Consider the following 56,053-nt stretch of genomic DNA (forward strand, 5'->3'; position numbering starts at 1 on the left):
GGGGTTGTATGGGCGGGTGTTTGCGGTGGTGCGGGGGTTGGTGTTTTTGGCTGCGGGTGGGACTTTTGAATAAGCCTCTATGAACACGAAGGCTGGGTAATCGGGGGTGGCAGAACCACCCACCATAACGAAAATCTGCTTGTATCTCATGGAAACGGTCAATACTCACTAGCCGCAAATTTCGAAGTCAAAGATTCAATATTTTGGTTGGGCGGAGAGGCTACCTATAACGATAATTCCGAGGCAATTAACGATGGCGTAGAAATCAAGCTTCAATACGCCAACGGCAAGTGGACCATCATTAGCGCCGATGTGGTGAATTAAATGAAGCGAACCACGAAAATTCTTGCATTAGCTTTACTCACTACAAATCTTGCGTTACCACCGGCATATGCCGAAACCTCAGGAAAATCAGACGGAGATAAGTTTCTAGTAGATACCATCCGAGAACACCTCATTGAGGGTGAAGTTGGAAGTAATGATAGCCACCAGACAAAGCACCAAGAAATTCCGCAGTCTGAAGTAGCTGCGGCCGTCCAGCTTATCTACTTCGATAAGCCCCGAGGCCCCAACCGTGCCGCCCTGAAGATGGGGAGCTCGCCCTCCCCGGGGACCTACTGCCTGGCAAGCGACGGGGGCCTCGGCGTCCTCTCCCTCGTCCCAGCCGACTGGGCCGACGGTGCAGACACCCCCTACAACACTCCCCAAGGCCCCATCGGCTGCGTCCCCCTCACCCCAGCAGAACTCGAAGCTGCAGGCCTAGAACTCGCCGAAGAAAACGGGCAAACCGTACTACGCACCGTCCGCATCACCCTCACAACCCACGACTTCGACACCTTCCCCATCGCAGCCGCCACACCCCAGCAAGAACGCGCACCCCACACCCTCAAAAACTACAACACCAACTTCTGGGCTGACCCCAACCCCCAAGAATTCACGCGCACCATCAACGGCCAAAATGTCGTACTTCGCGCAACCCCCATCTCCTACACCTTCGACTACGGGGACGGCGCCACTCTCGGGCCAATTACCTACCCCGGCTACCAGCTCGGCGCGGACGTCTGGGACCAGCCCACCGACACCTCCCACCGCTACACAGACCCCGGCGACTACTACTTCGCCCTGACCACCACCTACCGCGGCGAATACTCCGTCGACGGCGGGCCCTGGCAGGTCATCGACGGGACCGTCAGCCGCACCAGCGACCCGCAGCTCGTGCGGGTCTGGCGCACCAAGGTTGGGCTAGTTGCCGACGACTGCACCGCGGGCGCGGACGCCTGGGGCTGCGCCACCGGCTAGTTCCGCCACCAGCCAGCGCAGAAACTTCACTGGAAAAGTATTTTCTTAGGTTTCGCACAGGTTCCCCGAATTGAGCTCAAAGGTTGGGGTGCCATAGTTAAATACATGAGGACGAGGAGAGAAAACCTCACCACCTCAAGAGACTGAGAATCTCACCGTGGCGATGAGTCACCCCTTTCAGAGAAATGTGTGTAACCTCTGATGCTCCTCCCGTGAGGGATGGGTGCGAAAGAAATGTGTGTGTATGAGAAAAGGTCGCAACCAGAAGGTTGCGACCTTTTCTCTGCCCTCCAAAATAGTAAGCAATGATATAATTGGGTGGAGTAGGCAAACAACAAGGAGGTTACCGTCATGACAACACCCTTACAGACCGCCGAAAAAGTTGGCTACCAGGCCAATGGAGCACCCTGGAAGCCTTCCCTTCTGCTCGCAGCCATATACACAGGCATGCTCGCCGTCATACTTGCAAGACACGGCTACTTAGCTGGGCTCTTCCCGCTCATATTCATCCCCATCTGGTACACGCAAGACCAGTCCAAACTCAAATATGACCGTATCGAAACATACACCCGCACCAGCTACACCGTTCTCTTCCTCGTAACTCTTGTCATCTGGTTCTTTACCCTGATATGGCTTATTCTCACCGAGCCAGAAACAGACACCTGGTCAAACATTGCAACCCTCATCAGCAGCTTTGGCGCCCTCACCCTGGCTGCCCGGTTCGCGATGCCCTGGATTCATAAGAGTAAACCCGTCATGCCCAACAACAAATAACAGGCAACTCTCGCCTGACTAGAACCTACAGTTCTACAATAGTAGAAATCTCAAGGAGGAGATTCCCATGACCGAACAGACCATCCACTCCCACCCGGCTGTGCAGCAGACGTCCGCGTCCTACACCCACGAGGAGCGCATCGGCAGCAGCTGGCCACAAGCCCTCACCATCACCGCCCTCACGACGGCTCTCGCAGCCAGCCTCATCTTCCAGGCCCACCTGCTCACCATGGTTCTCGTCTTCTGCTGCGTAGCTTTCGGTATCTACGCCAACCGCCCCGTATCCTCAGCGAAACGAACCCTCCCCGCAAGCTACGCTTACGCCTCCCAGACGGTCTTTGTCGTGGCCGTCTTCGCCCTGCTCTTCCCCGGCCTGGACGACCCCGCCAGCGCCACCTGGCGCCTCCCCCTCCTGGCAGTCACCACCTTCATCTTCCACCGCTTTGTCACCCCCGGCTACCATCCCCTCAGCCAGGAGCAGGAATGACAAACACCCCGGCACACGAACCAAGCCAAGACCCCATCATGATCGGGGCTTCTCCCGCAGCCGCTCTGGTCATTGGCCTAGGCTATGGGTCTATAGCCTGGGGCATATACGCCGACAGCAACTGGCTGGGCTTAGTCTCTATCTTCCTCGGCGGAGTCGGCCTTGAAATGGCTCGTTTTCCCTGGCAGGGCAAGCACGCCTGGCATGCGGCTGGGATTCTCCTTCTCGGCCTGGCAGGCACCATGCTAGGAACCTTCCTCTTCTACAACCTACTACCGGAATCACTCGCGCTCACAGTGTGGGGCACAGCGGCCCTCCACGCGGTGCTAGCGTACATGCTCTATCTCTTGGCGCGCAGACTCCTGCCGGTGCGCCCACCCTACACGGGCAAGCACAGCAAGTAGCCCGAAAATAAACAAGGACGCCCGCCCACCCCCCCTGCCGTAGGGCAGGAAGGTGGGGCGGGCGTCCGCACCCTTAAGCTACCTCTAAGACCTAGGCGGCAGGCAGCTCAGGGAAGGCCTCAGCAACGCCGGCAAAAGTAATCTTGCCAGCATCGGTGTTCAGGCCCAGAGCCAGGTCCGGGTTGTTGGCCAGGGCCTCGTCCACGCCAGCAGCCAGCTTCAGCACGTAGGGCAGGGTGGCATCGGTCAGGGCGATAGTCGAGGTGCGGGGCACAGCACCTGGCATGTTAGCAACGCAGTAGTGACGGATGCCGTCCACCTCAAAAATCGGGTCAGCATAGGTGGTGGGGCGGGAAGTCTCGAAGCAGCCGCCCTGGTCAATCGCGACGTCAATCAGCAGGGTGCCGGGCTTCATAGTCTTCAGGTGCTCACGGCGCACAACCTTAGGAGCCTTAGCGCCAGGAACCAGAATCGAACCAATAATCACATCGGCCTCAGCGATTTCACGCTCAATATTCGCGGGAGTGGAGTTCAGCACGCGCGCAGTAGACCCGAACAGATCAGACAGTTCACGCACACGCGGGCCGTAGCCCTCAAGAATGGTCACCTCAGCGCCAGCACCAACAGCCAGCTTAGCGGCGTGGGTACCCACGTTACCGCCACCCAGAACCACCACGCGGCCGGGGGCAACACCGGGCACGCCACCCAGCAGAATACCCTGACCACCCTCGGTAGCCATGGTGTACTGGGTCGCAGCCTGAGCAGCCAGACGACCCGCAACCTCACTCATGGGAAGCAGCAGGGGCAGGGCACGGCCGTTACGCACAGTCTCGTACGCGATACCGCGGGTCTTCGCAGCCAGCAGGGCCTCGGTCAGGGGCTTGTCAGCAGCCAGGTGCAGGTAGGTGAAAAGGGTCAGATCCTCACGCAGGTACTTGTACTCGGGCTCAATCGGCTCTTTGACCTTGACGAGTAGTTCGGCCTTAGTCCAGGCCTCTTCCTGGCTGACCAGGGTAGCCCCAGCCTTCTCGTATTCCTCGTTGGAAAAGCCTGCGCCGAGCCCGGCGTCCTTCTCAATCAGCACGTCGTGGCCAGCCTGAACAAGAGCCAGCACGCCGTCAGGGGTAAGGCCAACGCGCTGTTCCTGGGGCTTGATTTCGCGGGGTACGCCAATGCGCATGAGGGGGTCTCCCATTCATTTTCGTCGTTGAAAAATGTTGCGTTAATCAGCCTACGCCCTTTTGTTGAACAAAGACAAACCGCCCCAAATTTTCTTCATATGTCCAAGAAAATCCGGGGCGGTCAGGGGCTAGGCCAGCTCGGCGGCGGCAGCCGGGTCGGAGTCGTTCAGGAACTTCTCAATACGCTCAGCCTCGTCCGTCTCGCCAATTGCTGCGGCAGTCTGACCCAGAATCAGCAGGGCCTTCAGGAAGCCCCGGTTCGGTTCATGGCTCACCGGAATCGGGCCGTGCCCGCGCCAGCCATTACCGCGCAAGGCGTCCAGACCGCGGTGGTAACCCACGCGCGCATAGGCGTAGGCTTCAAGAGTCCTACCGGCGCTCAAGGTTTCTTCGGCCAGCAGGGCCCAGGCCAGCGACGACTTGGGGAAGGCCTGCGCAAGGTCGACAGGAGCTTCACCGGCGCGGACGCGGGCCGTCAGCTCAGGCTCTTCAGGCAGCAGGGTGGGGGCGGGGCCATCTAGCAGGTTCTTACCGGCAAGTGACATGGGTACTCCATTCAACTCAAATTCTTGTAACTACAAAAAGTCTACGCGTGCCCGGGAAAAGTAGCGCCCTATCTCCCAAAAACACCCCATTTTGGGAGATAGCACCAAGCCCACGCGCCTCTAACTCCCAAAAACACCCTTTTTTGTATTTAAGCCTAGTCCCGCCCGCCAGCTACTCCCACGCCTGCTTGCGGCAGGCGTCCGCGCACCCCGCTGTGACGAAAACCCAGCCGCACCGCACTAAGACGTCCCGTATAGTGTGAAAGGTCAACTTCACCGACGAAGTGGAAAACACACACCATCACAGATACAGAGAGACCTCTATGACGCTTGAACTCACCATGGTTCAGTCCGCCGGTTGGGCAGTAATGCTGCTCCTACTCGGTATGTGGATTAAGAACCGCTTCTACTTCTTCCAGCGCTTTGCTATCCCCTCACCCGTTATTGGCGGCTTCCTTTTCTCCCTGGTCAACCTGGTACTCAACCAGACCGGGGTACTGACCATCAAGTTCGACACCACCCTGCAGAGCTTCTTCATGGTCATCTTCTTCACCTCGGTCGGCTACGGCGCCTCACTCAAGGTGCTCAAGTCAGCCGGCTCAAAGGTAGGCCTCTTCCTGCTGGTCGCAACGGGTCTCTGTATCGCGCAGAACATCGTGGCCGTCCTGGTCGCCCCCGTGGTCAACGTCGACCCGGCCCTGGCGCTCATGACCGGCTCCACCCCCATGACCGGCGGCCACGGTGTTTCCGGCGGTATCGCCCCGCTCGTTGAAGCCTCCGGCGTCACCGGTGCAGAAACCGTCGCCTACACCGCCGCAACCTTCGGCCTCATCGCCGGCTCACTCATGGGTGGCCCCGTCGCCAACCGCCTAATCATCAAGCACAACCTGCTCGAGAAGGAACCCTCCCACCAGGTCAACATCAACACCGCCCTGCTGACCGTGCGCCCGCGCAAACTCAACGCCGACAGCATCCTGCACGGCTTCATCATGATCCTGGTCGCCATGTTTATCGGTAGCTACCTCACCGAGGCCCTCAACTACCTGGTTGGCCAGCTCACCGACCGCGCCGCCTTCCCCAGCTACATGGGCCCCATGATCATCGCCGTCGCCCTGCGCTACATCAGCGACCGCCGCAACTCCAAGGAATACCACGAGCTCGTCCCCGAGCAGGAGGTTGAAGTGCTGGGCAACATCGGCCTCAACGTCTTTTTGGCGATGGCCCTCATGAACATTCAGCTCTGGCAGCTGGCCGAGCTGGCTATCCCGCTCATCGTGCTCCTACTGGCCCAGGTCGTCCTCATGTGGGTATGGGCTAACTTCGTTACCTTCCGTGCCATGGGCGCAGACTACGACGCAGCTATCCTCACCGCCGGCCACTGCGGCTTCGGCATGGGCGCAACCCCCAACGGCATCGCCAACATGGCATCCCTGGTCACCAAGTACAAGGCCTCCAAGCTGGCCTTCTTCATCCTGCCCATCGTGGGCGGCATGTTCATCGACTTCACCAACCTGGTGAACATCATGACCTTCCTGTCCATCGTCTAGCCGGGGCGGACGTCCGCACTTCGCGGCACATTCACCACCGCAACACAAAGGCGCCGGACGCACCCCGCACAAGCGGGAGCGTCCGGCGCCTTTGGTCTAGGCTAGGGAGCCTAGCTACAGGGCTTACTTGCCGGAGGTACCAGCGGAGCCGAGCTGCTGGGCAGCTTCAACCACGCGAGCGGCCATGCCAGCTTCAGCAGCTGCACCCCATACGCGGGGGTCGTAGGTCTTCTTGTTGCCGACCTCGCCGTCAACCTTGAGCACACCGTCGTAGTTGCGGAACATGTGGTCCACAACGGGGCGGGTGTAGGCGTACTGGGTGTCGGTGTCGATGTTCATCTTGATAACACCGTAGGAAACTGCGTCTGCGATTTCCTGCTCGGTGGAGCCTGAACCGCCGTGGAAGACCAGGAAGAAGGGCTTTTCGCCCTTGCCGTACTTGGCACCAACCTCGGTCTGGATTTCCTTGAGCAGTTCGGGGCGCAGGTGAACGTTACCGGGCTTGTAAACGCCGTGAACGTTACCGAAGGTCAGGGCTGCCATGTAGGTGCCCTTTTCGCCCAGGCCGATGGCCTCAACGGTCTTGATGGCATCCTCAACAGTGGTGTAGAGGGAGTCATCGATAGCGCCTTCAACGCCGTCTTCTTCGCCGCCAACAGCGCCGATTTCGACCTCGAGAACCTGGTGGTTCTTGGAGGTGCGCTCGATCAGTTCCTGAGCGATCTTGAGGTTCTCTTCGAGGGAGATAGCGGAGCCATCCCACATGTGGGAGTTGAAGATGGGGTCTTCGCCGCGGGCTACAGCCTTCTCTGATTCTGCGAGCAGGGGCAGCACGAAGTCATCAAGCTTGTCCTGGGGGCAGTGGTCAGTGTGCAGGGCGATGTTGACGTCGTACTGCTTAGCAACTTCGCGTGCGTAGGCAGCGAAGGCGAGGGAGCCGACAACCATGTTCTTCTTGTTGGGGCCTGACCAGTAGGCGGCGCCACCGGTGGAGGCCTGGATGATGCCGTCTGAGCCTGCTTCTGCGAAGCCGCGGATAGCAGCGTTCAGGGTCTGTGAAGAGGTGACGTTTACTGCGGGGTACGCAAAGCCCTTGGCGCGGGCGTTTTCGAGCATTTCTGCGTAGACTTCAGGGGTTGCAATAGGCATGCTGACTCCTTGGTTGTCGGTGGGGCCACCCGGTTGGTGGCCTGGTGTGAGTTGGTGCTGCACCCGGTGCGTGTAAGGACGCGGTGGGGCGAGCGCCTGCCTGCTTTTCAGTTTACCAAGGGCGCGGCGGGAAAGGGTAGGTTTCCCACACTAATTTCGGACATAAACCCACAGAAAACCATGTGTTTCTGGGGGTCTTAAGCACCCTAACACCGGCTTTTGGTGCTTGCCGGTGTTAGGGTGTTGGGTTTTTATGGGTTTAGTGAGGGGTGTTCAAAAGGTGAGTGAAGCAGAATCGCAGCAAGCGTGAATCTGCCACACCTTGTGAATACGGTTTAGAGGGCGAAGATCCACATGGCCAGGGTCATGGTCACCGCGGTGATCGCCACGATGGAGAAGAGGTTGAGCCAGAGGCCGCCCTTGACCATCTGCCCGATGGTGACGTAGCCCGAGCCGTAGGCGATGGCGTTGGGCGGAGTCGCTACGGGGAGCATGAAGGCACAGGTGGCAGCAAGTGCTACGGGGATGGCGAGCAGCATAGGGTCGTAGCCCATGCCCATGGCGATGCCGCCCGCGACGGGTAGGAAGGTGGCTGCGGTGGCGGTGTTACTGGTGAGCTCGGTCAGGAAGATGACGCCGGTGGTCACCAGCAGCACGATGACAAGGATGGGCAGGGTACCCAGGGCACCGACGGAGTCACCGATCCACTGGGTCAGGCCGGAGCTAGTGAACTGACCAGAGAGCGCTAGACCACCACCGAAGAGTAGCAGCACGCCCCAGGGCAGCTTGGTTGCGGTTTCCCAGTCAATGAGGCGCACGCCCTTGTTGGCGGTGCCACCGGCGGGCAGGGCAAAGAGCAGCAGGCCAACAGCTACGGCAATACCGGCATCGGTAATGGGCGGGGATTCGGACCAGATGATGGGGACGAAAATCCAGGCCAGAGCTGCTGCGATAAAGATAATCAGTACGCGCAGTTCACCCGAGCTCATGGCGCCGAGCTTGGCGTATTCATTGGCGATAAGCTTCTTACCGCCGGGAATCTCCTTAATTTCTGGCTTGAAGAGTACCTTGGTCAGCAGGAACCAGCAGACGAAAAGAACCACTACAGACAGGGGCACGCCCACCAGCATCCACTGGCCAAAGCCGATGTGAACATCGTGGGTATCTGCCATATACCCGGCCAACAGGGTGTTGGGCGGAGTACCTATCAGGGTGCCCAGGGAACCGATGGAGGCGGCGTAAGCGATACCCAGCATCAGGGCGGTGCCAAAGTCGGACTTAATCACAGCGTCCTTGACGGCCTGATCGTCGGGGGAAGCGCCGTCCTCAATTTTAATGTCGGTGGTGCCGCTGGCCTGGGCAATCAGCATGAGCACGGAGACACCGATGGGGATCATCATGACGGCGGTAGCGGTGTTTGAAACCCACATAGAGAGAAAGCCGGTGGCTACCATGAAGCCCGCGACCATCATGGAGGGCTTGGTGCCCATGACCTTGAGGGTCAGCAGGGCTATGCGGCGGTGTAGGTTCCAGCGCTGCATGGCCAGGGCGAGCAGGAAGCCGCCCATGAAGAGGAAGATGATGTTGTTGCCGTAGCTAGCGCCAATATCGTTGATTTTCACGTCGCTGTTGAAGACCGGGAAAATCACCAGCGGCAGCAGGGCGGTAGCGGGAATGGGTAGGGCCTCGGTCATCCACCAGGCACCCATCAGGACGGCGGTGGCTGCGGTCAGGCGCGCGGCGTCGGGTACGTCGCCGGGCATGATGACGTAAACCAGGGCGGCTGCAAGCAGGCCGCCGAAGAGGCCGATGAGGCGCTTTTTGCGTTCGCCGGCTTCAACCTCTGGCGCCTGGGAGCCGCGCGAGCGGTGAATCTGGTCTATGGCCTGGGTGGGAGCTGCACTGTATTTTTGCAGGTGGTCACCCGTGATGTGGGGCTTGTCCATATCAACCTCACTCCATTGTGTGTGCTGATGCCGTAGGTAGCTGCTCTGGTTAAGAAACGGCTAACCTAGGCGGAATGTGTGTACAGGGAATGTTTTTACTGTACCTGATAAGCACTTTTATGAAGCGGGCGCGGGCTAGTGTTACCCCTCGCGCAGTTCGCGGCGGCGGTCGGCGATGGTGAAGGCGAGGCCCAGGGAGAGGGTCAGCACGATAGCGCCGAAGGAGGCTATGAGCCCGACGTTCCAGTGGGCACCCGACTCTACCAGGCCGTAGAGGATTGAGGGGATGATGGCGGTACCGATAGCGGTGCCCATACGCTGGCCGAGGGAGAGCACGCCGCCCGCTACGCCGCTGATGGCGGGAGGCACGGACGCCAGGGTCAGGGTCTGGTTGGGAGAAATCACCAGACCACCGCCTGCACCAATCAGAATCAGGGGCACAGCCAGGACCCACACCGGTAGCAGCCCCTGTTCCACCGGGGTCACGGTGAGCATGGTGGCCACAATCGAGGTGAGCGACAACCCGAACCCCAGCATCACCATACGGCGCCCCATAGCCAGCACGCGGCGTCCTGCCCAGGGAGCTGCAAACGCAGACAGCAGGGACGAGGGAATGGTAATCAGAGCGGCGGTCAGCGCGCTCTGGCCCAGGTGGTTCTGCACGTAGATGGGGATAACCAGCCACACGCTGGTGTTGCCCAAGAAGTAGAGGGTCACAATCATGATGCCGTTGCGGAAGGCAGGCTTGGTTACCAGGTCGATATCGAGCATGGGCGGGCGTCCGGCCTTCTTATAGCGCTTTTCCCAGGCAATAAAGAAGGCGATGAGGGCAAGACCGACGGGCAGAACCGCCCAGACCAGTGGGTTGCCGCTGCGCTCGACGAAGGGGAAGAGAACCGCGAAAATAGCTAGGGCAAGGGTTGCCATACCCACGGGGTCAAGGTCGAGGCGGGTTCCGTGCGAGGGTGCGGACGCCCGGTCGTTGGGTACCCAGAGACGGGCCAGTAGCAAACCGGCAAGACCGATGGGCACGTTGACCAGGAACATCATGCGCCAGCCCAGGGAGTCCCCGAAAATCTGGATAAGGAAGCCACCGAGCACCGGGCCCACAATGACGGCGAGCGCCACCACGGTGCCGAACATGCCGTAGGCGCGGGCGCGGGCTTGGCCGGTGAAGTTGGCCTGGATGATCCCGGTAGTTTGGGGGTTAAAGAAGCCCGCGCCAAGGCCCTGGAGCACGCGGGCGGCGATGAGGATTTCAATGGTGGGTGCAATAGCGCTGAGCAGGGAGCCTAGTGTGAAGAAGGAAACGCCGATCATGAACATGCGGCGGCGGCCGGTGGCGTCACCGATGCGCCCTGCGGCAACCAGGGGCACGCCGAAAGCCAGGGCGTAACCCGAGACCACCCACTGGGTCTGGCTGGAGCCTGCGTTCAAGGAGTTCCCGATGGGGGTGAGGGCAACGTTGACCACCGAGATAGCCATGAGAGCCATGAAAAGCGGGGTGAGCAGGGCCGTCATGAGCTTGCGCGGGCTGCTGGTGGTGGACAACTGGGTAGCGGGTGCACCCTGGGGGTTCTTGTTGGGTTCTGGTTTCGTAGCCATGCTGCACCTCTTTGCTCTCGTCTTTCGCCTACAGAGCTATTCTAGACCTGCTAGTACATTAATAAAATACTTCAGGGGGAAAGTTTTTGCAGAAATGCAAGAGCTTATGAAAATCGCGGAGCGCCCACGAAACGTGTGGGCACTCCGCGATTTTCATGGACACTCACCACCAGCGGACGCCGGTGGGCGCCGCAGCTGGCGAGTTCGGCGGACGCCGGCGGGGCGGGCGTCCGCTCTCAGGTCTAGCTGACGCGCTGGCCGAACTCGTGACGGCGGATCCAGGCATGCATGGCAATGCCGGCAGCGGTTGCTGCGTTCATGGAGCGGGTGGAGCCGTACTGCTCGATAGACAGGGTTGCCTCGGCGGCCGCGTGAATCTCCTCTGACAGGCCGGGCCCCTCCTGACCAAAGACCAGGACGCAGTCCTTGGGTAGGTCATAGGTTTCCAGCTGCTTGGAGTCGGGGAAGATATCAATGCCGATGATGGCAAGCCCCTCACCTTTCGCCCAGGTCACAAAGTCCTCGACGGTAGGGTGGTGGCGCACGTGCTGGTAGCGGTCAGTCACCATAGCCCCGCGTCGGTTCCAGCGCTTCTTGCCGATAATGTGCACTTCTTTCGCCAGAAAGGCGTTAGCGGTGCGCACCACGGTGCCGATGTTGAGGTCGTGCTGCCAGTTTTCGATGGCTACGTGGAAGGAGTGGCGGCGGGTATCAAGGTCGGCGATGATGGCGTCCATGGTCCAGTAGCGGTAGTGGTCAAGGACGTTGCGGCGGTCGCCCTCGCGCAGCAGCTCGGGATCCCAGTGGTCGCCTTCTGGCCATTCGCCTTCCCAGGGGCCGACGCCGATTTCCCGCTCCGGGCTCTCGCTTTCGGGCTCGGTTGCTTCTAGGTCTGCCACTTAGTCCAGGCCCAGGTCGGTCTTGGAGTAGGCGTAGAGGCATGGAACGCCCGCAACCTCTTCGATGTGCTCCTTGGCGCCGGTTGCACGGTCAACAATGACGGCGACAGCTACAACCTCGGCACCTGCCTTGCGCAGGGCTTCAACGGCGGTCAGTGCGGAACCACCGGTGGTGGAGGTGTCCTCGACAGCTACCACGCGGCGTCCTTCCACTGAGGGGCCCTCAACCTGACGGCCCATGCCGTAGGACTTCTGAGCCTTACGCACCACGAAGGTGTCGATGGCGCGGCCCTGGTCGCCAGCGGTGCGCATAATGGCGTGACCGACGGGGTCAGCACCCATGGTCAGACCGCCGGCGGCGTCAAATTCGATTCCGGCTGAGTCGAGCAGGTCGAGCATGACTTGGCCAACCAGGCGGGAGGCCTCGTGGTGCAGGGTGATGCGGCGCAGGTCAACGTAGTAGTCGGCTTCTTTACCGGAGGCCAAGGTGACCTTGCCGCGCACGACGGCCAGTTCGCTGATGAGCTCGCGCAGACGTTCGCGGGCTTCTTCGATGGGGAGGGTGGTGGAGAGGTTAGTCATGCTTTTTAGTCTAGTAGACCGGCAGATATTTACCCCGCGAAAAGTGCAAGTGCCCCGCGAAAAGTGACAGGCACTTGCACTTTTTAGGGGGTAGCAGGCAGGGCAGGTTAGCGTAGGGACGCTCGGGCCCAGCTCACAGCGGAGAGCAGGTAGGCGGCGCAGAGGGGGAAGACGAGCAAACCGTACTTCCACACGATCAACTCAAGGGGAGGATGATCAAATACAGAGATATCCCGGTCAGCGACTCCGCCCTGAGCTGCAGCTAGCTCCCAGACGTTGTAGGTATCGTAATCGGAATGGAACTGGCCCCAGAGGGTGCCAATACCCATATCCCAGGCAGTTGCACCGAAGAGCTGACGGGAAATATTGAAGATGAGCAGGACCACTACACACAGCATCAGGCACATCGCCAGAGACCCCCAGCGTAGGGAGACTATGGCAATAAAGAGGGCTGCCACCTGCACAGCCAGCAGGACGATAAACCAGGTAGCTAGGTAATCTGTTACCGCGTATGTACGCCCCAGGGTGCTGTAGGTCTTATCAAAGGCAAACGACCAGGTATCGAAGTCCTGGTTGAACACCTGCCACCCGCGCCCATAGCCCTTGTTCAGCAATTCGAGGGCAAGGGTTACAGCGTAGACCAGTGTGGCAAGGGCTGCCCGGTAGAGGGCTAAGGAGAGGTAGCCACGGAAGTAGTCCCAGCGCCCTAGCCCCATCCCCAGTATGAGCCGGGCATGTGACCGGTAGCTGAGGAGCATAGTCACACCCAGAACCAGGGGCAGGATAATGACCTGCATAGAGTTGTGGTTAATGAAGCCGCTGTAGTCCGCCAGCGGGTGGCCGGTCAGAACCGCATGAACCCAAGCGAGTCCCAGCATAAGTACTGCAACACCGAGCGGCAGGAACAGGGGAAGCAGAGTGCTGGTAGCCCGCTCGCTCAGGAGCATACGGAAGACGGTACGAGTACCTCCCCCGGTACGGGTGGGCTGTGCTTCCGGTAGAGCTGGGTAGAGGGGCTCAGCGTGAAGTGTGCTAGTCATGGCGACCTCCTTGGGGCTCAAGTAGGGGTGAGTAGGTGGCGTCGCTGTGTACGGCCAGGGAGTCCTGCAGGCTGACGGGTTGAATGTGAACTCCGAGCGAGACCGCAAGCTGTTCGTTCGTTTCGGTGAGCGGGGCGGCGAGTAGGGCTGTGACCAGCGAACCGATTGCGCGCTGCCGGGCGACGGCGTCCACTAGTCCAGTACGGGCTAGGTAGACGTTGATAGCGTCTTGACTACCGGCAATTTCGTGGGCGCTGGTGGCAGCCTCGTCGTGGGACCCGTCGAGTACGAGGGCGCCGTCACGGAGCATCAGCACGCGGTCTAGCAGGGGCGCAATTTCATTGAGCAGGTGGGTGGAGAGGACGATGGTGCGTGGGTTGAGGGCAAAGTCAGTTAGGAGCCGGTCATAGAAAATGGTGCGGGCGACAGGGTCCAGGCCGGAGTAGGGTTCGTCCATGAGGGTGAGTTCTGCCCGGCTGGCGAGGGCAACGATGATTCCTAGGGCGGATGCCTGCCCATCGGATAGCTTGCGAGCCTTGGCCGCAGGGTTGAGGGCAAAGTCCTTGATGAGGGTATCAGCCAGGGTTTCGTTCCAGGCTGGATACGCTAGGCTTGCCAGTCTCAGGACGTCCCGCACTTTCAGTCCGTCGGGGTAGGCCAGGTAGGTGCGTTGAAAGTGGGTTCGGGCAAGGATGCGCCCACTCGGCTTGGCACCAAAGAGTTCAACAGAACCGCTGGTGGGGGTAACCTGCCCGACGAGGGCAGCGAGCAAAGTGGTCTTACCGGAGCCGTTTCGCCCGGCCAGACCGTAGATAAGCCCCTCCTCCAGGGTGATGTTAATGTCTGAGAGGGCTGCGGTGGAGCCGTAGATTTTGGTGAGGCCCTGGGTGCGTACTACTGCCGTCATGACTGCTCCCCGCTTTCGCCGAGGGTCTGCAGGGAGCTCGCGCCTCCACCGCCCTCAACATTGAAACCGGCGCGGAGGGCCGTGAGAACCTCGTCCTGGCTCAGGCCCAGGGTACGGGCCTCATCAATGAGCGGGGTGATGTAGCCGGCAATGAAGTCGCGCCGCCGGTTAGTGCGCAGAATGTCTTGTGCCCCCGTTGCCACAAACATGCCTATACCTCGTTTCTTGTAGAGAACGCCCTGGTCGACCAGGAGGTTGACGCCTTTACCGGCGGTTGCAGGGTTGATCCGGTAGAAGAGAGCGAATTCGTTGGTGGAGGGAACCTGGCTTTCTTCGGCATAGGTTCCTGCCAGAATTTCGCTGCTGATATGGTCTGCAATTTGTTGGAAGATCGGCTTGTCACCGGTCAGCATGAGCACCTCCTTCTGTGTGGTTACCTAACCTGCCCAGCGGGCAGGCTAGTTGGTTAGTTACTCATGTAATTAACCTAAGTTGCAGAGCGGGGAAGCGCAAGAGTTTTTTAAAAAAAGAGGGGCAGGCTTCCGCCTACCCCACAGCTCACAGGGTTATTTACCTTATCGCAACCCCTACCAGGTGCTACCTGGGCACAGCCGCCCGGAGCTTGGTGACCATCTCGTCATATTCAGCGGCCGGGTCGGAGTCAGCGACAATCGCCCCACCCGCTGCCAGGGTGACCAGGCCGTCCGAGTGGGCTACCAGCGTCCTGATGACGATGGAGAGGGCGGCTGAGCCGTCCGCCCCCAAGTAGCCCAGGGCACCGGAGTAGACCCCGCGGGCCCGGCCCTCAAGCCGGTCGATAATGGCCATGGTGGCGGCCTTGGGCGCCCCGGTCATGGAGCCGCCGGGGAAGCAGGCGGCGACCGCGTCCAGGGCGGTGATGCCCGGACGCAGCTGGGAGACGATGGTCGAGACCAGCTGGTGTACGGTCGAGTAGGATTCCACCCCCATCAGCACCGGCACCCGCACGCTCTCAGGGTGGGAGACCAGGGAAAGATCGTTACGGAGCAGGTCCACAATCATGAGGTTTTCGGCCCGGGTTTTGGGGTCACTCGCGAGCCAGGCGGCCGCCTGGGCATCTTCATGAGCGGACGCACCCCGCGGCACGGTGCCTTTGATGGGCTTGGCTTCGGCGCGGCCCTCAGCGGTGACAGTCAAGAACTTCTCAGGCGAGGACGAGAGCACCGTGAAGTCATCGCACCGTAAGAAAGCGGCGTAGGGGGCGGCGTTGGCCTGCCTCTGGGCCAGATAGAGGCTCAGAAGTTCATCGGCACCCAGTGGGGTGGGCAGCTGCTGGGAGGTCTCAGCCGTCAGGCACACCTCGTAGCTGTTGCCCTCAGCAATCTCAGCCTGGGCGGTGGCAATAGCAGCTAGATAGTCCGTTCGATCGGGCAGGGGGAAGTCGGGTAAAACTACCCGCGAAGCATATTCTTGACCGGCTATAGATTCAGGTAAAGTGCTGGTTTTAAGCAGTTTTTGTGCGGTCTCTTCAACCCAGTCAGCGGGGCCAACCAGCCAGGCTTTCCCGCTATCGTGCTCGTACATCAGGTAGTGGGTGGCGGGCATCCAGAGGGCGTCGGGGGTGCGGGCCACCCGCTGGGGGTGTTCGCTGTGGAAGGCGGTGACTTCTAGGTCTGCGTGAGCCTCATAGCCCATAAACCCCACATAGCCGCCCAGTAGGACGTCGGCGGGCGGGACGTCCTGACCCTCATCGAGTTCGGGGCGGGGCGCGGATTCCAGGAAGTCGGGGAGCACCTGCCAAATACTGTCGCGATAAACCTGGTACGGGCGTCCGCTCGTATCGAGCACATCAACCTGCCCCGGCTGCGCATAGCGCAGCACTCCCCCGTCCAGGGGCGCCCCCAGGTAGGAGTAGCGGGACATAGGCGACTCGTCGCGGGCTGAATCCAGCCAAAAAGCATACGCAGAACTACCAGCCAGCACGGGGAAGGCGGCGGCGGGTTCTACCGGGAAGTTCAGGACACGACAGGTTAGAGAGGTCACCGACTTATTGTAACGAGACAGGCGAAGGTTTTACCTGCGCAAGCCTGGCTCGGGGCTGGCGTTAAGGGTGGCTTGCGCAGGTAAAACCGTAGCTACCGGCCATCGAGTTAGCGAACCTGAGGGGTTTCGCCGTTTTCTGAGACCATGGGCTTTTCGGCGTCCTGCCAGGCACCCATACCGCCGATGACGTTGACGGCGTCGAAGCCGTACTGGGTGAGGTAGGCAGCAGCGCGCAGGGAGCGGCCACCGGCGCGGCAGATAACGTAGACGTCCTCGTCGAGGGGAACTTCACCGTAGCGTTCGGGCACCTCGCCCAGGGGGATGTGCTGGGCGCCCTCGATGTGGCCTTCTACCCACTCGTAGTCCTCACGCACGTCAAGGATTTTGGCGTCTGCGGGAATTTCATCAACGGTTACCTGGCGTAAATCGTCGTTCATAAGGGTCTCCTTCACGATAAAAATATCTAAGTGCTGTCGCCACTAACTCTAATAGCCCGCAGCCTAAACCTAAAGAAACGTGACTGACGGGTTTAACTAAGCCAGCTGAGAAGAGTATCGTTACCTACCGAACAGATACCGTGCACACACGGTTTTCCTATCTATATAAGCGAGTCGATATGTCTACTCTGCCCGCGGCAACACCGCCGAACCCAGCAGACGCATCAAGCAAAAACCGGGGGTTCTTTGGCCACCCCCGCATGCTAGCTAACCTTTTCTCGGTAGAGCTCTGGGAGCGTTTCTCCTTCTACGGCATGCAGGTCATCATGCTCTACTACCTCTACTGGGAGGCTGACCGTGGCGGTCTAGGTCTACTCAGTGAGGCCTCAGCAGCAGGCGTTATGGGTGCCTATGGTGGCATGGTCTACCTTATGGCTGTGGTGGGCGGCTTCCTCGGTGACCGTGTGCTCGGCCCCGAGCGTACCCTCTACTACTCAGCCTGGGCTATCATGGCAGGTCATATCGCTCTGGCGATTCTGCCCGGTGCTGCCGGTGTTATTGCGGGTCTGGTTCTAGTTGCTATTGGCTCTGGCGGCCTTAAGACCAACGCTTCTGTGCTCGTCGGATCGCTCTACAGCAAGACCGACCCCCGCCGAGACGGTGGCTTCACCATCTTCTACATCGGCGTGAATATTGGTGCCCTTCTCGGCCCCATGCTCACCGGCATTCTGCGTGAAAACTACGGCTTCCACGTTGGCTTCGGCCTGGCTGCTCTGGGTATGGCTGCTGGCCTCATCCAGTACTCGCTCACCCGTAAGAACCTACCGGCGTCCGTCCACCAGCTCTCCCAGCCCCTAACCGCCAGCGAGAAGCGTACCTACTCCCTTGCAGCGGTAGCTATCGTTGCTGTTATCCTCGTTCTGGTTTTCACCGGTCTCATCAACCCCGCTAACCTGGCTACCTGGGTTATGTGCACCGTGGCTGTGTGCGCAGCTTTGCTTTTCTATACCCTGCTGACCTCCAAGCTCACTACTTCTGAAGAGCACTCCCGCGTGGTCTCCTTCATTCCTATGTTCATCGGTAACGTAGCTTTCTGGGCCCTCTTCCAGCAGCAGTTCACCGTGCTGGCAGTCTACTCAGAGTCACGTATCAACTGGAATATCTTGGGTCTGCAGCTTACTCCCGAGTTCATGAACTCCATCAACCCGGTGTTCATCATTATCTTCGGTGCTGTTTTCACGGCCATGTGGACTAAGCTCGGTGATCGTCAGCCCACGACCCCGGTCAAATTTGCTATCGCTCTTATTCTCATTGGTATCGCCTTCCTCATCTTCCTGACCCAGGCGGGCAACACTAACGTGAATTTCATGTGGATTGTGCTGATTCTCTTTATCTGCACCATGGGCGAGCTCTCTATCTCACCGGTAGGGTCTTCTCTAGCAACTAAGCTGGCTCCCGAGAAGCATCGTGTAGCAATGGTAGCGCTCTATTTCACCTCCATCTCCCTGGGTACTGTACTGGCCGGCTGGCTGGGTCAGTTCTACTCACTCGAGACCGAGGTCGCCTACTTCACCACGCTGGGTGTTGTAACCATCGGTATCGGTGTGGCTCTCTGGGCTCTAAACGGCTGGATTGTCAAAAAGATGGCAGGCATCCGCTAAGCCCTATCCCCCTGCCCTTTACGTTTTCACAAAGGAGCCACCACCGTGCGCAGGCTCAGCAGATTCTTGCATATATGCACGCTGAAGTTTAAATATGCCAAGCCACAGGAGTATTGTTGAGGCTGGCTTCAGAAGCAGCATCACCTGAACCGCACCATCATTGGCACTTTTTCGGAAACGAGTTGATCTTGTCCTCACATAAAGCAGAGGCGCCAGCCCCCACTGGGTCTTCCAGCCCCGTCCGCGAATTTACCCTTCGCGCCGTCATCCTCGGTGGTCTCATCACCCTGGTCTTCACCGCCGCGAACGTCTACCTGGGCCTCAAAGTTGGCCTCACCTTCGCGACCTCTATCCCCGCAGCCGTGATTTCCATGGCGATTCTGCGCAACTTCAAGAACCACTCCATCATGGAGAACAACATTGTGCAGACCATCGCTTCAGCAGCGGGTACCCTCTCTGCAATTATCTTTGTGCTGCCCGGCCTGGTCATGATTGGTTGGTGGGCAGGTTTCCCCTACTGGACCACCGCTTTTGTCTGCGCTATCGGCGGCGTCCTGGGTGTTACCTACTCCATCCCCCTGCGCCGTGCGCTGGTCACCGGCTCAGACCTGCCCTTCCCCGAAGGTGTTGCAGCGGCTGAGGTGCTCAAGGTCGGTAACGACCAGGGTTTTGCAGAAGAAAACCAGAAGGGCCTGCGCATGATTGTGTGGGGTTCACTGGCATCTGCTGGCTTCGCCATCCTGACCTCGCTGAAGGCGGTAGCAGGCGGCTTCACCCAGTTCTTCCGCCTCGGCGCGGGTGGCACCATGGTCAGCACCTCCTTCTCCCTGGCTCTGATCGGCGTTGGCCACCTGGTTGGCCTGGCCGTCGGTATCTCAATGATCGTTGGCCTGCTCATCTCCTACGGCGTGCTGCTACCCATGCGCACCTCAGGCCTGCTGCCGGCGTCCGGCGATATCTCAGACGTCGTCTCCTCAACCTTCTCCCAGGACGTCCGCTTCATCGGCGCGGGCACCATGGCAGTTGCAGCGGTGTGGACCCTCGTCAAAATCATCGGCCCCATCATCAAGGGCATCAAGGACTCCCTGGTAGCTTCCCGCGCCCGCCAGGCTGGCCAGACCGTTGACATCACCGAGCGCGATATCCCCTTCTCCACCGTCGCCGGCGTAACCATCGGCGCCATGATCCCGGTCGGCCTGCTGCTCTGGCTCTTCGTCAAAGACACCGCCATTGCCCACCACACCGGAACCCTCATCGTCCTCTCCATCGTCTACGTCCTGCTTGTGGGCCTGATTGTAGCTTCTATCTGCGGCTACATGGCAGGTCTGATCGGCGCATCGAACTCCCCCATTTCAGGTGTGGGCATCATCGTCGTCCTGTCTGCGGCCCTGCTCATCAAGACCGTCATCGGCAACGACGCAGACACCGCCTCCTTGGTCGCCTACACCCTCTTCACCGCTGCCGTGGTTTTCGGTATTGCCACGATTTCTAACGACAACCTGCAAGACCTCAAGACCGGCCAGCTCGTTGGCGCTACTCCCTGGAAGCAGCAGGTTGCCCTGATTGTCGGTGTTCTCTTCGGCTCTGCCATCATCCCGCCCGTTCTGCAGCTGCTCCTGACCGGTTTCGGTTTCGCAGGCTCCCCCGGCGCTGGTGAGGAGGCCCTTTCGGCCCCTCAGGCTGCCCTGCTCTCCAGTGTGGCTCAGGGCATCTTCGGCAACTCCCTCAACTGGGAACTGCTGGGCCTCGGCGCCATTATCGGCGTGGTTATTATTGCCATCAACGAGGTTCTGACCGCTACCACCAAGGGTAAGTACTCCTTGCCTGCCCTCGCTGTCGGTATGGGCATGTACCTGCCTATCGCCCTGACCCTCATCATTCCCGTCGGCGCCCTGCTGGGCTTCCTCTACAACCGCTGGGCCGCCAAGCAGCGCAACGCTGAGGGTGCCGAGCGCATGGGCGTGCTGGTAGCAACCGGCATGATTGTGGGCGAGTCGCTGTGGGGCGTGGTCAACGCCGGTATTATCGCGGCGGCGGGCAACCCCGATATCCTGGGTGTCTTCAGTGACCAGTGGGTCGAGGGCGGCGGCTACTACCTGGCCCCGGTCGTCTTCATCCTGGTTATTTGGGCCCTCTACCGCAAGGCAAAGAAGGACGCCGTAACCTCCTAACCTTCTGCCCTTCCCCACTTCTTCTGAAAGGGGACCGCAGAACCAAAAAAGGACCGCATATTTCGCGGTCCTTTTTTGGTTCTGCGGTCCCCTTGCGGGTAGGGGCGGACGGACGCCCGCAGGTTAGGTTCGCTAGTTCCCCTCCACCTCATCGACCAGGGCGCGCAGGTCGTCGTGGCGCAGGTCGTCCTTGCGGAAGTGCTTGTTACGGTAGCCGGAGCGGCCCATCATGTGCCCTGAGATGGGGATGGTGAGCATCTGCAGAAGCAGGATAACCAGCAGTACGGGCAGAAGCGCCAGGGAACGGAAGTGGAAAGCCACGGCCAGCAGCATGAGAATCATGCCGAAAACCTGGGGTTTAGTGCCCGAGTGCAGGCGGGTGAGCAGGTCGGGGAAGCGCACCAGGCCAATAGCAGCACCCAGCGACATGAAGGCACCCAGAATCATGCAGATGATGGTCAGGGCATCGAAAACGGTATCAAGATTCACGGTTTACTCCCCCAGGTCCTTGCTCGCCCGCACGGGGTGGGCACCCCCGTGCCCCTGCTTATCGGTGTCTTCTGCCAGTTCTCCGGGGGCGTACTTGCTGCCCTTCTTGCGGGAGCTGCGGCGGGGGCGTCCTTCATGTAAACGGGAAACCGGGGTGCTCTCGTCCGCCTTGGAGTTATCGGCGAAGCGGGCCACGGTCACCGACCCCACGAAGCCGATCATGGCGAGGGCCACCAGCAGAATCAGGAAGAACTGGCTGTCGGTATAAATCATGAGCACGCAGAGCGCGGCCGTGAGAATTGAGAGCAGCACGTCGCTGGCGAGCACGCGGTCCAGCAGGGCGGGGCCCTTCCAGATGCGGTAGACGGTGCCCCAGGTGGCTAGGGTGAGAATCAGGCCGGTGGCCCAGATAGCCCAGGTCATGCGTGCTCCTTTCGGCTGGCTGTGCGGTCGGCTTCTTCGTCCTGTTTGAGAGCTTCGTACTCTTCGCGGCTACCGGCGGCCTTGATGATGAGGTCTTCGAAGTAGGCCACCTGGCGGGTGAAACGCTCGATTTCTTCGGGAGTGGAGGTGTTGAGCACGTGGAAGTAGAGCACCGACAGGGAACGGTCCACTTCAACCACCACGGAGCCGGGAATCAGCGACATGGTGTGCGAAACGGCGGTCAGCAGCAGGTCGGAGTGGGTGCGCAGCTGCACGGCGACCACCGAGTTGCGCAGGGGCGGGCGGAAGGTCATGGCCAGCCACATCACCTCAATTGAAGCCTTGGCGATATTCCAGAAGAGTTCCACCACAAAACGCGCCGCGTAGAAGATGTTGAAGCGGTTCGACAGGTAGAGGGTTGGCAGCCGGAAGACCGACATGGTCAGGGCCGCCAGCACCGCGCCGAAGGCGATGAAACGCAGGGAGAAGTCCTGCCAGAGGGCGCACCAGACAAAGACCAGCCAGAGGAAGGGCGGGATAGCGTGAATCAGGCTCTCGTGTGAGAGGTTGGGCTTTTTCACTGGTTCACCTCCTGGGAGTTGTTATCGACGATTTGCTGTTCGAGGTACTCGGCCCGGCTGGGGGCGTCGGGGCCAAAGACCGAGCTGATGTAGACGTCGGGGTTGAAGAGGTTGTCGGAGGCGTTATCTGCCAGCTGGAAGAGGGGGCCTGAGAAGAGGGTGATCAGCACACCCACCACGACCAGGGAGACGGTGGAGGCCATCATGGACGCCGGAATCGGCTTGGTCTCGTAATGGGCGGGGTCGTCGGAGTGCTCGGCCATGACCAGTTCGGGGGTGGGCTCTTCGGCTTCCTTGGCGGGGCGCCAGAAGGCCTTGTTCCAGACACGGGCCAGGGCCAGCAGGGTCAGCAGGGAGACCAGGACGCCCACGCCCGCGTTGATGTAGGCCAGGGCGCTACCGTTCTCTACGGACGCCTCGATAAAGCCGACCTTACCGATAAAGCCGGAGAAGGGCGGGATACCGCCGAGGTTGATGGCGGGAATGAAGTAGAGCAGGGCCAGGACGGGGGCAGTCTTCATCAGGCCGCCCAAACGGCGCACGTTGGTCGAACCGGCCCGGCGTTCTACGAGGCCAACCACCATGAAGAGGCCGGTCTGAATCACGATGTGGTGGGCGATGTAGAAGACCACGGTAGTAAGACCCAGCTCGTTACCCAGCGAGATACCCCAGATCATGTAGCCGATGTGGCTAATCAGAATAAAGGAGAGCAGACGCTTGATATCGCCCTGGGCCAGGGCACCTAAGATACCCACGAACAGGGTCAAACCTGCCACGACTCCCAGAAGTGTATCCAGGCGTCCTTCGGGGAAAAGCAGGGTTTCGGTACGGATAATCGCATACACGCCCACCTTGGTCAGCAGACCCGCGAACACGGCAGTCACGGGCGCCGGGGCTGTGGGGTAGGAGTCAGGTAGCCAGAGGGAGAGAGGGAAGACCGCAGCCTTGATGCCGAAAGCAATCAGCAGCATAAGGTGCAGCTGCATCTGGGTACCCTCGGGCAGGGTGCCCAGCTTCAGCGACAGGTCGGCCATGTTGATAGTGCCCACCGAGGCGTAAACAAAGCCGATGGCGGTGAGGAAGAGCATGGACGAGACAACCGAAACCACCACGTAGGTCACGCCCGCACGAATACGCGGGGTGTTGGCGTTCATGGTAATCAGCACGTAGGAGGCCATGAGCAGAATCTCGAAGCCCACGTAGAGGTTGAAGAGGTCGCCCGCCAAGAAGGCGTTCGACACACCCGCCAGCAGCAGCAGGTAGGTGGGGTAGAAAACCGAGATGGGTACCTCGTCGTCCTCGTCCTGCAGGTTCTGACCGGTGGCAAAGACCAGCACCGCCAGCGAGATGGTAGACGAGACCACTAGCATAAGCGCCGAGAGCTGGTCTACCACCATAGTGATACCGAAGGGGGCCTCCCAGCCTGCCAGGTACACGGTCTGGGGCGCAGCGTCCCAGACCGAAGCCAGGAGCAGGGCCTCAAAAACCAGGGTAATAGCTACCGCGGCGAAGGCGATGACGCGCTGCACGCTGTCCTTCTTCGAGATGAAGGTAATGGCGGCGGCCAGGAAGAGAATGATGATGCAGAGGGGGGCGAGCTGGGCAATATCCACGGGCTAGTCCCCCTTCTTTGACACGGTCTGCTGGGCGCTTGTCTGACTGATTTTCTTCTTCTCTTCTGCTTCGTTGAATGCTTTTTCGCGGGTCGCTTCGTCAGCGTCGAACTCCGAGGCATCGAACTCGGCGGCGGCGTCCTCTTCCTTATCGAAAGCGTCCTGCTCCGCCACGCGAATATCTTCGGCGTCGTCGGTGATTTCGTCGGCCTTAGACAGCAGCCAGGAACGGTAGATAATACCCAGAATCAGGGCGGTTACCGCGCAAGAAATGACGATAGCAGTCAGAATCAGGGCCTGTGGGAGCGGGTCGGAGTAATCTTCTGCGGCAATGTCCTTGCTGTAGAAGGGAGCCAGGCCGGCAGGGCCGCCCGCGTGCAGGATCAGGATGTTGGTCGCGTTGGTCATGAGCATCAGGCCCAGGAGCACGCGGGTCATGGAGCGGTCGAGAATCAGGTAGACCCCCACGGCGTAGAGCACGCCCATGACCAGGATTAGACTGAGGTCGATAATCATGGTTTATGCCTTTCGTGCCTTGTCGCGGGCTTGCTTCTCTTTCTTGCGGCGCTCAGCTACCAGCTTGAGGTCAATGCGCTCACCCAGGCTACGCAGGATATCGAGCACCAGGCCGATCACCAGCAGGTAGACGCCGATATCGAAGATAGTGGCGGTGACGAAGTGGACGTCACCAAAGACCGGCAGCCAGAAGTCCAGCACGTAGCTGGAGAAGATGGGGTCGCCCCACAGGGCCGGGGCCAGAGCGTACAGGGTGGCAATGCCCAGACCAGCACCCAGGAAGGTGCCGGCGGAGAAGGGGGACGCCGCCCGCAGCTCCGCGCCGCCACCGGCCAGGTAGCGCACGGCGAAGGCCAGGCCCACCATCAGGCCACCTGCAAAGCCGCCGCCGGGCAGGTTGTGGCCGGCAATCAGCATGTAGAAGGAGACGATGATGAGGGTGTGGAAGAGCAGGCGGGTCATAACCTCCAGCAGAATCGAGCGGGATTCCGGGGGCAGGGTACGGCCTGCCACGATGAAGGGGTCGCGCTCAACCGAGGAGAACTGGCCTGCCACGCGCTGGGCCACAGTAATCTGGGTACGCTTGGCGAAGGAGCTCTCGATTTTCTTCATGGCCTGGGTGTCGAGCCTGCGCGCGGACGCCGAGTCGGCGCGTCCTTCGATAAAGAGCAGGGAGGCAACGCCGGTAGCTGCCAGGGCCAGCACCGAGATTTCGCCGAAGGTGTCCCAGCCACGCATATCGACCAGGGTCACGTTGACCACGTTGTAGCCGTGGCCAATTTCGTAGGCCAGGCGGGGCATCTCAAGCGAGATGGGGTCGAGGGAGCGGGACGAGAAGGTGAACATGGCCAGAGCCATCATGAGGGCCGAGAAGCCCAGGGCGATGATAACGCGCAGGGTCTTGTGGGCGCCGTCCTTACCATCCTTGGAGCGGATGCGGGGAATCTGGCGGGGTAGCACGCGCATAGCCAGCACGAAGGCCACCAGCACGATGGTTTCAACCAGCAGCTGGGTGGTCGCCAGGTCGGGGGCGCTGCGCAGGGCGAAGAGAATAGCCATGCCGTAGCCGGTCACCGAGACCATCATGATGGCCAAGAAGCGCTTGCGCACGAAGACCACGACCAGGGCCGCCACGATCATGACGATGGCAATCGACCACTGGGCCGGGGACTCCGAGACACGCACGTTAGCCAGCGGCGGGGTTTCGTTGACGAAGAGGGCAGCGAAGGGAACCACCACAGCGGTAATCAGAATGACGCCCAGGTAGAAGCCCAGGGAGCCTCGCTGGGTCATACCGGTGACCCACACGGCCAGGCGGTCGAGCCCGTCAATCACGTCGCGGTAGACGATAGAGGCGCTGGGGGCCGAGGGAAGAATGCCCTGTAGCTCTTCAATCTGCTTGCGGAAGATAAAGAGCAGGGTACCGATGGCCATGATGACCAGGGAGGTCAGCAGGGCCGGGGTGACGCCGTGCCACAGGGCCAGGTGCAGTTCAAGTTCGGCTGCAGTTTCGGGGAAGGCCTTGAGGAAAGGTTTGACAAAGAGGTGCACCGGCTCAGGGTAGAGGCCGTAGACGATAGTTAGGACGGTCAGTACCGCCGGGGCAAAGAGGAAGGTAAAGGAGACCGGGTGGAAGGCCGTATCGGGGCTGAGCTTCTGGCCGCGGCGGTTGCGGGCAAGGGCCCGGGTGTTGATATCGATATCTCCGTTATCGACCTCTTCGAAGTCGGCGATGCCCTTTTCTACGCGGCAGTACTTGACGCCTTCCTTGTGCATGTAGGCGTAGGGCTTGATGGCGAAGGCACCCCAGACAAAGCGGGCTGAGTAGGCGAAAGTAAGGATAGAGCCCAGGACGATGGCGATCAGGGTGGTTGCCCCCTGCCAGCCGGTGGTGTGGGAGAGGTAGGTTTCGAGTACCGCTTCCTTGGCCACAAAGCCGGCCAGGGGCGGAATACCCGCCATGGAGGCCGCTGAGATGGTGGCGACGGTAGCCAGCTTAGGGGCGCGGCGGTAGATACCCGAGAGCTTGTGGATGTCGCGGGTACCGGACTGGTGGTCGATAATACCGACCGAGAGGAAGAGGGTCGCCTTGAACAGGGAGTGAGCCACCATGAGCGCCATAGCCGCGTAGATGGCGTCCGGAGTTCCCCCCGAGATCACCAGGGCCAGGAAGCCCAGCTGCGAGACGGTACCGTAGGCCAGAATCAGCTTGAGGTCGGTCTGCTTGAGAGCGGCCCAGCCGCCGAACACCATGGTGAAGGCGCCGAAGATAATCAGGACGTTCTGCCAGATTGCCACCTCGCCGTAGCCGGGAGCCAGGCGCAGCAGGATGTAGATACCGGCTTTAACCATCGCCGCCGCGTGCAGATAGGCAGAGACCGGAGTGGGGGCGGCCATAGCGCCGGGTAGCCAGAAGTGCAGGGGGAAGATTGCTGATTTGGAGAGGGCACCGCAGAGAATCAGCACGAGGGCGGCAGAGAGCATGCCCATGGTCAGGGGGCCGTGGCCCTCCTGGGCGGCGGCGAGGACGCTCGGGCCCCGCTCCACGAGTTCGGCCAGAGAGTAGGTACCCAGGCTGTAGCCCAGCATGACGATACCGACCAGCATGGCCAGGCCACCAGCGGTAGTGACCGTGAGGGCCTGCAGGGCGGAACGGCGGGCTGAAAGGCGGTGGCGGGAATAGCCGATAAGCAGGTAGGAGAGAATGGTGGTGATTTCCCAGAAGATGAACATGAGGATGAAGTCATCTGCGGTAATCAGACCAAACATGGCACCGGCAAAGCCGAAGAGGTAGGCCGCGAACTGGCCGTTATCGCCGGTGGAGTGCTTGAAGTAGCTGGCGCAGTAGAAGAGCACCAGGGAACCTACGCCCAGAACCAGCAGGCTCATGACCCACGAGAGGGTGTCCATGCGGAAGGTGAGCGCCATGTCCAGCTCGGGAATCCACTGGTAGCTCTCGCTCCAGGGGGTGCCACCGAGAATCTGGCCGGTTTTGGTCAGCACCAGGGCGAGCACGGCAGCTGGAATCGCGGCCAGCAGGTAGAAGGTTGAGGTGCCCATGCGGCGGTAAAGCCAGGGGGTCACTATGGACACAAGCAGGAAAAGCGCAAGAACTGTGGTCACGTATCGGCCCTTAGGGTCGGCGGCGGTGGGAGCCGTCACCCGCGGGGCAAGGACGGCAAGACTCTCTCCTTTAAAGAGTAGGCATACTTAGTTTACCTGTCGATGACCCCGGTCTCATAGAGCCTGTAATATTTCATTTATTTCTGTGCGGTTCGCACGGTGCAAACCCTGATACATATTTTTGAGTTGGTCTGCGCTACGCAGAATCTCAGCCAACATCACACATACCCGCTGAAACCACAGCCGTCCGCTCACCTCTTCCACGGCGTAAAATAAGGACGATTTACCCACACACTGCGAAAGCATCTCATGTCTAACGGTTCCCAGCCCAAAAAGGGCTCCCAGCTCGGCCTCGCCTGGTCCCTGCACGGCGACGGCAAGAACATCACCCCGGGCGGGGTCGTCCGCCCCCTCGAACGCCTCACCTGGGGCCGCACCATCGGTATCGGCGCGCAGCACGTCGTTGCTATGTTCGGTGCGACCTTCCTGGTGCCCCTGCTGACCGGCTTCCCACCGGCCACCACCCTTTTCTTCTCGGGTATCGGCACCATGCTCTTCCTGCTCATCACCGCAGGACGCGTGCCCTCCTACCTGGGTTCGTCCTTCGCCTTCATCGCACCCCTGGCAGCGGCCACCAACCAGTACGGACCCGGCGGCGCCCTGGGCGGTATCGTCATGGCAGGTGTCTCCCTGTTCATTGTTGGCCTGATTGTTCAGGTCGCCGGAACCGGCTGGCTAACCAAGCTCATGCCCCCGGTCGTCACCGGCTCCATCGTGGCGCTGATTGGCTTCAACCTGGCACCGTCCGCCAAGAACAACTTCATGGAAGCGCCCGTGACCGCCCTGGTAACGCTGAGCTCCATCATCCTGATTTCAGTGCTCTTCAAGGGCATGATTGGCCGCCTGTCGATTCTGTTGGGCGTCGTCATTGGCTACATCACCGCCGTGCTGCGTGGTGAGGTTGACTTCACCACCATCGAAAAGACCTGGGCCGAGCAGGGCCTGATTGGCTTGCCCCACTTCCAGCACCCCGAATTTCACTGGAACCTGGCCGGCCTCTTCATTCCCGTCATTCTGGTGCTGGTTGCTGAGAACATCGGTCACGTGAAGTCCGTTGCCCTCATGACCGGGGATAATCTCGACAAGTACTCCGGCCGCGCCCTCATGGCGGACGGCCTTGCCACCACCCTAGCCGGTACTGGCGGCGGTTCGGGTACCACCACCTACGCCGAAAACATCGGTGTTATGGCGGCAACCAAGGTCTACTCCACCGCCGCTTACTGGGTTGCTGCGATTTTCGCCGTCCTGCTCTCGATTTTCCCGGTCTTTGGTGCGGCCGTGGCGTCTGTGCCTGCCGGTGTGCTGGGCGGCGCTGCCACCGTGCTGTACGGCATGATTGGCATGCTGGGTGTGCGTATCTGGGTTGAGAACCGCGTGGACTTCTCAAACCAGGTCAACCTGACCGCCGCGTCCGTGGCCCTGATTGTGGGTATCGCTGACTACACCTGGGATATTGGCGACCTGCAGTTCGCCGGTATTGCTCTGGGTACTGCCGCGACCCTGGTGGTCTACCACCTGATGGCGGCACTCAATAAGGCGTCGAAGGCCCATCCGGAGCCGCTGACCCCGACCGAGGCTAAGGGCGACGTGCACTAGCCCTTCAACCGGCAGTAGGTACCATCTGAGTCAGAAAAACCCACCTAGTTGGTGGGTTTTTCTAGTTTAAATGGTACCTACTGGGAGGAGGCGAGGACGCCCGCGAGCAGGTCGGTGCGGTTAGTGACGATTCCGTTGACCCCCAGGGCGATAAGTTCCCGCATAGTGCGTTCATCGTCGATCGTCCACACGTGTACCTCCACCCCGGCCCGACGGGCGGCAGCTACCAGCTTGCGGTCAACAATGCGCAGGTGGCGGCCCGCCACCCGATGATAAGCCGGCACCTGAACCGCATCGAAGGGAAGCATGAATCTGCGAGTTATCGGCCTCAAAAAACTCCACAAGCTAGGGTGTATGCGCGATAGGGCATAGAAAAAAGTGAAGGCCGACTGCGAGGCACTCAGGGGAATCTGCACCCCTAGATTCTGGGCCGCCCGGTGCGCCTGCCGCAGGCGGCGCTCCGAAAAGGACGCCAGTCGCACCCGCTCTACCGCCCCGGCAGCTACCAGCACCCGCGCAACCTCGGCCGCCGAACCGGCGTCCTTAAGGTCAATATTGAAACGAGTCTCGGGGAAGGCCTCGAGCATGTCGCGCAGGCGGGGAATCTGACCTCCGTCCACCAGGTCCAGGTCACGCAGCTGATCCCAGGTCATCTCAGCCACCCGGCCCGGGCGGCCCACCAAACGATTGAGGGTGGGGTCGTGAAAAACCAGTACCTGGCCGTCAGCGGTGGTGTTCACGTCGGTTTCGAGCCAGTGGGCCCCAGCATCGAGGGCGCAACGGAAAGCTCCCTCGGTGTTTTCAGCCTGGTCTATAGCAAGCCCTCTGTGGGCATAAATCTGGGTGTGATCAGGCGAAGACGATGAAAATGCGTGTGAAGGCATAAGAACCAGTATATTACCGGCCAGTAACTTAGGACTGGCGCCCCTGGCGTTCAGCCAGCATGCGCTCGATAATCTGGGCAACACCGTCCTCTTCAAACCCCGGGCAGATACGCCCCACCCGGTCTTTGAGCTCCGGCAGACCCGATGCCATCACGTAGCCGTGACCTGCCCAGTCCAGCATCTCAAAGTCATTGGGCATATCCCCAAAAGCAGCCACCTCATCAGGGCCAATGCCCAGCGAAGCCGCAAAGTCAGCCAGCACCCGGCCCTTATTCAGCCCCCGCTGCGCAATTTCCACCAGGGGCTGGTAGGGGGCAGAGCGGGTTGCAGATGCCCGCTCCCCCACAATCTCTTGCACGCGGGCCAGCAGATCGGCAGGTACCGAACCATCCCGGAACAGCAGGTATTTCACAACCTCAGCATCGGGTGCCAGAATCTCTTCCAACTGCCCCTCCACCACCTTGCTGGTGTCTTCCTGCGCGTGCGGGTCATAGGTTCCCTGCACGTAGACATGCTCCAGGGTCTCCGCGATATAGAGAGCTCCAGGGAAAGCCTGCTCCAGCTCAGCGTGCAGGGCCAGAATTTCAGCCCCGCTGATAGTGCGGGTAGCAACCACCTGCGAACGGGCAATATCGAACGTCACCGCACCGTTAGAGCAGAAGGCAAAAGAGTTCTCGCCGTTCCACTCCTCGCCGAGCTGCTCCAGCACGGGAGCCAACCAGCGCAAGGGGCGGCCGGTTACAAAGACGATACGGACGCCAGCATCCGCCGCCGCGTGCAGGGCCTGCAAGGTGCGGGGACGGAACCTGAAATCGCTCCCGATGAGGGTGCCGTCCAGGTCGCTGGCAATCAGTTTAATCATGCTTTACATTCTAGAGGCTTGCTAGAAAGATTCCGCAGACTCACGCTCGCTGCCGACCCTCTCGCTGGTTCGCTGACGCTCACAAGCGATTCACGCCAGCCGCCGAGCCAGCAGCTTCGCTGTGAGCCTGCTTCATCTATCTTTAGGCAAGCTCTCTAGTTCTCTTCTTCGTAGGTCGCCGTTAAGAAGGCTCGGGCGATGCCGTGGAAGAAGAGGTTGAAGTTGACCACGGCGGGGCTGGCGTTTTCGTCGATGTCGAGTTTTTCTACGTCAACGGCGGTGACGCAGAAGATATAGCGGTGGGGGCCGTGCCCGGCGGGTGGGGCTGCGCCAACGAAACCGCGGGTACCGCCGTCGTTGAGGTGCCCCAGGGCTCCTTCGGGCAGGTTTTCGGCGACGCCGGTGGCCAGTTCGGTGACCGAGGCGGGGATGTTAGAGGCTGCCCAGTGCCAGAAGCCTGAGGGGGTGGGGGCGTCCGGGTCAAAGCAGGTCACCACAAAGGACTTGGTTTCTTCGGGGAAGCCGCTCCAGGAGAGCTGGGGCGAGACGTCCTCGCCACCTGCGCCCATGGTGCCGGAGACCTGGGCGCGGGGCAGGGTCTCTCCCTCGGTGATATCGGCGGACGCGAGCGTAAAGGTAGGCAGGTCAGGCAGGTCTGCGTAGGGTTCGCGGTTGAGCATGAGGGGCCTCCTCGTCGTTGATGGGCTTTGGCTATGCACTAACCAGTCTACTGACTATCCCCCCTCACGAAAAGGGACCTGAAAACTAAAGAAGGACCGCAAAATATGCGGTCCTTCTTTAGTTTTGCGGTCCCCTCGGGGAGGGGAGCGGCGGAACTAGCCCTGCGGGTAGAGCACAGCGTTCAGTTCATCGCGGCTGGGCGGGTTAGCCCCCTCGCGGGAGACAGTGATGCCGGCGGCAACCGCTGCGAAGGCCAGGATCTCCTTGAGGTCGTCCTTGCTCAGCAGCTCAATAGCGGCGCGGGCGCCCTTGCCCTTGATGTCTCGATCGAGCAGGGCCGCAATGAGGGCTGCCATGAGGGAGTCGCCTGCACCCACGGTATCAGCAACCTCTACCCGGTAGGCGGGCAGGGCGATGCCGTCGGGCGAGGTCTTGCGGGTAATAGCCCAGGGGCCCATCTCGCCGCGGGTCACAACCACCAGGGAGGCACCCAGCTCCAGCCAGGCCCGCGCTGATTCTTCCAGGGTGCGGTTGGGGTAGAGCCACAGAAGGTCCTCGTCAGAAGCCTTCACCACGTCCGAGTGACGCACGATGCTCTCAGCCCAGGCGCGCGCTTCTGCAGCGTCGGGCACGATGGAGGGGCGGCAGTTGGGGTCGTAAGAAATCAGGGCGTGGGGGGCTGCCTGCTTGACGGTGTTGAGCACAGCGGACGCACCGGGCTCTAGCATGGCACCGATAGACCCCACGTGCACTGCGGTGGCGTTCTTGCCCACCTCGTCGAGCGCCGCCTGGGCAGCGTCGAGTGACCAGTCGATATCGAACTCGTACTCCGCGGCGCCGGTTTCGCCAATAGTTGCCTGGGCAACGGAGGTTTTTTTGGCGTCAGCACCGACAGGGAGCAGGACGCCCGAGGCGCGCAGGTGCGCGTCGATAAGTTCACCGTAGGCGTCCTTGCCGTAGCGGCCAATGAACTGGGCCTCGTGGCCCAGGCGGGAGACGCCGACGGCAACGTTCATGGGGGAACCGCCGGGGTGGGCGTGGGATTCGGCGCCGGGGCGCTGGACAACATCTACGAGGGCTTCGCCAATGACAGTGAGCATGCCCTTATTTTACCGGCTGTGGCCCCGGCCTCAGAGAAGTTTCGCGTCACAAACTCCACATGTGAGAGAACAAACTATAAACTTAGGTCTGTAGTGCCCACCAGCCTGTTGCGCTCCTGCGCGGCGTGCGTGTGGGCCGCCAGTCACCAGCTACCAGCGCACCGCCGCGCTGCTAACCGATGAGTTCAATGACGCTACTCATCGAGGAAGAGGTCACACCATGACTATTTCTGCCGACAACGCTCACGAGCAGTGGCTTGCCTCCGAGGCTGAAGCCGAGGCTATGATTCCCCTGATTGGCAAGCTGAATCGAGAGAACAATGTGGTTGTCTCTATTCACGGCCACAGCCTGATCAACAAGTCTGTTATCCAGATTTTGAAGGCTCACCGTTTTGCCCGTCAGATTGATGATGTTGAGCTGAACCCGGCTGATTCCCTGAAGATCCTTGAAATTGTGAGCACCCTCGACCTAGGTGCCTGCTCGCTGGGTCTGGCCAGCCTGCAGCGCAAGTTTGAGGCTTCTGGTGCCGGTGATCTTGAGGCCTGGCTGAAGGAAGAACTGGCTCCCGTCGTCGGCAAGAAGGGCCAGATTGAAGCCGCCTCACAGGACGTCGTACTCTACGGCTTTGGCCGCATCGGCCGCCTGCTGGCCCGTATTCTGCTGGAGCGTTCCACCGGTCCCGGCCCCAAGCTCCGCGCGGTTGTTGTTCGTAAGAACACCGACAACGACCTCTACAAGCGCGCCTCCCTACTACGCCGCGACTCCGTCCACGGTGCTTTCAAGGGCACCATCCGCGTGGACGAAGAGAACTCCACCATCATCGCCAACGGCACCCCCATCAAGTTCATTTACGCCTCTGACCCGGCCGAAGTCGACTACACCGCCCACGGCATTGAGAACGCTATCGTGGTCGATAACACCGGCCGCTGGCGCGACAAGGACGGCCTCTCCCGCCACCTGCAGGCCAAGGGGGCTGCGCGCGTCCTGCTCACCGCTCCCGGCAAGGGCGTAAAGAACATCGTCTGCGGCGTCAACGACGACATCATCGAAGATAGCGACACCGTCCTGTCAGCAGCGTCCTGCACCACCAACGCCATCACCCCCGTGCTGGCCGTGATGGACGAGGTCTTCGGCGTCAAGCGCGGCCACGTTGAGACCGTCCACTCCTTCACCAACGACCAGAACCTGATCGACAACTTCCACAAGGGAGATCGCCGCGGCCGCTCCGCTGCCCTGAACATGGTCATTACCGAAACCGGCGCCGCTAAGGCAGTGTCTAAGGCTCTGCCCCAGCTGGAGGGCAAGTTGACCGGTAACGCTATCCGCGTTCCCACCCCCGATGTCTCTATGGCTATTTTGAGCCTTCAGCTTGAGAAGCCCGTCGGCTCCAAGGAAGAGCTCAACAACCTGCTGCGCGAGCGCTCCCTGCGCTCTAACCTGCGCCGCCAGATTGACTACACCGACTCCCATGAGGTCGTCTCAACCGACTTCGTTGGCTCCCGCGCCGCCGGTGTCGTGGACGGCCTGGCTACCATCACCTCCGGTGACGATAACGCTATCCTCTACGTCTGGTACGACAACGAGTTCGGCTACTCCTGCCAGGTGATTCGTGTGCTGGAGACCATGATCGGCGGCAAGCTGCAGAGCTTCCCCGCAGCGGCCTAGCAGGCCCAAGAGCGCGGACGCCCGCCGTACGTTCGGAGGGGCAGGGGCATAGGCTACGAGCCAGCTGGCTCGGGGCTGGCGTGAATCGTGACGAGCCGCCAGGCGAGGAGCGAGAGGGTCGCTGGCGGTAGCCTATGCCCCTGCCCTTTTTGCAGCACGGTGTTGAGTTACGATTTACGCGAAGTTCTCACTCACCCAGTCCCCTGCCGCGGTGGCGGGGGCTGCTTTTTCGGCGCCGGAGACGCGCGTGTTCAGTTCAATCAGGGTCTCGGTGGTGAGTAGGGCTGAGACCTCATCGAGCACACGGGCCGCAGCCACCGACACCTGGCGGGTGTTGATGACGGGCAGCACCTGCTGGGCCAGGATCATATTTTTGGGGTCCTCAAGCACCACGAAGTTGTTGACGGTGATGGCGGGGTCGGTGGAGAAGAGATCCACGATATCAACGGTGCCATCGGCCAGGGCAGCAACGGTAAGCGGGCCGCCGCCGTCGTTGATAGGTTCGAAGGAGGCCGGTGTGAAGCTATAGAGGCGCTCTAGGCCGGGTAGCCCGTAGGCTCGCTCAGCGAACTCCGGGGGTGCGCCCAAGCTGAGCTGGCCGCTGAGGGCGGTGAGGTCATCCAGGCTGGTCAGACCGTGTTCTTCGGCGGTAGCGGCGGTGACGACCAGGGAGTCCTTGTTCTCAGCGCTTGAGGCCGCGAGAACACCTAGCTCTTCGGGCAGAGCTGCCGGGAGCGCCTGCACAATTTCTTGGGCGGTGACGGCTGTGGTCTCTGCGTCGAAGTAGAGCAGGAGGTTACCGGAGTAGTCGGGGACCACCGAGACTGTGCCCTCGCGCAGGGCCCCGAGGTAGGCTTCGCGGGCGCCGATGGCAGGGCTGGTGGTGGCATCTAGTCCGCGGGCGCGCAGGGCGGCAGCGTAGATTTCAGCAATGATTTGTGATTCGGTGAAGTCGGCCGAGCCCACGGTGATGGTGCCGGTGGCGCTTCCACTGCCAAAGGCGGTGGATCCATCCAGGCCGCAGGCGGAAAGGCCTAGAGCCCCGGCGGCGAGTCCTGCCCCGGTGAAGAGGGAGCGTCGGGTGAGGCGGGGTGATGTCATGGGTGTTTACCTTAGTCCGGGGTAGGTGAGGGCCCTCTGCACAAGGGCAAGTAGAGCATCGACGATCAGGGCGAGGGCTGCAACGAGCAGGACGGCCACAACCATGCGGGTGTAGTCGCGCACTGCCAGCCCATCGATAAGGTAGCGCCCTAGCCCACCAAGGTTGATGTAGGCAACCACGGTGACGGTTGCGATGATTTGCAGCACCGCGTTACGGATGCCACCGAAAATGAGGGGCAGGGCCACGGGAATTTCTACCCGAGTGAGCACCTGCCAGCCGGTCATACCCTGGGCGCGGGCGGCGTCCTTAATAACGGGGTCCACCGCCGCAATACCGGCGTAGGTGCCCGCCAGGAGCGGGGCGATCGCCAGTATGACGAGGGCAAGTACCGGGGCGGTCAGCCCCAGTCCCAGCCAGAGAGCGAAGAGGGTGAGCAGGCCCAGGGTGGGCAGGGCTCGCAGGGCACCGGTGAGAGCTACGACCAGGTTCTGTCCCTTGCCAGTGTGCCCCACCCAGGCACCGAGCGGCAGGGCGATAGCCGCCGCTATCAGGAGCACCAGGCCGGAGTAGGCCAGGTGCTCGCCGAGACGCTGCCAGATACCGCCAGCGCCCGCCCAGGCGCCGGGGGCGGTGAACCAGGCCCAGACGTCCTGAAAAATCATGAGGGGTTCCTCCAGCGGGTGAGCCCGGCGCCGGTCAGGGCCAGGAGGCGGTCAAGAGCGAGGGCCAGGACGAGGGTGAGCACGATCCCGGTGATAATTTCAGCCGGCAGGTCGCGGCGCAGCCCGTCTGTGAAGAGGGTACCGAGGGACTGAATGCCGATCACTGCACCCACCGAGACCATGGAGATATTCGATACCAGGGCAACGCGCAGGCCCGCAATCATCACCGGTAGTGAGAGCGGCAGTTCCACCTGCCAGAAGCGACGCAGCGGGGTATAGCCTACGGCGGTGGCCGCCTCCAAGGTGATGGGTGAGACCGATTCGAAGGCGTCTACAGCGCTACGCACCATCATGGCTAGCACATAGACGGTCAGGGCCACGTAGACGTTGATCGGGGAAGTAATAGAAGTTCCCAGCACCAGGGGCATGAGCACGAAAAGCGCTAGTGAGGGCACAGTGTAGAGCAGGGAGGCCCCGTTCACTACCGCCCCTTTACGCAGGCGGCCTGTGCGGGTGTAGGCCTCGGTGGAGCGCCCGTCCGCCCGCCGTCCCAGGGCCAGGCGCGCCAGGGGTAGGGCAAGGACGAAGCCCACCAGCACAGGTATGACCGATTGCGCCAGGTGCAGCGTGGTGAGCTGCCCGATGTAGGGCAGGTTCGCTAGAAACCAGCTCATGCGGACGCCCCGCTACCGGGGGTCTCGTCGGTGGGTTCTAGGCCCCTATCGGCCCCATCAGCGCGGGCCCAGGGGGCTTCCAGGCCGTAGCGCAGGTAGCGCTCCTGCCGGGTCGCTTCGAGCACGTTATCGGCCTCCAGCAGGCCCAGGGTCAGCCCCTGCTCGTCAACCGCCACACCCCAGCCGGAGGGTGAGGACAGCACCGAATCCAGGGCATCACGCAGGGTTCCGCCCTGCATGAAGAGGGAGCCACCGGGCAGGTGCCTGCCGCCGGTGACCCAGCCGTCGGGGCGTCCGTCCGCTAGTCTCAGCTGCCAGCCCTCGGCCTCAGCGGCCTGCAGGGGGCGGACGGCCACGTTCCCCGCCCCAGCAAAGGTCAGGCGGCGCATGCCGCGGTCGCGCCCCACAAATGAAGCAACATAATCACAGGCCGGGGCCCGCAAAATCTCTTCGGGGGTGCCGAACTGGGCGATGGCGCCGCCGGGGGCAAAAACGGCAATGTAGTCCCCCAGGAGCACAGCTTCGTCGATATCGTGGGTGACGAAGACAATGGTGCGCTGGAGCTTCTGCTGCAGGCCCAGAAGGCTCTGTTGCAGGTCAGCCCGCACCACAGGGTCGATAGCGCTAAAGGGCTCGTCCATGAGCAAAATATCTGACTGCCCCGCCAGGGCTCTAGCCACGCCCACCCGCTGGGCCTGACCACCCGATAGCTGGGCCGGGTACTTACTGGCAGATGCGCGGTCTAGGCCCACGGTATCGAGAAGTTCTAGGGCCTCGGCACGGGCCTGCTTCTTAGACACCCCTTTGAGGCGGGGCACGGTGGTGATATTGTCGAGCACGCTCTGGTGGGGCATAAGCCCCGCCTGCTGCAGCACATAGCCCATAGAGCGACGCAGCTCGTGGGCTGGGCGGGAGGTGTTGGCTTCTCCCCGCACCAGAATCTCCCCGCCGGTATGTTCTACCATGCGGTTAATCATGCGCAGGGAGGTCGTTTTACCGCAGCCCGAGGGGCCCACAAAAACCGTGATGCTCCCCCGAGGAATACTGAGGTTAAGGTTGTCTACCACCACCGTGTCACCGTATTTCTTGGTGACCGACCGGAATTCAATAGCGGAGGACGCTGCCATAGTTGCTCTTTCGTTTGAGGCGGGGAAGGTTTTGCTCCAGCAACCTAACACCCGTGGGTTCCACCCTATTCCATCAGGTTCCAAAACAGCAAGTACCCTGCCATAAGTGCACCCGCCCTGCTAAAAGTGACAGGCAGTTACACTTTTAAGGCGGCAGGTCGGTTGCTAGGCTGGTGACATGAAAATTGCTACCTGGAACGTGAACTCTATCCGTGCCCGCGCCGAGCGCGTGGAAGATTGGCTAGAGCGCAGCGACGTGGACGTGCTCGCTATCCAAGAAACCAAGGCCACCGACGAGACCTTCCCCTACGAAATTTTTGAGTACTCCGGCTACGAGGTGGCCCATTTCGGTCTGTCACAGTGGAACGGGGTGGCCCTTGCCTCCCGCGTAGGGCTTGAGGATATTCAGCGCACCTTCACCAACCAGCCCGCTTTTGGTAAGCCCGGTGAGGACGCCGTCGTTGAGGCTCGCGCTATCGGGGCAACCTGCGGCGGGGTTCGGGTGTGGAGCCTCTACGTGCCTAACGGTCGCGGTATCGACGACCCGCATATGCCCTACAAGCTGGCCTGGCTGGAAGAGCTTCGCAAGGACGCCGCCAGCTGGCTAGAGCAGGACCCCGCGGCGCAGTTTGCCCTGGTGGGAGACTTCAATATCGCTCCCCGCGACGAGGATGTGTGGGATATCGACTTCTTTAGGGAAAATCAGCTGACCCACGTGACCGAGCCTGAGCGGGCAGCCTTTAGGGCTTTTCTTGAAGAGCCTCTGGGGCTGGTTGATGTGGCCCGTGAACACACCACGGTGCCCTACACCTACTGGGATTACACCAAGCTACGCTTCCCCAAGAATGAGGGCATGCGCATTGATTTTCAGCTCTACTCCCCCGCGCTGGCCCAGCGAGTTGTGGGCGCTGAGATTGATAGAGAAGAGCGCAAGGGCAAGGGGGCTTCGGACCACGCCCCGGTGATTGTTGAGATTAGCTAGCTGAGCGGACGCCCCCGCCCGACAGTCCGGGGCATCGCAGCCCCTCTAGAAAAAGCGGGATACAACAATAGCCCCAGTCCGTGAGTTCACGGGCTGGGGCTATTGAGTGTTAAAACAAAAAACCCACTCTCATGTAGAAGCCTAGAGAGTGGATTTCGTGGCTCCGACCGGCGTCGATCCGGTGACCTTACGATTTTCAGTCGCACGCTCTACCAACTGAGCTACAGAGCCAGGCATACCCTTAGATATGCCACAACCGCGTCTTCCCACAAGTGAGAACTTACGCGGTCGGAGCGACCCCGACGGGACTTGAACCCGCGACCTCCGGCGTGACAGGCCGGCGCGCTAACCAACTGCGCTACGGGGCCATACGCAAGAACCGAAGCTCTTACATGGCCGTGAAACCAAAGGTTTCACAGTACCCCCAACGGGATTTGAACCCGTGTTACCGCCGTGAAAGGGCGGCGTCCTAGGCCGCTAGACGATAGGGGCTAGTTCGCTGTATCGTGACCGGCTTTGTTTCCTCAGCCCGTCGCTCGAACAAGTAATACATTACGCGAGTTCAAACAGGCGCGCAAATCGAAAACCACCCATCCGGGGTATTTTGGGCCAAAAATTGGGTGCCCTGCACCACAAAATTCACGCAAAAGTAACCGGCGATACACATAAACAACCTAGCCAGAACCGATATTGCCGCACCAAGCATCCGTACCAAAAATTTTTTGAACTTTTTCAAAAAAGACGGCAGGATAGCGCCGTCGGAGCCCTTTTCAGCCTGAAAAGGAGCTTCGGCGGGAGCTATCCTGCCTTGTCTTACCACCAGCCTACTCCTTGCGAGAGAAGCTGACTAGAGTGCTTTTACGTTGTGGCTAGCCCCAGGTAACGCCGGCATCGGGGGCCTGATCGATGCGGGGGTCTTCGATCTGGGGAACAATCATCACGGGCACCTGGGTATTGTGCAGGATGCCCTGGGAGGTGGAGCCCAGAATCATGCCGGTGATACCGCCGCGGCCGCGGGTACCGACCACAATCAGGTCGGCAGCCTTACCTGCCTCTAGCAGAACCTGCACGGGAGAGCCATCGATGAGCTTGAACTCGATTTCCAGCTGGGGGAAGTAGCCGCGAATCCATTCGGCAGCCTTGCGCTGCAGGTCGGCAATTTCGCGGTAGAGGGCCTCGAAGTCAACAGCGGCGGGTACCCAGTTCAGGGCGCCGGTGTAGGGGGCGAGCGCGTTGACCAGGGTGAGTTTGACGCCGCGGCGGCTTGCTTCGTCCGCCGCCTGCATCATGGCAAGGCGGGCTTCGTCGGAGCCGTCCGAACCAACAACGACCGACTGGCCGCTGCCCAGGATGCCGGGGTCGGCTTCAATCTTCTCAGCGTAGGAGTGGGGAACTGCAACGGTGGGGCAGTGTGAGTGGGCGGGCAGGGAGGTGGAAACGGTGCCCAGCAGTCGGCCCAAGAAGCCGCCGTGGGAGCGGGAGCCAACCACCATCAGTTCGGCCTTCTTGGAGAGTTCTAGGAGCACGGCGGTGGCGTCGCCGGTTTCTACGGTTGCGCGAAGTTCAACGCTGGTTTCGCCAACGCGGGAGTGGGCCTCGTCAAGAATCTGGGCTACGCCGTCGGTGAGGGCCTGTTCGTCGACCATGGAGTAGCCAGCATCGAAACCGGTACCGGTGAAGACGGGCAGGGAGTAGGCAGTGACCATGCGGACGGGCACCTTGCGGACTTCAGCCTCGTGCACGGCCCAGCGCAGGGCACCGTAGCTCTGTTCGGAACCGTCGATACCGACGATGATTTCGCCGGCTGCGTTGGCTACTTCTGCGATGTCGTTGCGGGCAGCTACTGCTTTTTCACCGAAGGTGAGAGCGCGTTCGGTCATGGTCATCTCCTTAGATTCATGATGACCCCGCTCTGCCAGCCGGGTTGCCGGCGCTGCTGCCGGGGCCTACTACTAGTTTAGTCCTCGCCCGGTGAGCGGCGTGACTTATTTCGCATCATTACCGCACTTATTCATTTTTGAACTAGATAAGGCGAGGACGCCGCACCCCACCGCCCTGCCCCGCGGCAGGAGGGTGGGCGGCGGCGTCCTTACGCTCACTCAAGATCCGGGACCTAGCCCAGGGGACTGAAGGTAGTGCCGGACGAGCTGACCGTCAGCACGCCCCGTTCGGTATAGAGCACCGAGGTCTCCCCTACCTGCTGCACCTCAGACACCGGGAAGCCGAAAGCATCCACAGCACCGTGGGCGTTGAAATAGTCCCCTGCCGGGGTGCCAGACTCAACAAAATGGGCGCCGGTGGCCTCAGACCAGAAGACATTACCGCTAGCCAGACCCGGCTGGGCGAAGCTCTGACGCACACCGTTACCCACCGGCTGCTCGTCGCTCACGGGAATCAGGTTATAGAGGGCCGACCCCTCGCCCACCGTCACCGCGCCAAAACGCCACAGGTCATAGATAGCGCCGTGCACAGCATGGGTGCCCGTTACCTCGTTATAGAACACAGCCCCGTGGGTAAAGTTCTGGCCAATAAACCCGGGGGTATCAGGAGTGCCGGGAGCAATAAAACCCTGATCGGTGGGAGCGCCCAGCCAGGCGTAATCTTCGGGATCCCAGGGCAGGGTGCCGGTGCTTGAGCTGGTGACCAGCGGCGGCTGCTCCGCGGTACCGGTCTCGCTGGCCTGGGCGGGAGCAAGACCCGTGAGCGTCAGCGCCCCGAGGGCGAGCGCAGCCGAGCCGCAACGAGCAAAAATACGGAGTGAAGACTTGTTCATGGTGTTGTACCTTCCTTTCTCCAGTACTTCCACCCCATCACAGCCACCCTGGCCCGGGCAAGCAAAAACAGGCAGGTTTACCGAATTGTGAGTCAACTGTTACCAAGCTGTGACCGACCGCCCAGACTCACAGCCAGCACCCACCTCTTCGTGCGAAAATATGCATGAACGAGCAAGAATCGAGGTAGATCATGGCCGACACCCCGCAGACAAGCCCCTCGTGGAGCACCTGGGCGCGCCAACACACCGTGCAGCCCACCGGCGTCCTTGCGCCCCGGTCAGTGCCCGAGCTGCAACGGCAGATTCAGGACGCCGCCGCGGCAGGTACCCGGGTCAAGGTAGTGGGGCGGGGGCGCAGCGCGTCCGCCATTGGGCAGCCGGTCGACACCATGCTGACCCTAGAGCACCTCACCGGCCTGGTGCGGGTGGACCCCGATAACCTCACCGCCGCCTTCCTGGCGGGCACGACCGTGCGCGAGGCCAACCGCCTGCTGGGCCACTACAACCTGGCCTTCACCAACCTGGGGCGGCTCGACGAGCAGACCCTGGCCGGGGCAATTTCTACCGGCTTTCACGGCACCGGCCTGAGCTACGGTATCTTTGCCACCCAGGTCGCCGAGCTCAAACTGGTGGACGCCACCGGCACCCTGCTCACCTGTTCACCCCAGCAGAACCCGGAAATTTTCTCAGCGGCCCTCTGCGGCCTGGGAGCCCTGGGCATCATCGTGGAGCTGACCTTTAACGTAGTGCCTCAGTTCCGCCTGCACGCGGCTGAGCGCGGGCACACCTACCAGAGCATCGTGCACTCTTTTGAAGACCGCTCCCGCGGGGCTGACCACTACGAATTTAGCTGGTTCCCGGGCTCCGGCGAGGTGCGCACCCGCAGACTCACCCGCCTGGCCCTGCTCACCGACGGCTACATGCCCGCCAGCGCTGCCCTGAGCCAGGCCCGGCGCTACGGCGGCGACCACCTGCTCAACAACGGGGTGTTCTCGGCTCTTAGCTACGCCGGGGCTAAGGTGCCCGCGGCGCAGCCGGTGCTGAATAAGGTGTCGAACTGGGGCAAGGGCAACCGGCGCTACGCCGATTATTCGGCTCGCGTCTTCACTATTCACCGCACCGTGCGGCAGAACAATATGGAATACGCCTTCGACATGTCGCAGTTTGCCGACGTCATGCGCGATGTGCGCGCCCACCTGGCGTCCTACCGCAGCCAGATGGCTTACCCCCTGGTCGTGCGCACCGCTGCCGCTGACGATATCTGGCTCTCCCAGGCTTACGGGCGAGAAACCTTTTACGTTTCGGCCCGCGCCTACTGGCGTCAGCCCCACGCCGAGCTCTTCGGGGTGTTAGAAGGAGTTTTCAAGGAGCACGGCGGACGCCCCCACTGGGGCCAGTTCCACACCCAGGACGCGGACGCCCTCGCCCAGCTCTACCCTCGCTTCGGCGACTTCGTGGAGCTGCGGGAGGAGCTTGACCCCGAGGGGCTTTTCCTCAACCCCTACCTGGACTGGGTGCTGATGCGCTAGGGGCGGCGGACGTCCGCGCTTCTGTAGCCCCGCTTTACCCAAGGGGACCGTAAAACTTAAAAGGGACCGCATATTATGCGGTCCCTTTTAAGTTTTACGGTCCCCTTCTGCTGGAGGCGGGGCCCAGGCGGTGAGATACTACTCGCCGCGTGAAATAGCGGTCATCTCGTCGCGGTCAACCACCTTGATGCGGGCGCGGGGCTCGCCAGCAGCGTCCTTGGCCTCTGCGCCCAGGGCCTTTTCGTGGTCGTCCAGGCGGTGCCAGCCTTCCCAGGTGGTGTAGCGGACGCCCGCCTCGTCGAGGAAGGCCTCAATGGCTGCAGGGTCGGCGGCCTCGGCGGTGTAGAGGTTCTCGCGGTCTTCCAGCAGGTGGGTGACGGTTTCAAGGGCGTCTGACTTGGTGGAACCAATCAGGCCAACGGGGCCGCGCTTGATCCAGCCGGTGGCGTAGAGGCCGGGGACGGGCACGTCGCTATCATCAATCACGCGACCCTCAACGTTGGTGATAACGCCGCGTTCGCTGTCGTAGCCGACCTCGGGCAGTTCGGAGCCGAAGTAGCCGATAGCGCGGTAGACAGCCTGCACGGGGTAGTCGATGAATTCGCCGGTGCCGGTGACACCGCCGTTGCCGTTGAGCTCGGTGCGTTCCATCTTGATACCGGTGACCTTGCCGTGCTCACCGAGGATTTCGGCGGGTGACTGCAGGAAGTGCAGGTGCAGGCGGCGGGAGGCGGTGCCGGGGTTTTCCTTCTGCTCTTCGAGCCAGCCGTTAAGGGTCTTCATCATGACCTTGGTCTGGGCGTTGGTTTCCATGGCTTCGCGGGAGGCGTCGTCGAACTGGAAGTCTTCTTCGTAGAGCACGATGTCTACGTCGCGGGAGTGGGCTAGTTCGCGCAGTTCAAGGGGGGTGAACTTGATCTGGGCGGGGCCGCGGCGGCCGAAGACGTGCACGTCGGTGACGGGTGAGGCCTTGAGACCTTCGTAGACGTTGTCGGGGATTTCGGTGACGAGCAGGTCGTCGGCGTGCTTGGAGAGCACGCGGGCGACGTCGAGGGCTACGTTGCCGTTGCCGAGCACGGCGATTTCTTTGGCTTCCAACGGCCAGGTGCGGGGTACGTCAGGGTGGCCGTCGTACCAGGAGACGAAGTCGGACGCGCCGTAGGAGCCGGTGAGCTCAACGCCGGGGATGTCGAGGTCGGCGTCCTTGATGGCGCCGGTTGCGAAGATGATGGCGTCGTAGTGCTTGCGCAGGTCGGCCAGGGTGACGTCGGTGCCGTAGTTGACGTTGCCGAAGAAGCGGATGTCGCCGCGGTCGAGCACCTTGTGCAGGGCGTTGATGATGCCCTTGATGCGGGGGTGGTCGGGGGCTACGCCGTAGCGGATCAGGCCGAAGGGGGCGGGGTAGCGGTCGAAGATGTCGATGGCTACGGGCACGGCTCCGGTGCGGACTTCTTCGCTTTTGGTGAGGATGTCTGCGGCGTAGATACCTGCGGGGCCTGCACCGATGACGGCGACGCGCAGGGCGCGGGGGGCTTCGGTTGACACGGGTTTTCCTTTCGGCGCCGGGCGTAGGTGGGCACGGCGGGTTGGGACTTTGGTTCTGCTCTAGTCTACCGAGTTTGGGGCGGACGCCGTCGCCCCGGTTACAGAGTAAGTCCTGGGGTTACCGCGGGTAGGGGCCGGTCGTAACAGAGGTAACAGATATAGGCGGGGGTGCAGGCTGCTTTAGATTGCTCCGGCCTGGGACCAGCCAGCGTCTAGGCATTCTTGGGGAGCGGTGAAGATACCGGTTTTGTTGTTCTCGCTCTGAGCAAGGACTTCTGCCGGGATCTGGCTGTAGTGCTGCTGGTATTCTTCCTCGCTCATGTAGTCACTGGCTAGTTCTTGCTCAGCAAACTCGGTGGGGTTAGCTAGTGTGCCACCGAAGCACATGACGCCGGAGTAAAGCACGTAGATATTGCCGGTGTCGACGCCCCGCTGAATATCTTCGTTAGAAATAGTGGGACCCTGGGTTGCCAGCTCTTCGGGGCTGGCGGTTGCTGTGGTAGCAGGTGGCGGCACGGTGGTGGTGCGGACGCTCGGGGTGGAGCTTGGTGCCTCAGCTGTAGTGGACGCGCCGCTGGAGCAGGCAGCCAGTAGCGGAATGAGTAGGGCAAGGGGAAGGGCTCGACGTGGCATGGTGCAATCTCCTTTGAATGCCAAGAATTGTAATTATTCCACCAGACGCATCTGAAGTTTTCAAGAGATAGAAGCACCTTCAGTACTTAAGTACTGAGTTGTGCTTAAAATCTTGACGCATCGCGTACCTACGGATTATGAAAGATGGAGAAGCAGCCCGTCCACAGGAAGGGAGAATCCAATGAAAGTCCTTGCCAAAGCCCTCCTTGCCACCAGTTTTCTCTTCACATCATAGGCAAGCGCACCCGTGACCCAGCTACTACACACCCTACGGTCCCTGCCGACCGCACGTCCTTCCCGCGCAATCCGGCTCACCACACTCGTCCTGTCCCTAGCGACTGGTACTACAGGCTTCTTCCAAGCCGTCAGCCACCCCGACGGCCACCTACCCCTGCATATCGCCTTCTTCGTGCTCATCATCCTCTGGGCATCGCTCTACTACACCGCCTACCGGCACTCTGTATACGCCCTATGCGCGCTCATACTTCTCAGTTCGGCCTACTACAACCAGCAGTCCGCTCTGCTGGCCTTCTTTATTCTTGCCATCACCTTTTTGTTCGTTCTCACCGGCCCCCTACCAGGTATTTTTCTCCTCGCCATCTCACACATAGCTGGAGAAACCATCACGGCCTACACCCTGCAGCGGCCCTTCAACCTATTCGCACTCAGCATCAGCCTTTTCCTCTTTATCGTCCTTCCCCTAGCACTACGGATCTCCTGGGAGCAGAAAAAGACCCTGGCCCAGGAATACGCCGACTACAAAGAACAGGTAGCTGAATCCAACCGCGCCCTAGCCCGCGAACTCCACGACACCGTAGCCCGGCACATCAGCGTCATCGGCCTCACCACCGGCCAAGGGCTCGACGCAATCACCCCCAGCGGCAAAGACACCGCCCTGCACACCATCGAAGAACACACCCACAAAGCCCTCACAGACATGCGCCTGCTCATCCGCACCACCCGAGGCGACACCGACCCCACAGCCCTGCCCCAGACGTCCGCCCCCACCATCAACCTCGCCCAAACCCTAGCCCAAGCCCGCAAAGACCTCACCGACCACGGCTTCACCCTGCACGAAAACATCACCATCACCGAAGCCGACCTACCCGACGGCGTGCGCCCCACCTTCCACAAACTCATCCAAGAAATCTGCCACAACGCCAAAAAATACGCCCAACCAGGGTGCACCATCACCGTCACCGCCAAACCCAACCTCACCGGCGTCACCGTCATCACCTCCAATCCCGCCGCCCCCAGCAACCCCAAAAAACACACCCGGGGCACCGGCTACGGGCTCGTCGGCATAGGTGAGCGCATCCGCGCCCTCGGTGGAACCATGCACTACGGAGTAACAGACACAACCTGGAACCTCACCATCCACCTGCCCCTCGCCACCGCCTAGAAAGCACCCACCATGCACCAACCCACCGTAGCCCTCATCGAAGACGACCCCGACTTCAACGAGCTCCTGGGCCTCTACATCAAAAACGACCCCGACCTCAACCTCATCGCCACAGGACGCAACGGGCAAGAAGCCATCACTATTGCCAACACCCTACGCCCCGAGGTCTTCCTCATGGACCTCAACATGCCCGTCATGGACGGCATAGAAGCCAGCAAACACATCCTGGCAACCCACCCAGACACCAAAATCATCGCCGTCACCACCTTCGATAGCTACAGCTACGTCAGCCAAGCCCTCGCCGCAGGCGTCCACGGCTACCTCCTCAAAAACTCCCGCGCCAAGGAAATCAAACAAGCGGTTACAGCTGCAGTTGAGGGGCGGGCCATCATCGACCGGCGGGCCCTCGCCAGCCTGGTTATCTCAATGAACCTCACCCAACCACCCCAGGGCGACCCCTGGAGCGAACTCAACGAGACAGAGCAGGCCATCACCAAGCTCGTCTGTCTGGGACACACCAACCAAGAAATCGCACAGGAACTGAACTACTCACTCTCAAACGTCAAAAACACGCTCTCACAGGTCTACAAAAAGATGGGCGTCACCACCCGCACCCAGCTCCTGGTACACGCTGGGCACCACAACTTCCCGGTGCTGGACTAAACCTCTGATGTAATCAAAAGCTTCATCAGCATGTTCTTAGAACGCGCTGATGAAGCTTTCAATTACCTTGGGCGGGCTGGGGCCCGGCCGTCCGCCCGCTACCGCCGGTTAAGCCTTACGCCCCAGCGATTCCAGGCGCACCAGCACCGACTTATACACCGGAGTGTTCGAGCGCTTCGCCGCCGAATCCAGCGGAACCAACACATTCCCCTCGGGCAGGTAGACGGTGCAGCAGCCGCGGGCGTGGTCGTACTCCACCACGCGGAAATTAGGAGCCCGACGCTCGCCGTCCTTCCAGACCGACACAATATCCACCAGGGAGCCGTCCTCAAGGCCCAGGGCGGCGATGTCGTCCCGGTGCATAAAGACCACGCGGCGGCCACCGCGCACGCCGCGGTAGCGGTCGTCCAGCCCGTAAATCGTGGAATTGAACTGGTCATGCGAACGCACCGTCGACAGCAGCAGGTGACCCTCGGGAACCTCCAGCACGTTAGTCTCATTGACCGTCAGCCGGGCCTTGCCGGTTTCGGTGTTGAAGACGCGCTCACGCGGGCCGTTCGGCAGGTAGAAACCACCAGGCTTCTCAATCCGCTCGTTGTAGCGCTCAAACCCGGGGATAGTGCCCTCAATAGCCTCACGAATCACGCCGTAGTCGTCGATCATGGGCTGCCAGAAATCATCACCAAAGGTTTCACGGCCCACCGAGCAGATGATATCTACCTCTGACTTGAGGTCGAGGTCGTCGTTAGCGGTGCGCTTGCCGATAGAAGCAGAGACGATACCGAAAGAGTTCTCCACAGTGATCTTCTGCGGGCCGGACGCCTGCACATCGCGGTCGGTACGGGCCAGGACGGGCAAAATCAGGGCCTTCTCGCCGGGGTAGGCGTGCGAACCGTTGGGCTTAGTAGAAAGATGGACAGTCATCTCCTGCTGGCTCATGGCCTTCTCGCAGGCGGTGGTATCTGAGGCAACGCGCACCAGGTTACCACCCAGGGACATAAAGAACTGGTTCTTCCCATCGCGCATCTGGCGCAAGGCGTCCACGGTATCAAGGCCGTGCTCACGGGGGACGGGGAAGCCGAAGTAGTCTTCAAGAGCTGCAAGGAAGGGCTCCGGCATCTTCTCCCAGATACCCACGGTGCGGTTGCCCTGCACGTTCGAGTGGCCACGGAAGGGGGCCGAACCGGCCCCGGGCTTGCCCATGTTGCCGGTGAGGAAGAGGAAGTTCATCATCTCCCGCAGGGTACCCACCGATTCACGGTGCTGGGTGACACCCAGGGTCCACGAGACAATCGCGTTTTCAGAGGCCTCTACCAGGTCGGCAACCCGCGCCACCTGGGCAGCCGAGATACCAGAACCGCGTTCCAGCTCAGCGTCATCCAAGCCCAAAAGGTGCTCGCGTAGCTGCTCGAAGCCGTCCGTAAATTTCTCAATGAAAACGTGATCGATAGCGTCGCGCCGAATCAGCTCTTTGTTGAGCTGCTGGAAGAAGGCGCGGTCGCCGTCCAGGCGCACCTGCAGGTACTCGTCTGCCAGCTTCTCGGGCACAATCATGCCCACCGGCGACTGGGGTTCGCGGAAGGCCATCAGGCCGGTTTCGGGCATGGGGTTGAGCACCACCATCTTGCCGCCGTTTTCCTTCATCTTCTTGAAGCTGGTCAGCGAGCGCGGGTGGTTGGTGCCGGGGTTCTGGCCTACAGAGATGAGCAGGTCGGTGGTTTCGAGGTCGCTCATGGTGATTGAGCCCTTGCCCAGGCCGGCGACCTCTTTGAGGGCGACGCCGGTGGACTCGTGGCAGAGGTTGCCGCAGTCGGGCAGGTTGTTGGAGCCCAGGCGGCGGGCCAGGAGCTGGAAGGCGTAGGCGGCTTCGTTGGAGGCGCGGCCCGAGGTGTAGAAAACGGCCTTTGTGGGGTCGGTTTTCTTGAGCTGCTCGGCAATCAGTTCAAAGGCATGCTCCCAGGTGACGGGGCGGTAGTGGTCATCGCCGCTGGAGCGGTCGTAGAGCAGGGGCTGGGTGATGCGACCCTGCTTGCCCAGCCAGAAATCGGTCTTATCGCGCAGCTCGGTCACTGAGTACTGCGCCCAGAAATCGACGCCCGCACGTTCGGGGGTGGTCTCCTCGGCAATCGCCTTGGCGCCGTTTTCGCAGAACTCCACCACGTTCATGTCTTTCTGGTGGGGTTCGGGCCAGGCGCAGCCGGGGCAGTCGACGCCGCCGTGCTGGTTCATATTAATCAGGGGGAGCAGACCGCGGGCTGGGATTGCGTGGGCCATAGCGTGCAGCACACCACCGGGGCCCGCTGCGACCTTGGTGCGGTGGCCAATCTTGGGGTTATCAAAGGCCGTGGCTTCTTCGCTCACGCGGCTGACAACAGGGACGTCTTCGTGCTTGCTTACCGTGCTCATACACCCCAGTGTAGCGCGCTGTGGGCCAGGTTACTGAGCTAACTGGCCAGAGTAGAGGTTAAAACGGCGTTCGCGAGCAAAAGCTACCAGGGTGAGGCCCGATTCTTTGGCAAGATCCACAGCTAGCGAGGACGGGGCAGAAACCGCCACGAGCGCCGAGAAACCGGCCAGCACCGCTTTTTGCACCAGCTCAAAGGACGCCCGTGAGCTGACCACCAGCGTCCGCCCCGGTAGGCCGGGGGCTGGGGGCTCCAGCCCGTCGTTCATGAGCAGGTGGCCCACCACCTTGTCCACAGCGTTGTGGCGGCCGATGTCTTCGCGGGCAACCAGCAGTTCGCCGGACGGCTCAAAAACGGCGGCAGCGTGAATACCACCGGTTTTCTTGAAAATTACCTGGTGGTCGCGCAGGCGGGAGGGCAGTTCCAGCACCTGCTCGGGGGTGAGCGCGGTGGGCGGTATGGGGCGACTCGCCTTGCCCATAATGGAGTCAATCGAGGCCGACCCACACACCCCGCAGGCCGAGTTGGTCACGGTCAGGCGCAGGGGTGCAGCCTTCTCGAAAAGGGGTAGGACGCCGCCCGGCGAGCTAGCCTGGGGATTTTCGGGGGCTGTGCGGCTCAGGTCAAGCACATTGTAGGTGTTAGCGCCATCGGGCCCGGTAGCTCCCGCGCAGTAGCGGGCGGTGCTGATTTCCGCAGCACTCTTAATCAGCCCCTCGGCATGCAGGAAGCCGTGGGCCAGCTCAATATCGTGACCTGGAGTGCGCATGGTGGTGGTGACGGTCTGGCCGTCCAGCCTGATTTCGAGGGGCTCCTCAGCGGTCAGGGCGTCAGCGCGGCGGTCAATAGAGAAAGTGCCGTCGTCTTTGAGCACGTACCGGGTAGCCGGGGCGGTACGATTAAGCCTGCCCATCGGCCCGCTCTTTATACTCGTCAATCAGGGTCTCCACCTGCGCCAAAGCCGAGCGGACGCGCTCCCCCGCCTGACCGTCGTCCACCTGGCTCTCTGCCTGCGCGGCCGCGTAACCCACCAGGAAGGCAGCCAAGGGCGCTGCCGGGCGCACCACCCCGCGCGCCACATGCTTGGTCATGCCCAAAAGGTGGGGCATGGCCTGCTCCATCAGGGCAGGGTCAAGATTCAGGCGGGTGGCCAACTCTGCAAGAAAATCGCGGGCAACCTCAAGGTCGCGAGGGTCTCTCTGGCTCATAACGCTCCAACGGTGCAGCGGGAAAAAAATTTCAGTTTCAAACATACACCCGCACACCGCAAGAGCCTAGAGGGCTACGAAAGTGACGGCAAGACCGTCCTTCTCACCAAAGCGTTCCAGGTGGCGGCCCAGCACACCCTCAAGGCGCTCACGCTTCTCGGGGGTCTCCGCGTAGGTCAGCAGGACAAGGTGTTCAACACCGTCAACCTCCTGCACCAGCACATCGCCGTAGCCATCGAAATTGCCGTCACGGTTGAAGGTCAGGCGGTGGCCACCCTCAATCTCTTCAGCCAGAATCTTATGCCCGAAGTGGCTAGCGAGCTGCTTGGCATAGCGGGCGGGGCGGTCGGTCAGGACGACGGCGCGCGAGCGGACGGTCAGGGTGTCGATGGAGGGGTAGGAGGCAGAATCCACGGTTAGCCTTTCTTATAGGTTAGGTTTACCTAAATTATACTCAGAGTATCGAAGCAGGCATACCTTTCTTTTCACTATGTTGCTTCCCCCAGAGTGCCGCCCCAAAGGACTACGCAGCCCCCGGCCTATAATTACACCCAGCAGGTGCCCTGCCACACACTCACACGAAGATTTAAAAGACCTCCCGCACGCTCAAAACATAAGGTAATTCGTAACCTTCATCCACCGCAACGCCCACAGGAGTTAGCCCGCATGCTCAACAAGTTCCTCCGCAAGGACTCCCCCACCCCACCTGCCCCAGCGCCTGCACCGGTAGAACACAAAGAAACATCCGCGCCCGGTAAGCCCATCTACCTCATCTCCATGGCTGGCTACCCCAACTACGGCGACGAACTCATCACCCTGCGCTGGCTCCAGTACCTGGCAGCAACCCACCCCACCACCGAGGTCTGGCTCGATGTGCGCGAACCGGGCCATGCGACGTCCCTCTTCAAACACGCCCACCCCAAACTGCACGTCACCAACACCCTCTTCCGGGCAATTCACGAGCACCTCCACGGCGATTCCAGGACCCCGGCCGATAAGATCCGTGAGCTCAGCACGCCCAACTACGACCTGGGCATCATCGACCTGCGGGAGGCAGGCACCCTGCACCTGCTCGGTGGCGGTTACATCAACTCCCTCTAGCCCGAAAACCAGCTACTCGTAGACGCCATGCGCGCTACCCGTGACATCTCAGGAGCCCGCCTCTTTGCCACAGGTCAGGGCCTCACCCCGCGCAACGACGAAACCTTCGAAGACTTCGATCACGTCAGCGTACGCGACCTACCCAGCGCAGAAGCACTCAGCCTAGAAACCGGCCTCGACGACGCCCTGCTGCTTCCACCCGGCCAGTCACCCGCGTCCGCCCTTCAAACAGGACGCCCCGAAGAGCTCTACCTCTGCATACAAAATGACGCCCTCGAACCCGGGGCCCACGAAGCGATGCTCGCCTTCGCGCGCACCCAAATCGAGCACTTCGGCATCCCCAAGGAACGCACCTACTATGTCGAAGCCATCCCCGGCAACGACTACGCAGGCTACGACGCCCTCCGCGACCTCGTAGCCGACGACGGGTTCATTCCCTTCTCACGCTTCTGGCGTGAAAACTTCACCTACGGCCCCCACCAGGTATGGATCACCAGCCGCTTCCACCACCACCTCACCGGCGCCCTCCACGGGGCCCGCGGCATCGCCCTCAACGGGCAGCCCGGCTACTACGACGTCAAACACCAGTCGGTGCTCAACCTAGGCAGCAACTGGAAGCTCGTCAGCCCCCTCAGCGACCCGCAGAGCCCCCTTAACCTCACCGACCTCACGGCGCCCCGAAGCTTCATCCACCACATCCGCGCCAAGCGGCAAGAAGCCCAGGAGCTCTACCCCAGCCGTCCGCTCTAAAAAACAAAAGGACGCCCCGCCCTCCCTAACAGGAGAAGCGGGGCGTTCGCGCCCTCCCCTTGCACAGCGTCACACCCGCCGCTCTCGCCAGAAACCGGCACACGGGCGTACACTAGACAGGTACATCAGCGCCGTCCGCACCAAAGACGGCGCACTTTCATTTCTGGGCCACACAAACCCACACGAGTATCTACGGATTTTCACGAATGTCTTCTGAGAACACCGCGGCTCACAAACCCGCACCCTCAGCGCCCACCAGCGCCATCGACCGCTACTTCAAAATTACCGAACGCGGCTCCACCCTCTCCACCGAAGTCCGCGGCGGTCTAGCGACCTTCTTCGCCATGGCCTACATCGTGGTGCTCAACCCCCTCATCCTGGGCCTCGGCCCCGACGGCGCAGGCAACACCCTCGGCGTCGAGCGCGTTGCAGCAGCAACCGCACTGGTGGCGGGCGTCCTGACCATCATCATGGGTCTCTGGGCCAAGCAGCCCTTCGCCATGGCGGCGGGCCTGGGCGTCAACGCCCTGCTGGCCTCCACCATCGCAACCACCCCCAACCTGACCTGGCCCCAGATTATGGGCCTGGTCGTCTGGGCCGGTATCGTCATGGCTATTCTGGTGCTCACCGGCTTCCGCCGCGCCGTCTTCGACGCCGTCCCCGAATCGCTCAAGACCGCCATCGTCGTGGGCATCGGCCTCTTCATCTCCCTGATTGGCCTGGTCAACGCGGGGATCGTCCGCCGTATGCCCGATGCCGCAGGCACCACCGTACCTGTCTCCTTCGGCGCCGGCGGCCACCTGCAGGGCTGGCCCATCTTCGTCTTCCTCTTTGGTCTCTTCCTCACTGTCGCCCTCTTCATCCGCAATGTGCGCGGTGCGATTCTCATCGGTGTGGTTGCCTCAACCGTCCTGGCAATCGTGTTGGAAAAGGTCTGGCCCTCCGGCTCATCCATGGACTCAGCCACCGGCTGGTCCCTCATGATCCCCGGTATCCCCACCCAGTGGATCGGCCACCCCGACCTCTCCCTGCTGGGTTCCGTTGATATGGTCGGCGCCTTCTCCGGTTCATCCCTGGGCACCCTGGGCGCAACCATGCTCATGTTCGCTATCCTGCTGGCAGTCTTCTTCGACGTCATGGGAACTTCCGTGGGCCTGGCTTCTGAAGCTGGCACCATCGACGAGGACGGCAAGATCGAGAACATCGACCGCGTTCTGCTGATTGACGCCGCCGGTTCCGTGCTCGGTGGTGGCTCATCGTCCTCAGCCCACCAGATCTTCGTGGAATCCGCCACCGGCATCGGTGAAGGCGCCCGCACCGGCTTCGCCAACATCGTCACCGGTGCCCTCTTCCTGCTGGCTGTCTTCATCTCCCCGCTGGTATCCATCGTGCCCTTCGAGGCTGTAGCCCCCGCCCTGGTGGTCGTTGGCTTCCTGATGGTCCGCCAGGCCGTTCACATCGACTGGACCGACTGGGGCCTGGGCATTCCCGCCTTCCTCACCATCATCATGATGCCCTTCACCTACTCCATCGCGGACGGTATCGGTGCCGGCTTCGTCGCCTTCACCTTCATCCGCCTGGTACAGGGCCGCGGCAAGGAAGTACACCCGATTATGTACATCGTCTCAGCCGCCTTCCTGGTCTTCTTCGGCATGGGCGTGATTGAGGGCTGGCTACACGCCTAACCCTCCCCTTTCCTCAGTACCCCAGTTGTGGTGCAGTTACCCCGGTCTTTACCCGAGGTGCCTGCGCAAAAACTGGGGTATTTGCTTTTAAAGAGGACGGGTTGTCCACCTGCCTACCTGTTTTAATAGAGGCATGTTTGAACCCGATACCCGCTGCCCCTGCGGTACCGGCGATGTGTACGGCGCCTGTTGTGGCCGCTACCATTCCCGGTTTGCCCAGGTCGGCGAACTAACTGCACCGACTCCCGAGGCGCTGATGCGCTCCCGCTTCACCGCCTTTGCGGTGGGCCTACCCGACTACCTGCTGGCCACCTGGCACCCGAGCACGCGGCCGGCGTCCTTGCACCTCGACGACAGCCTGCGCTGGTACCGCCTCGACATTCTCAGCACAGCAGGCGGCCCCTTTGACAGCACCGGCGGCGTAGAGTTCGCCGCCTACTACCGGTCAGTGCCGGAGACGCCCGAGGACGAGCGGGTGCGAGGGGTACAGACCGAAGTCTCCCGCTTCACCAAGGACGGCGGGGTGTGGTTTTACGTTGACGGTGAGGTCAGCTAACCCCGGCAGACATTTTCGCCCTATTCCTTTTCTCACGACCCTAGAGATTATCTCGGGGTGAAGAGAAAAGGAATGGGGCGATATTTTATTGGCCAGCGCGAAGCTGGGCGTCCAGCTGGGCCAGGTCGGCTTCGGGCTGGGCGTCGCGGCGCGGGGTAGCCGAGCGGGCGAAGTCGCGCACCCAGGCGTCGTCCTTGTACTGGGCAGGTACCCCGCCACCCAGTAGGCGCTTGGTGATGGCGGCGGTGGCCAGGTCACCGGCTACCGGCAGGGGCGCGTGGGAGCCAGCGATAATGACGTTGCCCTTGCGCCGCCCCTTGAGCATGGCCGGGTCAGCCACAATGCAGGTGTGTTCAAAGACCTGGGCGATAGCGGCCGCTTCGGCCCGGGCACCGGCCAGGGAGCGGTCGTCGCCGCAGTTGATGATGTAGAGCCCGTTTGGGGCTAGCGAGCGCTCGGCCAGCTGGGTGAATTCGAGGGTGGTGAGCGGCTCCGGGGTGATGTAACCGGCGAAGACATCGCGGATGATGACGTCGCGCGAGGCCGGGGCGAGCCCTTCGGTGACGGCGCGGGCTTCACCCACCCTGATTTTGATGGTGGGGGCCTTGGGCAGATCGAACCATTCGCGCACGTAGGCGGCAAGTTTGCCGTCGAGTTCGACGACGGTGTTGTGGGAGGCCGGGTAGACGTCGGCCAGGTAGCGGGCCATGGAGCAGGCTCCGCCGCCCAGGTGGGTGATGCGGAGCTTGGCCGGGTCGAGGTGGGTGTCGACGAAGGGTTCGATGACGGCCGCTAGCCAGCGCATGTATTCGAAGTCGAGTTCGCGGGGCTGGCCCAGCACGATGTGGGAGGATTCCATGCCGTTGATTTCAAGCACCCAGCCGCCGGGGGTGTAGTCGTCTTCGATGAGTTCGGCGATGCCGGTGTCGATGGGGTAGGTGCCTTCAACGAGGGCTTCGGGGGTTTCTACCTGTTTTTTGGGGGTTCGTCTGCGTTTTGCCACCCC

53 protein-coding genes and 3 tRNA genes are annotated in these 56,053 nt (G+C 61.3%); 18 read left to right on the forward strand and 38 right to left on the reverse strand.

Annotated elements, in window-relative coordinates; all coding sequences use genetic code 11:
* Positions 1-69 precede the first annotated feature (69 nt).
* The 5 genes from ACFP6B_RS00800 (at position 70) to ACFP6B_RS00820 (ending at position 2,964) form a co-directional block, all read left to right on the forward strand.
* Positions 70-324, forward strand: a complete 255-nt coding sequence (locus ACFP6B_RS00800; protein WP_377125811.1) for a DUF6318 family protein — start codon at positions 70-72, stop codon at positions 322-324.
* Positions 325-1,299, forward strand: a complete 975-nt coding sequence (locus ACFP6B_RS00805; RefSeq protein ID WP_377125547.1) for a hypothetical protein — start codon at positions 325-327, stop codon at positions 1,297-1,299. It begins immediately after the preceding gene.
* Positions 1,300-1,650: 351 nt separating this feature from the next.
* Positions 1,651-2,073 (forward strand): hypothetical protein, encoded by a 423-nt coding sequence (locus ACFP6B_RS00810; protein WP_377125550.1) that lies wholly within the window; start codon positions 1,651-1,653, stop codon positions 2,071-2,073.
* A gap of 67 nt (positions 2,074-2,140) precedes the next feature.
* The gene (locus tag ACFP6B_RS00815) at positions 2,141-2,560 is read left to right on the forward strand and encodes a hypothetical protein (protein ID WP_377125553.1); all 420 of its coding nucleotides are present in this window, start codon (positions 2,141-2,143) and stop codon (positions 2,558-2,560) included.
* Entirely contained in the window at positions 2,557-2,964 is a 408-nt protein-coding gene (locus ACFP6B_RS00820; RefSeq protein ID WP_377125556.1) for a hypothetical protein, read from the forward strand. The genes ACFP6B_RS00815 and ACFP6B_RS00820 overlap by 4 nt, the downstream gene beginning before the upstream one ends.
* A 91-nt stretch (positions 2,965-3,055) precedes the next feature.
* Here ACFP6B_RS00820 and ald read toward each other — a convergent pair whose 3' ends face one another.
* Positions 3,056-4,144 carry an alanine dehydrogenase gene (ald, locus tag ACFP6B_RS00825; protein WP_377125559.1) on the reverse strand — a complete coding sequence of 363 codons (1,089 nt, stop codon included), beginning with the start codon at positions 4,142-4,144 and terminating at the stop codon, positions 3,056-3,058.
* 129 nt (positions 4,145-4,273) lie between these two features.
* The gene (locus ACFP6B_RS00830) at positions 4,274-4,690 is read right to left on the reverse strand and encodes a DUF3151 domain-containing protein (RefSeq protein WP_237210211.1); all 417 of its coding nucleotides are present in this window, start codon (positions 4,688-4,690) and stop codon (positions 4,274-4,276) included.
* Between the two features lie 323 nt (positions 4,691-5,013).
* Between ACFP6B_RS00830 and gltS the strand changes: the two genes are divergently transcribed.
* Positions 5,014-6,237, forward strand: a complete 1,224-nt coding sequence (gene gltS / locus ACFP6B_RS00835; protein ID WP_377125563.1) for a sodium/glutamate symporter — start codon at positions 5,014-5,016, stop codon at positions 6,235-6,237.
* Positions 6,238-6,360: 123 nt separating this feature from the next.
* Here gltS and fbaA read toward each other — a convergent pair whose 3' ends face one another.
* The 10 genes from fbaA to ACFP6B_RS00885 all read right to left on the reverse strand — a co-directional run bounded on the left by fbaA (position 6,361) and on the right by ACFP6B_RS00885 (position 16,824).
* The gene (fbaA, locus tag ACFP6B_RS00840; RefSeq protein ID WP_135012224.1) at positions 6,361-7,386 is read right to left on the reverse strand and encodes a class II fructose-bisphosphate aldolase; all 1,026 of its coding nucleotides are present in this window, start codon (positions 7,384-7,386) and stop codon (positions 6,361-6,363) included.
* A 335-nt stretch (positions 7,387-7,721) separates the two neighbouring features.
* Complete coding sequence (locus tag ACFP6B_RS00845; protein ID WP_377125566.1) at positions 7,722-9,332, reverse strand: SLC13 family permease; 1,611 nt, start codon at positions 9,330-9,332, stop codon at positions 7,722-7,724.
* A gap of 141 nt (positions 9,333-9,473) precedes the next feature.
* On the reverse strand, positions 9,474-10,937 hold the full coding sequence (locus ACFP6B_RS00850; protein WP_377125569.1) for an MFS transporter: 1,464 nt from the start codon (positions 10,935-10,937) through the stop codon (positions 9,474-9,476).
* Between the two features lie 242 nt (positions 10,938-11,179).
* Positions 11,180-11,836, reverse strand: coding sequence for a TrmH family RNA methyltransferase (locus ACFP6B_RS00855; protein WP_237199168.1), 657 nt, complete (start codon positions 11,834-11,836; stop codon positions 11,180-11,182).
* Positions 11,837-12,418 (reverse strand): orotate phosphoribosyltransferase, encoded by a 582-nt coding sequence (gene pyrE / locus ACFP6B_RS00860; RefSeq protein ID WP_237187354.1) that lies wholly within the window; start codon positions 12,416-12,418, stop codon positions 11,837-11,839.
* A 107-nt stretch (positions 12,419-12,525) separates the two neighbouring features.
* On the reverse strand, positions 12,526-13,458 hold the full coding sequence (locus tag ACFP6B_RS00865; protein ID WP_377125574.1) for a hypothetical protein: 933 nt from the start codon (positions 13,456-13,458) through the stop codon (positions 12,526-12,528).
* Entirely contained in the window at positions 13,451-14,365 is a 915-nt protein-coding gene (locus ACFP6B_RS00870; protein WP_237222108.1) for an ATP-binding cassette domain-containing protein, read from the reverse strand. The genes ACFP6B_RS00865 and ACFP6B_RS00870 overlap by 8 nt, the downstream gene beginning before the upstream one ends.
* Complete coding sequence (locus ACFP6B_RS00875; protein ID WP_237206040.1) at positions 14,362-14,778, reverse strand: GntR family transcriptional regulator; 417 nt, start codon at positions 14,776-14,778, stop codon at positions 14,362-14,364. Before ACFP6B_RS00875 ends, ACFP6B_RS00870 begins: the two co-directional genes overlap by 4 nt.
* Before the next feature lie 184 nt (positions 14,779-14,962).
* A complete protein-coding gene (locus ACFP6B_RS00880; protein WP_377125579.1) occupies positions 14,963-16,387 on the reverse strand; it encodes an anthranilate synthase component I family protein in 1,425 nt (474 codons plus the stop codon).
* Between the two features lie 107 nt (positions 16,388-16,494).
* The gene (locus ACFP6B_RS00885) at positions 16,495-16,824 is read right to left on the reverse strand and encodes a rhodanese-like domain-containing protein (protein ID WP_377125582.1); all 330 of its coding nucleotides are present in this window, start codon (positions 16,822-16,824) and stop codon (positions 16,495-16,497) included.
* Between the two features lie 179 nt (positions 16,825-17,003).
* Between ACFP6B_RS00885 and ACFP6B_RS00890 the strand changes: the two genes are divergently transcribed.
* A complete protein-coding gene (locus tag ACFP6B_RS00890) occupies positions 17,004-18,485 on the forward strand; it encodes a peptide MFS transporter (protein ID WP_377125585.1) in 1,482 nt (493 codons plus the stop codon).
* A 188-nt stretch (positions 18,486-18,673) separates the two neighbouring features.
* Positions 18,674-20,656 carry an OPT family oligopeptide transporter gene (locus tag ACFP6B_RS00895; protein WP_377125588.1) on the forward strand — a complete coding sequence of 661 codons (1,983 nt, stop codon included), beginning with the start codon at positions 18,674-18,676 and terminating at the stop codon, positions 20,654-20,656.
* Between the two features lie 132 nt (positions 20,657-20,788).
* On the opposite strand, the gene mnhG is transcribed toward ACFP6B_RS00895, so the two are convergent.
* Genes mnhG through ACFP6B_RS00925 form a run of 6 tightly spaced genes read right to left on the reverse strand, consistent with a single transcriptional unit; the run spans position 20,789 to position 27,401 of the window.
* Positions 20,789-21,145 (reverse strand): monovalent cation/H(+) antiporter subunit G, encoded by a 357-nt coding sequence (mnhG, locus tag ACFP6B_RS00900; RefSeq protein ID WP_135012247.1) that lies wholly within the window; start codon positions 21,143-21,145, stop codon positions 20,789-20,791.
* Between the two features lie 3 nt (positions 21,146-21,148).
* Positions 21,149-21,568, reverse strand: a complete 420-nt coding sequence (locus tag ACFP6B_RS00905; protein WP_377125591.1) for a monovalent cation/H+ antiporter complex subunit F — start codon at positions 21,566-21,568, stop codon at positions 21,149-21,151.
* Entirely contained in the window at positions 21,565-22,149 is a 585-nt protein-coding gene (locus tag ACFP6B_RS00910; protein ID WP_377125594.1) for a Na+/H+ antiporter subunit E, read from the reverse strand. The genes ACFP6B_RS00905 and ACFP6B_RS00910 overlap by 4 nt, the downstream gene beginning before the upstream one ends.
* Positions 22,146-23,762: a Na+/H+ antiporter subunit D gene (locus ACFP6B_RS00915; RefSeq protein WP_377125597.1), complete on the reverse strand. Its 1,617-nt coding sequence runs from the start codon at positions 23,760-23,762 to the stop codon at positions 22,146-22,148. Before ACFP6B_RS00915 ends, ACFP6B_RS00910 begins: the two co-directional genes overlap by 4 nt.
* A 3-nt stretch (positions 23,763-23,765) precedes the next feature.
* Positions 23,766-24,278, reverse strand: coding sequence for a Na(+)/H(+) antiporter subunit C (locus tag ACFP6B_RS00920; protein ID WP_237206033.1), 513 nt, complete (start codon positions 24,276-24,278; stop codon positions 23,766-23,768).
* 3 nt (positions 24,279-24,281) lie between these two features.
* Complete coding sequence (locus tag ACFP6B_RS00925) at positions 24,282-27,401, reverse strand: Na+/H+ antiporter subunit A (protein ID WP_377125600.1); 3,120 nt, start codon at positions 27,399-27,401, stop codon at positions 24,282-24,284.
* Between the two features lie 309 nt (positions 27,402-27,710).
* Here ACFP6B_RS00925 and ACFP6B_RS00930 point away from each other — a divergent pair, with 309 nt between their 5' ends.
* Complete coding sequence (locus ACFP6B_RS00930; protein WP_377125603.1) at positions 27,711-29,057, forward strand: uracil-xanthine permease family protein; 1,347 nt, start codon at positions 27,711-27,713, stop codon at positions 29,055-29,057.
* A 77-nt stretch (positions 29,058-29,134) separates the two neighbouring features.
* On the opposite strand, the gene ACFP6B_RS00935 is transcribed toward ACFP6B_RS00930, so the two are convergent.
* From ACFP6B_RS00935 to ACFP6B_RS00950, 4 genes are all read right to left on the reverse strand, one after another.
* Positions 29,135-29,941 carry a glycerophosphodiester phosphodiesterase gene (locus tag ACFP6B_RS00935; protein ID WP_377125606.1) on the reverse strand — a complete coding sequence of 269 codons (807 nt, stop codon included), beginning with the start codon at positions 29,939-29,941 and terminating at the stop codon, positions 29,135-29,137.
* A 28-nt stretch (positions 29,942-29,969) separates the two neighbouring features.
* Positions 29,970-30,803, reverse strand: a complete 834-nt coding sequence (locus ACFP6B_RS00940) for a Cof-type HAD-IIB family hydrolase (RefSeq protein WP_377125609.1) — start codon at positions 30,801-30,803, stop codon at positions 29,970-29,972.
* 155 nt (positions 30,804-30,958) lie between these two features.
* Positions 30,959-31,483 carry a YbhB/YbcL family Raf kinase inhibitor-like protein gene (locus ACFP6B_RS00945; protein ID WP_377125612.1) on the reverse strand — a complete coding sequence of 175 codons (525 nt, stop codon included), beginning with the start codon at positions 31,481-31,483 and terminating at the stop codon, positions 30,959-30,961.
* A 156-nt stretch (positions 31,484-31,639) separates the two neighbouring features.
* The gene (locus ACFP6B_RS00950) at positions 31,640-32,584 is read right to left on the reverse strand and encodes a carbohydrate kinase family protein (RefSeq protein WP_237199153.1); all 945 of its coding nucleotides are present in this window, start codon (positions 32,582-32,584) and stop codon (positions 31,640-31,642) included.
* A gap of 220 nt (positions 32,585-32,804) precedes the next feature.
* On the opposite strand from ACFP6B_RS00950, the gene ACFP6B_RS00955 reads away from it, so the two are divergent.
* Positions 32,805-34,250: a glyceraldehyde-3-phosphate dehydrogenase gene (locus ACFP6B_RS00955; protein ID WP_377125615.1), complete on the forward strand. Its 1,446-nt coding sequence runs from the start codon at positions 32,805-32,807 to the stop codon at positions 34,248-34,250.
* A 174-nt stretch (positions 34,251-34,424) separates the two neighbouring features.
* Here ACFP6B_RS00955 and ACFP6B_RS00960 read toward each other — a convergent pair whose 3' ends face one another.
* From ACFP6B_RS00960 to ACFP6B_RS00975, 4 genes are read right to left on the reverse strand one after another with little or no spacing between them, the layout of a single operon-like run.
* Complete coding sequence (locus ACFP6B_RS00960; protein ID WP_377125618.1) at positions 34,425-35,351, reverse strand: ABC transporter substrate-binding protein; 927 nt, start codon at positions 35,349-35,351, stop codon at positions 34,425-34,427.
* 6 nt (positions 35,352-35,357) lie between these two features.
* Positions 35,358-36,014 carry an ABC transporter permease gene (locus ACFP6B_RS00965; protein ID WP_377125621.1) on the reverse strand — a complete coding sequence of 219 codons (657 nt, stop codon included), beginning with the start codon at positions 36,012-36,014 and terminating at the stop codon, positions 35,358-35,360.
* Positions 36,011-36,688, reverse strand: coding sequence for an ABC transporter permease (locus ACFP6B_RS00970; protein ID WP_377125624.1), 678 nt, complete (start codon positions 36,686-36,688; stop codon positions 36,011-36,013). Before ACFP6B_RS00970 ends, ACFP6B_RS00965 begins: the two co-directional genes overlap by 4 nt.
* Complete coding sequence (locus ACFP6B_RS00975; RefSeq protein WP_377125627.1) at positions 36,685-37,815, reverse strand: ABC transporter ATP-binding protein; 1,131 nt, start codon at positions 37,813-37,815, stop codon at positions 36,685-36,687. Before ACFP6B_RS00975 ends, ACFP6B_RS00970 begins: the two co-directional genes overlap by 4 nt.
* A 178-nt stretch (positions 37,816-37,993) precedes the next feature.
* On the opposite strand from ACFP6B_RS00975, the gene ACFP6B_RS00980 reads away from it, so the two are divergent.
* Positions 37,994-38,797 carry an exodeoxyribonuclease III gene (locus ACFP6B_RS00980; RefSeq protein ID WP_377125630.1) on the forward strand — a complete coding sequence of 268 codons (804 nt, stop codon included), beginning with the start codon at positions 37,994-37,996 and terminating at the stop codon, positions 38,795-38,797.
* Between the two features lie 158 nt (positions 38,798-38,955).
* Here the strand turns inward: ACFP6B_RS00980 and ACFP6B_RS00985 are convergent.
* From ACFP6B_RS00985 to ACFP6B_RS01005, 5 genes are all read right to left on the reverse strand, one after another.
* Positions 38,956-39,028, reverse strand: a tRNA-Phe gene (locus ACFP6B_RS00985).
* Positions 39,029-39,091: 63 nt separating this feature from the next.
* Positions 39,092-39,165: transfer RNA gene (locus ACFP6B_RS00990), tRNA-Asp, on the reverse strand.
* A 51-nt stretch (positions 39,166-39,216) separates the two neighbouring features.
* A tRNA-Glu gene (locus tag ACFP6B_RS00995) sits at positions 39,217-39,289 on the reverse strand.
* Between the two features lie 377 nt (positions 39,290-39,666).
* Positions 39,667-40,677, reverse strand: a complete 1,011-nt coding sequence (locus tag ACFP6B_RS01000) for a universal stress protein (protein ID WP_377125633.1) — start codon at positions 40,675-40,677, stop codon at positions 39,667-39,669.
* A gap of 233 nt (positions 40,678-40,910) precedes the next feature.
* Positions 40,911-41,570: an LGFP repeat-containing protein gene (locus tag ACFP6B_RS01005; RefSeq protein ID WP_377125636.1), complete on the reverse strand. Its 660-nt coding sequence runs from the start codon at positions 41,568-41,570 to the stop codon at positions 40,911-40,913.
* Positions 41,571-41,761: 191 nt separating this feature from the next.
* Here ACFP6B_RS01005 and ACFP6B_RS01010 point away from each other — a divergent pair, with 191 nt between their 5' ends.
* Positions 41,762-43,099, forward strand: a complete 1,338-nt coding sequence (locus ACFP6B_RS01010; RefSeq protein ID WP_377125639.1) for a D-arabinono-1,4-lactone oxidase — start codon at positions 41,762-41,764, stop codon at positions 43,097-43,099.
* A 138-nt stretch (positions 43,100-43,237) separates the two neighbouring features.
* Here the strand turns inward: ACFP6B_RS01010 and ACFP6B_RS01015 are convergent, their stop codons facing one another.
* Together ACFP6B_RS01015 and ACFP6B_RS01020 are read right to left on the reverse strand one after the other, a co-directional pair.
* Entirely contained in the window at positions 43,238-44,644 is a 1,407-nt protein-coding gene (locus ACFP6B_RS01015) for an FAD-dependent oxidoreductase (protein WP_377125642.1), read from the reverse strand.
* 180 nt (positions 44,645-44,824) lie between these two features.
* On the reverse strand, positions 44,825-45,277 hold the full coding sequence (locus ACFP6B_RS01020; RefSeq protein WP_377125645.1) for a hypothetical protein: 453 nt from the start codon (positions 45,275-45,277) through the stop codon (positions 44,825-44,827).
* Positions 45,278-45,524: 247 nt separating this feature from the next.
* On the opposite strand from ACFP6B_RS01020, the gene ACFP6B_RS01025 reads away from it, so the two are divergent.
* Entirely contained in the window at positions 45,525-46,679 is a 1,155-nt protein-coding gene (locus tag ACFP6B_RS01025; RefSeq protein ID WP_377125648.1) for a sensor histidine kinase, read from the forward strand.
* Positions 46,680-46,691: 12 nt separating this feature from the next.
* Positions 46,692-47,342, forward strand: coding sequence for a response regulator transcription factor (locus ACFP6B_RS01030; protein WP_377125651.1), 651 nt, complete (start codon positions 46,692-46,694; stop codon positions 47,340-47,342).
* A gap of 108 nt (positions 47,343-47,450) precedes the next feature.
* On the opposite strand, the gene ACFP6B_RS01035 is transcribed toward ACFP6B_RS01030, so the two are convergent.
* The 4 genes from ACFP6B_RS01035 to ACFP6B_RS01050 form a co-directional block, all read right to left on the reverse strand.
* Complete coding sequence (locus ACFP6B_RS01035) at positions 47,451-49,748, reverse strand: FdhF/YdeP family oxidoreductase (protein WP_377125654.1); 2,298 nt, start codon at positions 49,746-49,748, stop codon at positions 47,451-47,453.
* A gap of 30 nt (positions 49,749-49,778) precedes the next feature.
* The gene (gene fdhD, locus ACFP6B_RS01040; RefSeq protein WP_377125656.1) at positions 49,779-50,660 is read right to left on the reverse strand and encodes a formate dehydrogenase accessory sulfurtransferase FdhD; all 882 of its coding nucleotides are present in this window, start codon (positions 50,658-50,660) and stop codon (positions 49,779-49,781) included.
* The gene (locus ACFP6B_RS01045) at positions 50,647-50,955 is read right to left on the reverse strand and encodes a DUF6457 domain-containing protein (protein WP_377125659.1); all 309 of its coding nucleotides are present in this window, start codon (positions 50,953-50,955) and stop codon (positions 50,647-50,649) included. Before ACFP6B_RS01045 ends, fdhD begins: the two co-directional genes overlap by 14 nt.
* Before the next feature lie 66 nt (positions 50,956-51,021).
* Positions 51,022-51,369, reverse strand: coding sequence for a DUF2218 domain-containing protein (locus ACFP6B_RS01050; RefSeq protein WP_237222081.1), 348 nt, complete (start codon positions 51,367-51,369; stop codon positions 51,022-51,024).
* A 252-nt stretch (positions 51,370-51,621) separates the two neighbouring features.
* On the opposite strand from ACFP6B_RS01050, the gene ACFP6B_RS01055 reads away from it, so the two are divergent.
* The 4 genes from ACFP6B_RS01055 to ACFP6B_RS01070 all read left to right on the forward strand — a co-directional run bounded on the left by ACFP6B_RS01055 (position 51,622) and on the right by ACFP6B_RS01070 (position 55,047).
* On the forward strand, positions 51,622-52,056 hold the full coding sequence (locus ACFP6B_RS01055; RefSeq protein ID WP_377125662.1) for a hypothetical protein: 435 nt from the start codon (positions 51,622-51,624) through the stop codon (positions 52,054-52,056).
* Positions 52,057-52,083: 27 nt separating this feature from the next.
* Positions 52,084-52,806 carry a hypothetical protein gene (locus ACFP6B_RS01060; RefSeq protein WP_377125665.1) on the forward strand — a complete coding sequence of 241 codons (723 nt, stop codon included), beginning with the start codon at positions 52,084-52,086 and terminating at the stop codon, positions 52,804-52,806.
* Between the two features lie 206 nt (positions 52,807-53,012).
* A complete protein-coding gene (locus ACFP6B_RS01065; RefSeq protein ID WP_377125668.1) occupies positions 53,013-54,491 on the forward strand; it encodes an NCS2 family permease in 1,479 nt (492 codons plus the stop codon).
* A 133-nt stretch (positions 54,492-54,624) separates the two neighbouring features.
* Positions 54,625-55,047 (forward strand): YchJ family protein, encoded by a 423-nt coding sequence (locus tag ACFP6B_RS01070; protein WP_377125671.1) that lies wholly within the window; start codon positions 54,625-54,627, stop codon positions 55,045-55,047.
* Positions 55,048-55,132: 85 nt separating this feature from the next.
* Here ACFP6B_RS01070 and ACFP6B_RS01075 read toward each other — a convergent pair whose 3' ends face one another.
* On the reverse strand, positions 55,133-56,050 hold the full coding sequence (locus tag ACFP6B_RS01075) for a spermidine synthase (protein ID WP_237207373.1): 918 nt from the start codon (positions 56,048-56,050) through the stop codon (positions 55,133-55,135).
* Between the last annotated feature and the right edge of the window lie 3 nt (positions 56,051-56,053).

The organism is Rothia nasimurium (assembly GCF_042660305.1).
GTDB classification, from domain to species: Bacteria; Actinomycetota; Actinomycetes; order Actinomycetales; family Micrococcaceae; genus Rothia; species Rothia nasimurium.

What these genes read in the sequence shown, in the direction of transcription:
- ACFP6B_RS01005 (WP_377125636.1), bottom strand. Translation starts at nt 41,570, where the DNA reads ATGAACAAGTCTTCACTCCGTATTTTTGCTCGTTGCGGCTCGGCTGCG.
- ACFP6B_RS00920 (WP_237206033.1), bottom strand. Translation starts at nt 24,278, where the DNA reads ATGATTATCGACCTCAGTCTAATCCTGGTCATGGGCGTGCTCTACGCC.
- ACFP6B_RS00805 (WP_377125547.1), top strand. Translation starts at nt 325, where the DNA reads ATGAAGCGAACCACGAAAATTCTTGCATTAGCTTTACTCACTACAAAT.
- ACFP6B_RS00820 (WP_377125556.1), top strand. Translation starts at nt 2,557, where the DNA reads ATGACAAACACCCCGGCACACGAACCAAGCCAAGACCCCATCATGATC.
- ACFP6B_RS00905 (WP_377125591.1), bottom strand. Translation starts at nt 21,568, where the DNA reads ATGACCTGGGCTATCTGGGCCACCGGCCTGATTCTCACCCTAGCCACC.
- ACFP6B_RS00830 (WP_237210211.1), bottom strand. Translation starts at nt 4,690, where the DNA reads ATGTCACTTGCCGGTAAGAACCTGCTAGATGGCCCCGCCCCCACCCTG.
- ACFP6B_RS01055 (WP_377125662.1), top strand. Translation starts at nt 51,622, where the DNA reads ATGCTCAACAAGTTCCTCCGCAAGGACTCCCCCACCCCACCTGCCCCA.
- ACFP6B_RS00845 (WP_377125566.1), bottom strand. Translation starts at nt 9,332, where the DNA reads ATGGACAAGCCCCACATCACGGGTGACCACCTGCAAAAATACAGTGCA.
- ACFP6B_RS00965 (WP_377125621.1), bottom strand. Translation starts at nt 36,014, where the DNA reads ATGATTTTTCAGGACGTCTGGGCCTGGTTCACCGCCCCCGGCGCCTGG.
- pyrE (WP_237187354.1), bottom strand. Translation starts at nt 12,418, where the DNA reads ATGACTAACCTCTCCACCACCCTCCCCATCGAAGAAGCCCGCGAACGT.
- ACFP6B_RS01060 (WP_377125665.1), top strand. Translation starts at nt 52,084, where the DNA reads ATGCGCGCTACCCGTGACATCTCAGGAGCCCGCCTCTTTGCCACAGGT.
- ACFP6B_RS00940 (WP_377125609.1), bottom strand. Translation starts at nt 30,803, where the DNA reads ATGATTAAACTGATTGCCAGCGACCTGGACGGCACCCTCATCGGGAGC.
- fdhD (WP_377125656.1), bottom strand. Translation starts at nt 50,660, where the DNA reads ATGGGCAGGCTTAATCGTACCGCCCCGGCTACCCGGTACGTGCTCAAA.
- ACFP6B_RS00875 (WP_237206040.1), bottom strand. Translation starts at nt 14,778, where the DNA reads ATGCTGACCGGTGACAAGCCGATCTTCCAACAAATTGCAGACCATATC.
- ACFP6B_RS00960 (WP_377125618.1), bottom strand. Translation starts at nt 35,351, where the DNA reads ATGACATCACCCCGCCTCACCCGACGCTCCCTCTTCACCGGGGCAGGA.
- fbaA (WP_135012224.1), bottom strand. Translation starts at nt 7,386, where the DNA reads ATGCCTATTGCAACCCCTGAAGTCTACGCAGAAATGCTCGAAAACGCC.
- ACFP6B_RS00890 (WP_377125585.1), top strand. Translation starts at nt 17,004, where the DNA reads ATGTCTACTCTGCCCGCGGCAACACCGCCGAACCCAGCAGACGCATCA.
- ACFP6B_RS00950 (WP_237199153.1), bottom strand. Translation starts at nt 32,584, where the DNA reads ATGCTCACTGTCATTGGCGAAGCCCTCGTAGATGTTGTCCAGCGCCCC.
- ACFP6B_RS01035 (WP_377125654.1), bottom strand. Translation starts at nt 49,748, where the DNA reads ATGAGCACGGTAAGCAAGCACGAAGACGTCCCTGTTGTCAGCCGCGTG.
- ACFP6B_RS00935 (WP_377125606.1), bottom strand. Translation starts at nt 29,941, where the DNA reads ATGCCTTCACACGCATTTTCATCGTCTTCGCCTGATCACACCCAGATT.
- ACFP6B_RS00885 (WP_377125582.1), bottom strand. Translation starts at nt 16,824, where the DNA reads ATGAACGACGATTTACGCCAGGTAACCGTTGATGAAATTCCCGCAGAC.
- ACFP6B_RS01070 (WP_377125671.1), top strand. Translation starts at nt 54,625, where the DNA reads ATGTTTGAACCCGATACCCGCTGCCCCTGCGGTACCGGCGATGTGTAC.
- ACFP6B_RS00955 (WP_377125615.1), top strand. Translation starts at nt 32,805, where the DNA reads ATGACTATTTCTGCCGACAACGCTCACGAGCAGTGGCTTGCCTCCGAG.
- ACFP6B_RS01065 (WP_377125668.1), top strand. Translation starts at nt 53,013, where the DNA reads ATGTCTTCTGAGAACACCGCGGCTCACAAACCCGCACCCTCAGCGCCC.
- ACFP6B_RS00815 (WP_377125553.1), top strand. Translation starts at nt 2,141, where the DNA reads ATGACCGAACAGACCATCCACTCCCACCCGGCTGTGCAGCAGACGTCC.
- ACFP6B_RS00930 (WP_377125603.1), top strand. Translation starts at nt 27,711, where the DNA reads ATGTCTAACGGTTCCCAGCCCAAAAAGGGCTCCCAGCTCGGCCTCGCC.
- ACFP6B_RS00980 (WP_377125630.1), top strand. Translation starts at nt 37,994, where the DNA reads ATGAAAATTGCTACCTGGAACGTGAACTCTATCCGTGCCCGCGCCGAG.
- ACFP6B_RS00865 (WP_377125574.1), bottom strand. Translation starts at nt 13,458, where the DNA reads ATGACTAGCACACTTCACGCTGAGCCCCTCTACCCAGCTCTACCGGAA.
- ACFP6B_RS00870 (WP_237222108.1), bottom strand. Translation starts at nt 14,365, where the DNA reads ATGACGGCAGTAGTACGCACCCAGGGCCTCACCAAAATCTACGGCTCC.
- ACFP6B_RS01010 (WP_377125639.1), top strand. Translation starts at nt 41,762, where the DNA reads ATGGCCGACACCCCGCAGACAAGCCCCTCGTGGAGCACCTGGGCGCGC.
- ald (WP_377125559.1), bottom strand. Translation starts at nt 4,144, where the DNA reads ATGCGCATTGGCGTACCCCGCGAAATCAAGCCCCAGGAACAGCGCGTT.
- ACFP6B_RS00970 (WP_377125624.1), bottom strand. Translation starts at nt 36,688, where the DNA reads ATGAGCTGGTTTCTAGCGAACCTGCCCTACATCGGGCAGCTCACCACG.
- ACFP6B_RS00850 (WP_377125569.1), bottom strand. Translation starts at nt 10,937, where the DNA reads ATGGCTACGAAACCAGAACCCAACAAGAACCCCCAGGGTGCACCCGCT.
- ACFP6B_RS01000 (WP_377125633.1), bottom strand. Translation starts at nt 40,677, where the DNA reads ATGACCGAACGCGCTCTCACCTTCGGTGAAAAAGCAGTAGCTGCCCGC.
- gltS (WP_377125563.1), top strand. Translation starts at nt 5,014, where the DNA reads ATGACGCTTGAACTCACCATGGTTCAGTCCGCCGGTTGGGCAGTAATG.
- ACFP6B_RS00810 (WP_377125550.1), top strand. Translation starts at nt 1,651, where the DNA reads ATGACAACACCCTTACAGACCGCCGAAAAAGTTGGCTACCAGGCCAAT.
- ACFP6B_RS00945 (WP_377125612.1), bottom strand. Translation starts at nt 31,483, where the DNA reads ATGCTCAACCGCGAACCCTACGCAGACCTGCCTGACCTGCCTACCTTT.
- ACFP6B_RS01020 (WP_377125645.1), bottom strand. Translation starts at nt 45,277, where the DNA reads ATGCCACGTCGAGCCCTTCCCCTTGCCCTACTCATTCCGCTACTGGCT.
- ACFP6B_RS01030 (WP_377125651.1), top strand. Translation starts at nt 46,692, where the DNA reads ATGCACCAACCCACCGTAGCCCTCATCGAAGACGACCCCGACTTCAAC.
- ACFP6B_RS01045 (WP_377125659.1), bottom strand. Translation starts at nt 50,955, where the DNA reads ATGAGCCAGAGAGACCCTCGCGACCTTGAGGTTGCCCGCGATTTTCTT.
- ACFP6B_RS00975 (WP_377125627.1), bottom strand. Translation starts at nt 37,815, where the DNA reads ATGGCAGCGTCCTCCGCTATTGAATTCCGGTCGGTCACCAAGAAATAC.